Below are 57,671 nucleotides of genomic sequence, written 5' to 3'. Positions count from 1 at the left end.
CTCGCCCCGGGAGGTGCGCGAGCGCAGCATGTCCAGGCACACCCGGCCCACCACGGTCGTCAGCCAGCCGCCCAGGTTCTCGATCCCGTCCGCCCCGGCCCGGTTCAGCCGCAGCCACGCCTCCTGCACGGCGTCGTCCGCCTCGGTCAGCGACCCGAGCATGCGGTACGCCACCGCCCGCAGGTGCGCGCGGTTGTCCTCGAACCGCTCCGCCAGGAACTCCTCGCCGTCCATCGGTCCCCATCCCTCGTCGCGTTCTTTCGGCGCACTGACGAACCGGACGCTTCCAATGTGACAGAGGGGTCCGACAGGGCGGGGCGCTGCGACGAGGGGCCGCGCGGCGCCCGCCGCCGGATCACCAGCCGGCGAACAGCCGCCCTCGGTGCGAGGCGCGCCGCGCGCTGTGGAACAGCGCCTGGATCTGGTTCCCCGCCTGGTCCGCGCCCTCCAGCCGGGACGGGAAGGGCAGCCGGGCGTCGGTGTGGCCGTTCCCGTACTCCACGCGCAGCGTGATCCCGTAACGGTCGACGGCCACGGGCAGGACCCGCCGCGCGCCGGGGACGGGGGCGGGCCGCACCAGCCGCGGGAGCAGTGGCACCAGCTCCGCGTGGTCGTCCACCAGGTGCGTCAGCATCCCCGCCTCGGCCGTCGCCAGCGGGTCGGCCTCCGCCGCCGCCGGCTCCGCCAGGCCCACGGAGGCGGTGCCCTCCGCCGTCTCCAGCGTCGCGTGCGCGAACCGCACGCACTGGCCGGCCGGGGCGTCCGCCCGGTACGGTGCGGCCGTCCAGCCCGTGACGGTCACGCGGGCCCGCACCCGGTCCCGTACCGGGGTGGGGGCGACGTCGGTGAACTCCAGCGAGATCGGCGTGTCCTCGGGGCCGAAGGCCGTCTCCAGGGGTGCAGATGGACGTGGCCGGCGAGCGCCCGCGCGGTCAGCCGGGTCACCTCCGTGCGTTCGCGGTCGGTGACCACGGTCATGGAGTGGGCCGAGGCGAGGACGGACCGGATGCGTTCGGCGTGCGTCGGCCGGGCGGGAGCGAGGGGGACGGTGGTCTTGCTGCGCATCCGGATCTCCGCGGTAGTCAGTTAACTTAGGTTTGCCTAACCTAACCATATATGCCCGGGTGGCGCCATCCCCGCGGTCCGCGCCCCGGCCGCGGCGCGGACCGCGGACTGCGGCAGGATGTGCGCCGGTTCCAAGAGGAGGGCGAGGCCCAAGTGGACACTGTGGAGGGGACCTTGACGGCACAGAGCGAAACCCTGGCGCGGACGGTCGTGGACAGCGTGATACCGATGTTCCCGGCGGTGTCCCCGGACGGCCGCACCGTCGTCCACACGGCCCGGCCCCTCGCCATGGCGGACCGTCGGGCCAGTGCCCTGTGGGCGGTACCCGCCGACGGCGGCGCCCCGGCACGGCGGCTGACCGACGGCACGACCTGGATCGGCGCCCCGCGCTGGGCCCCCGACTCGGCGGCCGTCCTGTTCACCACCGCCGGGCAACTGCACCGCGTCCGCCTCGCCGCCGACGGCGGACCGGACGGCCCCGCCGAGGCCCTCACCGCCTGGCCCGGCGGCATCGCGGACCACCTGCCCCTCGCCGACGGCCGCACCGTCGCCCTGATCGCCGCCGGCGGACCTGGCGAACCCGAGGAAGACGAGGACGGCGACGTGATGGTGTGGACCGAGCGGACGGGCCCCGAGCCCTCCGCCCGCCTGCGCCTGCTCGACCTCGACAGCGGCGCCGTCCGCACCGTCGGCGGCCTCGGCGACCGGCACGTCGTCGAGGTGGCCGAGCGCCCCGACGGCGGCATGCTGGCCGTGCTCACCTGGGAGTGCGCGGAGGAGGACCCCGGCTCGCTGACCGCACGGCTCCACCTCGTCGACACCGCCACCTCCACCGTCCACGACCTCGGCCCGGCCGGGCACGCGGCGCGCCGCCCGGTCTGGTGGCGGGCCGAGGACGGCTGGCACCTCGCCCATCTGGCCACCACCCCGCCCGGACTGGTCGGCTCCCCGGCCGTCCTGGACCGCGCGGTCCCGGCTGACCCTGGGCACCAGGCACCGCCCGAGGCCCGCGATCTGACCGCCGGCATGACCGCCTGTCCCACCGAACTCCTCCAGGTCGCCGACGGCCCGCCCCTGGCCGTCTTCGCCGACGGCCTGGACACCGCGCTGTTCCGGCTCGACCCCGGTGAGCGGCGCTTCCGCCGCCTGCACACCCGCCAGGGCATCGTCCACGCCCTCACCGCGGACCGCACGGGCGGGACGGTCGCCGTGCTGGCGGGCACCGCGTACGAGCCCAAGGACGTCCACGCCGGACCGCCCGACGGCCCGCTGGCCCGGATCAGCGACACCAGGCCCGAGATCCGCGCCCTCCCCTGGGGCAGCCAGGAACGCCTCTCCTACAAGGCCTCCGACGGGCTCGCCCTCGACGGCCTGCTCCTCCTGCCGCCCGGCCGCACCCGCGCGGACGGCCCCTTCCCGATGATCACCATCGCGCACGGCGGCCCGTACGGGCGCTACACCGACGAATGGCAGTTCCACATCGACCTGCCCCCCGGCCAGTTCCTCGCCACCGCCGGTTACGCCGTCTTCCTCCCCAACCCCCGCGGCGGGCAGGGCCACGGCCACGCCTTCGCGGCCACCGCGGTGGACGGAGCCGTCGGCGGCGCCGAATGGACCGACATCACCGAGGGCATCGACCTCCTCGTCGCCCAGGGCGTCGCCGACCCCGGCCGCCTCGGCATCGGCGGCTGGAGCCACGGCGGCTACCTGGCCGCGTGGGCCGTCACGCAGACCGACCGCTTCAAGGCCGCGATCGTGGGCGCCGGCATCAGCGACTGGGGCATGCTGGGCGCGACCGGCGAGCAGGGACCCGTCCTCGAGTCGGCGGGCAGCGGCAGCATCGGCTGGGAGGGTCCGGGACCCCACCTCCACGACCGGGTCAGCCCGATCTCGTACGTCTCCCGCATCCGCACCCCGGTCCTGATCCTCCACGGCGAGGACGACACCAATGTGCCCGTCTCCCAGGGTGTCTTCCTCCACCGCGCCCTGCGCCACCACGGCGTCCCCCACGAGTTCGCCGTCTACCCCGGCGAGGGCCACATGATCGGCGGACGCGGCCACCTGCTCGACCTGCTGCGCCGCAGCCTGGCCTGGTACGACCGCTGGCTCACCCCGCAGCCCTGACGCATTCCGCCGCTACCGCCCCGCCCCGTACTCCTCGGGGCAGGGCGGGAGCACGTCGAGGAACTCCTGCGTGGTGAGGATGGCGTGGGCGTAGACCGGCGCGTTCACCTCGAAGGTCGCCTCCATCTCCGCCGGGCTGAAGGCGGCGATCGCGTCCCGTACCAGGGTCACGTGGTAGCCGAGTTCCTGGCCGAAGCGCGCCGTGGTGTCGATGCAGGTGTTGGCCCGCATCCCGATCAGCACGATCCGCGACACCCGGTGCTGCTTCAGCTGGAAGTCCAGGTCCGTGTTGGCGAAGCCGCTCGACGACCAGTGCTCGTGCACCCGGATCTCGCCGTCGACCGGCTGGAAGTCGGGATGGAACTCACCGCCCCAGGAGTCCCGAGCGAAGATCTGGCCCTTGACGCTCGCCTCCTGCGCGGGGGACAGGTGCTCCCAGTCCTGGTAGTCCCCCGGGGCCGTGCGGCGGTGCGCGACGAAGAACGTCCGGATACCGCGGGCCCGGGTGGCCGCGAGCACCTGCCGCATGTGGTCGAGCAGCCCCACCTGCTCGGCCACCGTTTTCGCGCGCGCCCACAGCTTTCCGCCGTCGGACAGGAAGTCGTTGTACGGGTCGATCAGCAAGAGGCCGGTGTTCGCGCTGGAGTATCCCACTGCTTCCATGTACCGATTCTCGTCCCGGCCCCGGGGGACCACCTGCGCAGCAGGTCAGAGCCGGTGCGGGCGGTCAAGCCACGAAAGGACGGGACATGACCCGCGATGTGCTCCGGTGTTCCCTGGCGGAGGGACTTTCGCGAATCCCCCACTGCCGAAACGCCCGTGAAACATCGAGCCGTTCCGGAATCCCGTGGCCTGTTCACTCCTCCCGGCGAGGGCGCACATAATGGGACGGGAGGGCGCACGGGAATCCACCTCACATTCCCGATGCCCTACGTCTGGGGAGAGTGCCGTGAGTTCCATACCTCCTCCGCCCGATCGCCCCGCCGGCCCTCCGTCCGGACCGCTGTCCGGCCGGCCGTCGGGAGAGCACCCGCCGGTGACACCGGGGCCCCCGCCCCCACCTCCCGGCCCCCCTCCACCGCCCGGACCACCCGGCCCCCCGGGCCCGCCGAGCGGCGCGGGGCGCGGCGGCGAGCCAGGAGAACCCGGCCGCCACCGCGGACCCCCCGCCCCGTGGTGGCGGGCCCGGCGCACCCTCCTCACCGCGGGCACCGCGATGGTCGTGGCGGTCGCGGTGATCTTCGCCTTCTCGTTCCTCGGCGGCACCAAGGGCGGCGGCGAGATCTTCCTCCAGAACGCCTCCGCCGCAGGCCCGGACCCCTTCACCCCCTCCACGGCGGGCGAGCCGGGAACCGCGGTCACCCCGACCATCACCCCCAACGAGTCCTCGGCCCCCGGCGGCACCCTCAAGGTCAGCGGAGCCCACCCGGGGCTCTACAGCGGCAAGCAGAACGAGGCCGCCTGCGACGTCGAGAGGCAGATCTCGTACCTCACCGGCGCCCCGGCCCGCGGCAAGGCCTTCGCCGAGACCCTCAAGGTCGAGCTGCAGGACCTCCCCGCGCATCTGCGCGCGCTGACGCCCGTTCAGCTGAACTGGGACACCCGTGTCACCAGCCACGGCTTCAAGGACGGCAGGGCCACGAACTACCAGGCGATCCTCCAGGCCGGGACCCCCGTCATGGTCGACAACCGCGGAGTCCCCGTCGTCCGCTGCACCTGCGGCAACCCGCTGAGCGCACCCGACGCCGTGGGCGGCACGCCGACGTACAGCGGCCGGCAGTGGGCGACCTTCCGCGCGGCGGGCCTGGTGGCGGTCGTCCCGTCCGACAAGCCGATGAAGACCCTGACGCTGTACGACCAGGACAGCAAGCGCTGGTTCGAGCGCCCCAGCGGCAAGGTCGAGGGCAAGCGCGACCACAAGGTCAAGCCCCCCGAGGGCCGGACCTCCGACTCCCAGGTGCCGGTGCTGCCGTCGCCCTCGACGGGCTCGCAGCTGGAACCGCCGGGGACGACGATGCCGCCGCCGGGCGAGGAGAAGAAACAGCAGGAGCAGCCGAAGGAGGAGCCCACGTCGCCCGGCACGCAGGAGCAGTCGCCGGAGAAGGGCAAGAAGGAGTCCCCCAAGAGCGAGGAGCCGAAGCAGGAGGAACCGAAGTCCCCGGAGCAGCCGAAGTCCCCGGAGCAGCCGAAGACGCCCGAGCAGCCCAAGCCCCCCGAGCAGCCCGAGAAGCCTCCCTCCGAGCCCCCGCAGCAGGAGCCCGTGCAGCCCGAACAGCCGCCTGCCCAGCCCAAGTCCTCCGGCGGCGACACGGGCGACCAGCCCCGGCAGCAGCCTCCCGCCCCGCCCAGGTCCCCCGCCGGACCGCCCCCCATGACCCGTTGACGCCCCGCCACCGACCGGCCCCGCCCCACCCGGAGCGGGGCCGTTGTCGGACCCGGCTGCCACCATTCCCGCATGCTGTACGACACCGTGCCGGCCGAAGCCCGCAGGAACGACGCGCTCGACGACGTACGATCCGGCGCCCTCGACCGCGCCCGGTGGCTTCTCGACCTCCTCGACCGCGGACGCGCGGAGTTCCGGCTCGCCTTCGGTACCCGCAAGCGGGAGTACCGGCGGCTGGAGGAGCTGCACGCGGGGATCCGCGCGGAGATCGACGAGGGCCTCGCGACCCGGTCCGACGACGAACTGCGCTCCGCCGCCCTGTCCCTGCTGCTGGTGGCCCGCCCGGACGGCTCCGGCGTGTGGCACTACCGCGACCGGGTCGCGTCGCTCATATCCCACCAACGCGGATGGACGTCCGACGAGGTCGCCGTCATGCTGCTGCGCGTCGGCGAGTACCGCGCGAGCCATTGGCTCGCGGAATCGCTGGGGGCGGTGCTCGACGCCGTCGACCGGCTCGACACCGACGGCCGCCGTGCGGTCACCCCGCACCTGCGCCAGGCGTACCGAAGGCTCACGGCCGCGGAAGTCGGCGCGGAGGCGTGTGGACAGCTCGGCCGGCGCCTGCGCGCGCTGCTGGCGGACGAGGACGCCGCCATGCCGGACGAGCTGATCCCCGCGGACGCCCTGTGGGCCGCCGCGCTGCGCGAGCACGCCGACACCGCGCCCACGCCCGAACTGGCCGCCCTCGTCCGGCACCTGGCGAGCCTGACGGGGCCGCGCCCGTCGCAGCGCTGGCGAAGGACCTGCCTGGCGCTGAGCGACGAGGCATCGGCGCGCGGCACGACGGCGGAGACGCTGCGGGCGCTCGCCGAGGACGCCCCGCTGTGCAGCAGGACGGACGGGGCGCCCACCCCCTGGCACGGCGACGGCTTCCACCTCCACTACGTCGTCGGGCAGAACGACGGCGACCTCGCGCGCGGCGTCGTCTGGGCCGCCTCGCTCACCGCCGGGCCGGCCACGGCCGGCCACCTCACCGCCCTCGCCCTGCGCACCGGCGGACCCGGATCCGACGTGATCGAGGACCTCAAGCTCGCGGGAGCGGCGATCAACGCGCTCGCCGGGATCGACGACCCCGCCGCGCTGGAGGACCTGTGGCGGCTGAAGACGAAGATCAAGCACCGGGCGCTCCTCAAGCAGCTCGACACCGCCCTGGCGACGGCCGCCGCACGGCAGGGCATCACTGCGGCACAGCTGATCGAGCGCAGCGTGCCCGGGCACGGCCTGTCCCCGGACGGCACCCTCGTCCGCGAACTGGCGGGCCACCGCGCCCGGGTGGCGATCGAAGACGCCGCCACCGTACGGCTCACCTTCACCGGCCCGGACGGACGGACGTCCCGTACGGCCCCCGCCGCGGTCAAGGCCCGGTGCGCGGACGAACTCGACGAGCTCAAGCTCCTGGCCAAGCAGGTACGGGCCACGCTGTCGGGAGAGCGGGCCCGCCTCGAAGCGCTGATGTCGGCCGGGCGCACCTGGCCGTACGAGGAATGGCGCCGCCACTACCGCGACCACCCCGTGACCGGCGTCCTCACCCGGGGCCTGATCTGGGAGGCACGGGACGCCCAGGGCGACTGGCACGCCGTGGCACCCATGAGCGAGCCACCGGGCGAGCCCTCGCACATCCGGCTGTGGCACCCGGTCCACGCGTCGCCGGACGCCATCGCCGCCTGGCGCGCCCATGTGGTCGCCGCCGGGCTGCGGCAGCCGTTCAAGCAGGCGTTCCGGGAGATCTACCTGCCGACCCCGGCGGAGGAGGAGACCGGCGTCTACTCCAACCGCTTCGCCGCGCACATCGTCGACTACCCGAGGCTGTACGCGCTGTTCAAGGAACGCGGCTGGCAGGCCGGCTTCCTCGGCAACTTCGACGGCGGCCACGACGGCCTGGCCCGAGGCGAGTTCGGCGACGGCGGGTGGCGCGCGTGCCTCCACCACGAGCCGGCCGGCTTCGACGCCGGCTACGCCCCGGACCACGCCGCGACCGACCAGGTCAGGTTCGAGCGCCGCGACGGCCGGCGCTGGCGGGAGGTCCCGCTGGCCGAAGTGCCGCCGCTGGTCTTCAGCGAGGCGATGCGCGACGTGGACCTCTTCGTGGGCGTCACCTCGATCGCCGCCGACCCGACGTGGACCGACCGGGGGAGGACCGGTACGACGCGTACTGGCGGTCCGCGTCCTTCGGGGAGCTGACGGCGAACGCGGAGATCCGCCGCGAGGCCCTGCGGCGCATCGTGCCGCGCCTGAGGATCGCCGACCGCTGCACCCTGGAGGGCCGCTACCTGACGGTCCGGGGGGATCTCACGACGTACCGGATCCACCTGGGCTCCGCGAACGTGCTGATGGCACCGGACGACGCGTACCTGTGCATCGTCCCCGCCCGGCGCAAGGCCGACCGAGGCGTCTTCCTCCCCTTCGAGGACGACCGGCTGGCGCTGATCCTGTCCAAGGCGGCGCTGCTGGCGGCGGACTCCCGGATCACCGACCCGACGATCCTCCGCCAGATCGAGCGAGCCGCCCGATGACCACGGTGACGTTCCAGGACGAGACGGCCGGGGGCGGACCCCTCACGGCCCTGGAGATCGGCGGCCTCCCGGACCGCATGACCGCCCGCGAGCTCCTCCACCTCCGCGTCCGGGAAGAGGTGACGCGACACAACGCGGACCCCACCGCCACGCCCCTCGACCAGCTGACGGAAGCCGCCCGCGCGGAACGCGCCTTCCTGTCGAACGCCTTCTTCGTCCTGACCCCCGCCCACCAGGTCACCGAGCTGGATGAAGTCATCGACCTCACGACGACCCCGACCCTGACCTTCCTCCGCCTCGTCCAGCTGGCCGGGGGCTGACCCCGGCCGCCGACCGGGGACGCGGGAGGCGGCGGGGGAAGACATCGCTGCGGAGCTTCCCAGCCCCCTGATCACCGAGTCGGTCCGTCATTTGGGCCCCATCACGCGTGTCGGCCTGGACGCGAGCGCCTGGGACGAACTCCCCACGCGCCTGACCATTGACGACCGTATTGTGAACATCGACTCCTTCCCCGTCGGCGACGACACGGTCCTGATCACCCGTGGCGACCGGGACCACTTCTCCCTGCTGGTGGTTCCGCCACAGGCAACTTCTGATGCCGCGCGCGCCGCGATGGCCAAGGCGGTAGAGGCCGGCAATGTCACGGGGGCCGAACAGATCCTCATTGACACAGGCACCAATCCGGATCGTCCGGGGCGCGCGGAGGATGCGGGCACGTCCGAGAACCCGACGATCCGACGTGACGGTGCGGCCGGGGCATGATCGTCGCTGGGCTTGTGTGACAGCCGGGTGATCAGGGATATCGTGAAGATATGTCGGTTTATGTCAAGCTTGTGCTTGAAGCGCGGTCGCCTGCGGAGCCCCCCCAGGGGCCCCTGGAGATGCAATACGAAGACAAGCCAGGGCTGGCGACGTACGAGTACGACGTGCACGCCAGCGGGGCCTTGCGGATCTTGCGCGTCTCTGAGAACACGCCGCACATCATTGAGGGATTTTTCGGGCCCGGCGCATGGCTGCAGGTCACGGGCACGTATCTCCGAACGGGCTCCCAGTACTGATCGGCGGTCGGTGCGCGTTCGACCGGGGCGCCCATACGCATAGAGATCGTGGCGTACCGGTGAACACAACGACCCCGGCGCATTCACACGCCAGGGTCGCCCTTCCAAACTGCCGCACGTGAGAGTGCGCCAGTCCACCCCACATTCTACTACTGCCGAATTCCCGACGCTGAGACACGATTACCGATAGAGCCACATCCCGCGCCTGCCGTACGTCCGGGCGCGCGCCGGTATGGCCGTATGGGTCCCGCCCACGGGGAACAACCCGAGCCCCGCGGACGAGGGTGCTGTCGCGGATCGCTCGGGTGACGCCGGGCGGGCCGGGTTCGCCCGCCCCAGCCGCCTGCCGGCCGCCCGATCGGGTACGGGCCGGTAAATCACCCCCAGGCGGTTGCCGGCGGCCAGTCGGCCCGGCGGGCCCGGGCGGTGTCCGCTCGCTTGAGGGCCTCCGCAGCCGCACAGCCCGTATCACCGCGGCTCGCCGCCGCGCGAGGCGGAGTCTCTCCCGCGTGCGGACGGCCGGTGGGGTCGGCGTCTCCCGTGCCCGCTCCGGACTGGAACGATTCCACGGTCAGCGGGGCCTGGGTGGTGTCGACCGGGAGGTGCAGGCGGGTGCCGCCGTCGGGGGATGCCGGGTAGCTGCGCTGTTCCGTACCCGGGCGAGCGCGGTCCGGGGCGGCGCCGTCCGGACGATGTGCGCCGCGCACGGCGGGCGGTCCGTGACGGTGACACGACGGGGCGAGGCCACCAGCCGTGCGGGTCGCTGGACACTCGCTGCCGTCGCGCCTGTGGTTCGCAGCCGACGACGGCTTCCGCCTCGCGGCTCTTCCTGAACCGTCCCGGCCGGTGAGTCAGCGGAATCGCCTGTGTCTTCCTCTGGGACGGCGACGGTCCGGCGACGGCGGTTCGGAAGGAGATCGCCGTAGCGGAAAGCGGCGATCCGCTGGTCATGGCGCTCGTTGAGCGCACGGATGAGGAAGGTACCCACGACGATCATCGCGACGAGCACGGCCAGGCCGACGAGGATGTTCATCACGCCCACATCCCCCCGGCGCGGCCCGGCATCATCGCGGCCGCATCGGCCACGGACGGAGTTCCGCCCTCCGACTCCCAGTCGGCTTCACCTCTGCGGTCGATGCCCATCGCGCGAAGGCGTTCGTCGTCCGCCATGAGACCGCTCGCGGTGAGCCGGCATCCGGGGTCGCCCGCGGCTGCCATCAGCCGGGTCGCTGCGGCCAGATCACATTCCGGCGGAATGACCAGCAGATCCAGACGGCCGGTGGTGTAGGAGAGCAGCAGCAGTTTGTTCGGGTCCTGTTCGGCGAACCACCCGACGTGGACGACATGTCCCGAGGCGGGCACCCTGTGCGGGATCACAGGCCAGAGCGAGGGGTGCACCGCGACTCGGGTCACCCGCGCCCAGCGGCGGTCCAATGTGTCGATCAGCGCCGGGAGTTCACGGGTGAGATCGCGAGAACGAGGCCACCAGGCTCCGTCCAGAAGACCCCGGGCGGCGCCGGCCGGCTTCAGTGCCAGCCGAGGCGGGGGCATCGGTGGTGAAGAATCCTGCCCATCAGCGACGAGCGGTCGATCGAGTACGACATCCATGACACGGACCTGACTCCGGGCGCGTTTTCCCGCTTGCCCGAGATGGTCGTTCGCCGGGAACGACACCGGCATGAGGGCCCGTGTGCGAAATGCTCCTGGTACTTCAACCGTACTCCGATGGGGACCCGACGGGGCCCCGGTTCACTCGCGGGTTTTCGAGGTCCGGGCGTCGGTGACCGCGATGAGCCCGTGGAGAAGCAGCTCCTCGACGGAGACGTGGTCCGGATCCGCCGTGGCGAGGGGCCGCTGGACCAGATCCCGAAGTACGAGAGCTTGGTCCCGGGGCAGCAGCCTCGGGTCCCGGTCTGTGTGGGCGGCCAGTGGCGTGACGGCGTGGCCTGGCACAAAGTCCGGTACCGCGACGGGCGGCACGCAGTCCAGGTGAAGGTGACGTTCCTGGAGGGCGACGGCTTCCCCGTCGTGTATTGGCGGAGTATTGGTGGAACCCGGATGCGATTCGGCTCGTCCGCTGATCGTCGGCCCGGGCCTGGTAGGAGGCCCGCCTGCCAGCGCTACCGCTGGCGGCATCGCCGCTCGCCCGGCGGCCCTACGACCTGCGGCACTCGGCGCTGTAGACGTGGCTGAACGCCGGCGTGGACGCCACCGAGGTCGCCGAACGGGCGGGCAACAGCGTGGAGGTGCTGCTGAGTCGGTACGCGAAGTGCATCGACGGCCGGCAGGAGGTCGCGAACCGCCGCATCGAGGACCTGCTGCGCGAGTACGAGTGACGATCCGCGGAATTCTGCGATCCTGGCCCCTTGACCTTTCCGGGGGCCTTCGCCGTTTTCAGGGGCTGACCTGGGCCGATGCTCCAAGATCCTGTCCACGTACTGTCCACAGACCCCGTCCTACGCCCACCTTCGGCGGCATACGGCTGCGCATACGCAAAGACCCCGCACTCAGCGTCTTGGCTGGTGGCGGGGTCTTTTGGCACCTCGTGCGAGGTGCCCCCGGCGGGATTCGAACCTGCGCACACGGCTCCGGAGGGCCCTTTACCAGGAGGCACAAGCGCTGGTCACGGCTTCGCAGCATCGCCTTGCGGCTTACCCGTCCACAGGTAGTCCACGTCTGTGAGATAGGGTGCCGCGTCACCGTGACCAGCTACAAAGAAGCACGCCGGAGGCGCGCGTGCACGGCTTGGCTACTCAGTGCGGCTGGTCCACCGCCTTACAGACAGGGAGACATCGCTTGGTTGGCAGTAAAAGCCCTGAAGCCGCTCTGTGAGGCCGCCGGCATCGAACAGTAGGTCTCCGCGGCCTCGGAGCGCTTCAGCGCCTGCCCGCCCGAGGATCGTCATCGAGTCTTGGGGGGCCTGGACCTTGAGCGCAACACGGGCTGTCAGGTTCGCCTTGATGTCTCCCGTGATGACCTGAACGCTTGGTCGTTGCGTCGCCAACACTAGATAGATGCCGAGCGCCCGAGCCATCTGGGCGAACCGCTTGATGTTCTGCAGAAACTCCTGACGCGTATTCCGGGGGAGAGAGTCGGCGAGGTCTGCGAACTCGTCGACCAGGACGACCATCTGCTGCAGCTCCTGGGGCTGACCGCCAGCTGCGTAGAAGTCGAGAGCGTTAAACACTTCGGCATCACGGAGGATGGAACGGCGATGCTGCAGTTCCCCTTCGAGCGTGGATGTGAGAATCTCGACTGCCTCATGGGGGTCCGTGACGATCCGATTGTTCAGCAGGTGCGGTAGCCCCTGGAAGGGCTCGAAATCTACGTGCTTTGGATCAATGATCAGCAGACTCAAGTCCCGGGGAGCGCGAACGCGAATCAACGAGCACAGGAGTGCCTGCAGCAGTACGCTCTTCCCGCTGCCGGTCGCTCCGGCCACTAGCAGGTGTGGCAGCCGTGCAAGGTCTGCTACACGGACCTCGCCGTCCGGGGCCACGCCTACCAAGAAGGGCAGCGCTCCTGGCTGAGCAGGTGCATCCAAGGCATGCTCGTAGTCGGCGTACCGAATGGTTTCAGGCCTGGACCTCGGGACGTCAAGAGTCACGTAATAGGGCTCTTGATCAATGAGCACACCCTCGGCTACACCTGCTTCCCTGCCTAGGTCGAGGGCGCGTCCCTGGAGCCCTGCGAGAGTCTGCTTGCCCAACAGGCGGGTCCGCAGCCTGATCACACCCGGTCCGACCTGGGCGAGATCAGGCCGGAAAGGTTCAACCGCCAGGCCGTATTTGGCCGCGGCAGCGTCCATTTCCCCTGCCACGCGCGCGATTTCCTGGTCCGCGGCGGAATCAGGTGTGAACCGGGGCGCGGCGGAATTGCCCGAGGCACGTTGTGTTGGTTCGAGGCGGGCCTCGCTGCTGGCGGTGCCGACTTCACCCAGGAAGTTGGGCGTCGTATGCGAAGCTGATCCATCCTCGATAGGTGCAGGGACCTCAGGGCCACTGGGCTGTGCCGGTTGTTGTGGGACCTCCTGCTTCCCTGGCGGCGGTGGACTAGAGGACGGCCACGAGGGGCGCCGCCAGTCGTCAGGGACGCTGACGCCGTGTCCTCGGGCGAGGGTCGCGACCGCAGGTCGGCCGAGTCGGAGGTAGTCGAGAGGAAGGCCGGCCCCTGGGAGGGTCCCCTGCCACACTGCAGAGGTGTTCTGCCCTTCGACGCTGATGAGAGCGCCCCTGCGGGGCGAGTCCCCCATCGTGTAGCTGAGGTCGAGCGAGAAGTCCCCGTTATACAGGGCGAGAAGTGCCAGCTCTACTTCCGAAGGTGGGATGTGTTCACCGAGTCCGAATGCATTCGCTCGCGCGGTTGCAGACCGCAGCAGGTCGCTGAGATCCCGGGCGCGAAAGGAGCGACCTGGGCCGTCTGTATTGAAGATGCGCTCGAGCCATTCGACGGTTCGTTCCAGCTGAGTACGCGCTTCGTCAAGACCGGGGACGCCGCTGGAGCGGTACTTGACCTCGATCAGGCGGGCGCTGATGCGCAGGTGGCCCGGACTGCCCAGTGGCAACCACATCTGCAGGAGATCGTCGCAAGCTGGTGCCGGCGGGCGGGGAAGGCCCTTCTTGGGCAGCGCGGCGAACAGCTCGTCGAGAGGGACGAGCAGCCCTGCGGTGCGCACCCCGCCGTCTTCGAGCAGCCCAAGGGTTCTGTCACCGCTTTCCAGGAGCGATACCGCAGCGATGGTGCCGACTCGCTCAGCTACATTGGCCGCACTGGCTCTGAGCAGGTCCAAGGACCACCTGCCGCTGGTGCCGTTCAGCAGTCTGAGGAACTCGTCCAGGGCTGCCCCGGGCGGCTCGCCTATCCCGGTTAGCGCGCGGGCCACGGCTTGGCGGTAAGGCTCGGTGCGTTTGGTCGCGGTGATGGCGTCGAGGCCTGGAGTACCGGGGTCGGGTTCTTCGTGGTGGACGAGGTATTTTGCGCTGGGACTCCCCGAGTGGTTGTTGAACGCTTCCAGACCCAAGAGCTGGTCTAGGTGCACAACCCAGACACTGCGGTCGTAGACGGCGGCCATGAAGTCGCGCTCGACGCGGGTCGTAGGCATGCTGGTCACCCCGGGCCGCATCAGGCCGCCGGACATGCCGCCCACCAGCTCCAACCCGCGCTGCATGAGGCTGAGTAGCACTTCGGTCGGCTTCGGCCCCTCGGACATCGCCACCGGGGCGGCGAAAGTCCCCCAGGAGAAGCTGCTCTCATTGGCCCCTGGGTGGGCTAGCCGTGCGGGACTCGTAGCGATGCCCCGGCTCCACGTCGAAGGAGCTCGGTCATTCATATCCACCTGGGTAGGTGTGCGCTGCAGGTTGCTGCGCATCACGAAAGTCAGATGTGTGAATCCATTGGCATCACCAGGCTTGACCAAGGTGATGCGCACACGGCTTCGGATATATTGATCGAGTTCACTGTCATTAGTCAGCAGCGACTCCAGTCCCGGGCGCTGGACGGTCTCGTCGCTTACCAGGGTGATATTAAAGTCAGGCTTTGGGGCATGCGGATCTTGCTGCGCGAGCTGATCCCGGAAGAATTCACGCAGTGCCCGGTGGACTTGTCTTCCGTCCCCGGGTTCGACGAAGGTGACAGAGATGCGCTGGCCCGGGTGCCTGTAGTCGGGGTACACCTTCAGGAAATGCTCCAGCCGTCGGCTAATGTGACGGTAGTCCGGGTCTGGCTGCACGCTTCCGGCTGGTGCTGCCTTGTAGCGGCGCCACAGGAGGGGCGCCTCGGTGGAGCATTCGTACCAGCTCCGTTCAACCGCTAGGACGGGCATCAGATGCCGCTGCGTGACTGAGCGGAGGTCGTCTCCCAGCACTTCACTTGCTCTCGACCGCCATCCTTCTAGCGTGTCCGACACCGCCAGCGCGAATGCAACAGTGACCGGGTTGGTAGGTGCGAGAAGGATTTCATCTGGTGCAGCACCGAAGACCGCGTCGCAGAGGACAAGCCTGCTGTGCTCAGGCTGGATCTGCGAATCGCGCGGGAGCTGATTCAATATTGCAGCGAATGCCGTGATGTAGGCTTCTGCGCTTCCACGGTGGTCCCCTGCCACGACAGCATGGACGCTCCCCTGGCCGTGTAGAGCTTCGAAGAACTCACGCCGGGCGTCGAGGAAGTCGCGGTACGCCTCCGCAGGCAGCGCCGACGTGTCCAGGCGCTCCAGGCGCGCGGGAGTCAGCGCTACGGAGCCGTCAGTCGATACCGCCTCGATGTTGTAGGCAAGCCATTCAGGGTGGTTAAGGATGGCGGATTCGAGGGCCAGGCCATCCAATGTGGACGTGAGCCGCTGCGAATTCAACGGGTAGTGGTCGGTTCCCACCTTCAGGCGACCGACACCGTAGCCAGTGGCACCCACGGCGGCCGTTCCCGCTGTCTTGGCTGCATGGAGCGCCGCATGCGCAACGCTCGGCTGCGCAGGCAGTGAAACCCTGGTCCCTGACGCGCCGCCGGGCTCGTCGTCGGTGTTCTCGTTTTCATCCTCGTCTTGTCCACCAGCCTGTCCCTCGTTACCGCTTTCGGGGAGGTCTGCGGGCCACTCATCCTCCGCTTCGCCAGTCACGTCGGCGTTCTCGCTAAAAAGCGGGATCGGGTGCCTGTCAGCGTAGAGGGAGCATCGTGCGATCCAGGGGCTCTCAGGGTCTGGCTTTTCCAAATCGCATGTGCCGACAGGTGTGCCTCCGGGGCGTACGGCGAGAACCGCGGGGACGCCTTCACATCGGAAAGCGGCGTTTGCCGGCTCGATCCGTAGGTCCTTCTCGACAGGGAACCATTCGCCGCGGCCGGTGTACACGGCCACGGGTAGCTGGTCGCCCCCAGGTACATGCACGACACCGAACGCCCAAGCTGCGCCAGGCTGCACGGTCACGTGCACTAGCCGCTGCTCAGCGTCCACGGGACATGGGGAGTGGGTGCCGTCGTGCCACTCCACCCGACTTTGTGCTGCGGGGCCCGGTTCACCTACCAGCCGTACGGAGAACGTACCGCCGCCCGGCAGCCATACGACAGCCGTGCTGCTACTGGTGATAGCTGCGCGGCCCCCGTTGATGCGGAGAGGTCGGGCGATCCCGAGCGGTGTCCTGGAAGGTCTGCGCTCTGGAAGGTGCGTGAGTGGGATCTTGGACCAGTCCAGTCCTCCGTAGGCGTCCCGGGCGGCGAGGACGACTTGAAGGGCAGGGTGCTCTGCGTTCCTGGCCCATCGGCCCATCTCGGCGCGGAGATCCTTGTCTGGAGCGGTCCACTCTTCCAGGCGCATGCGCCAGTCGATGTTCCGCTTGAGTCTGTCGGGATCCGCGGCGTCCTGGTGCGGGTCGGGGAGGTAGCAGCCGAGCTGGTGCAAGGCGGCACCGGCAGTGATCACGTTGTCACACTTCGCCAGCAGCGCAGCCGCCCCAGCCGTCTCCGGGACATATGGCAAGACCCTTTTGTCCTCGGCCGTCTCCACGGCCTGGAAGATGAGACGCTCTATGGCGGCTCCGCGAGCCGCTAGCTTGCACAAACCGGCTGGCGACAGTACCTCCTCGTTGGCCAGGTCCCGGCTTGCGGTGGTGACGGTATCGATGGGAGTGTCCGACAGGATTAGGAGTACGCGACTCCGCCCCTGTGTATCCAGCTGTACGTATTCATCACGCAGCCAGGCGGCGAAGCCGTCGCTGCCTGCATTCTCTGATTCAGCACCTACGAGGTAGGGAATGATCAGCGGTAGCCGAGGAGAGCCCTCGGCTCCCGGTGCCGGCAGTGCCTCAACGCTCCTGACCGTTACGGATACCGGAGCTGAGAATGCGAGCGTAGGCCCGGTCGAGCTTTGCCGCATCAAAGCTCGGTGTAGCTCTTGGGGGCTGATTCCCGCGGTGGTGCTCACATGCCATCGCGTGTCTTGAGTCTGCTTAGCAGCGAGCTCTCTCACGGCCTGGGCGGCGATATCAGCCGACAGGTCCCGGATGTTGTGGGGTTCAGCGGTTGTAGCGGACATACGTTGCCTCCCCGGCGTCGCTGAAGCGGACAAGCAGGCCAAGTCGTTCCAGGGACTGGGTGAGCCGTTCGCGTTCCGCGGCATCCTGCGGTTGCAACCCGTACTCTGCCAGGCCGGACAGGAATGACTCGAAAGACACAGGCTCGTCCCGGCAGACCAGGCGGACCAACAGTGTGAGCAAGTCCTCGTCGACCTCATAGAAAGTCATGGACGTGCCGTTGCGGCTCAGCAAGCCGCCCACCTGGTGGAGCATCAGCTGGTTGACTACGTCCCGGGACTGCTTGCGCAAGTCCGAGCGCCGCAATCGGGTGACGTTCTCCCTCAGCGCGAGTAGGCCACTGCGACCGCCACCGACGTCTGCGGCCTGAAGGAGTTCCTCCAGCGTTGGGTGCGGCATGCCTTTGGTTCGCATGGTTGTTTGGGCCCAGTGGGCGTGGTGGTGTAGGACAGTGACCGCTGCGGCACCGGCGTTGAAGCGTCGGCGCAGCTCAGCGTCGCCCGCCAACCCGTCTGCAAGTCGTGTCAAGTCGGGCCTGTGCGCTGCTGGCCCACCGAGAGACTCCCACACCCGCGCGGCTAGGTTCGCGGTGATGAGTGTGGCTGGGAGGGAGAGCAGGTGCTTGCCGTCGACTTTCTGCCACGACGTGTGGCAGGCATCGCGGCGTGAGACCGGCCGGTAACCGCCAGTCCCGGTCCGGAACATGAGCTGGCCGGCCAGAGGGCAGTTTGCAAGCCCTTCGCACCTGTACGCCGCACCAGGAGTGGGTAGTTCATGGGCAGCAGCGACGGCACGGTCAAGGCGCGCGCTCTGCACGACGGCGACCCGGTACATAAGCAGGCTGGCGTGGAGACTGATCAGTACCGTGACCCAGCGGACGAAGTCAGGACGGGGAAGTTCCGTCGCAAGGAGTGTTCTGAGGTCGCGTTGGAACCGATCGAGTTGAGGTTGGCAGAACGAACCGTATGCGAAGTCTTCCCCCAGGCGATCCAGATTTCGGTCGATGAGCACGTCGGCAAGAGCCTTCTGGTCGCGTACACCGCTGAGCTGGCGGGCGGCTTGGAGCAGCACACTGTCCAGCCGGGTCACAGCCGAGTCGTCATTCAGCTTGTCCAAGAGCTCCTGCAGCAGTGCCTCATCGGGCTTCTCTCCCTTCCAGCACAAGAACGGCAAGAGGTCGCCGGCGAACATCCGGTAACCGGTGTACGCCTTCGGTGTGGGTACCCCCTGCACTGTGGATCTCTTGGTGTGGCTGAATCCGTAAGGGAGATCTGTCTGCAGCGGGAGGAGGAACGGGGCCTTGTCGCGGGTGTAGTAGCGCTCACGCAGGGCGCCGGCGAGCGCCTCCTGACCGTCGGGGTCGTTCACCCGAAGGAGGTCGGGTAGCTGCTCGTACAGCTCAGCGTCCAGTGCCGGCGCTTGCTGTCCCGCGGGCCGGGTTTCTTGCAGCATCCGCCAGAGAAGGCGGTCGCGGGAGTCACCGCGGGGAACGCTGGGCAACATGCCGGCGATGCCGAACAGCGCGCTGTCCTCACCGACGAGTTTGTCAGGAAGACGCACTGGGCGTCCGTCAACGCGCAGTACCCCGTCCATCCAGGACAGCGGGACACCGGTGTCCCGGGATACGGCCTCAAGAGCCTCTGGGGCGTGGCCGGGATCGGCGTGCCAGGGTCTTGTCGTCATGTCAGCTGACCTCGTAGACGTTGAGTAGATCGCCGCCCCGGGTGCGGACGTTCGCTGCTCGCCAGTGCCGTCCGGCATTTGTGTCACTGATGAGCAGGGCGTTTGCGGGATTCAGCGACAGTTCGAGGACGGCAGACTCGACCGCACGGCGTAGGCCGTGGAAGCGCTCGAGGTCGTCCGTGCCGGGCAACGTGCCCGCGGCGGCTGCCTGGAGGAGCCGCCATATGGGCAGGGTGATCTCTAGGTGGTGTCTGCCCAGGCGTACTGGCAGGGCGAGCGGTCTGTAGCGCAGGAGATCCGCGCCGACAGGGTTGCTTTCCAGATGTGGGTCGGCTGTGATCTCCAGCAGGTTCTGGGAACTTAGATTGGCCCCAACCAGTACGTCGTATTTTCTACTTTGGCCCGGTTTGTCAACAGGGAGAAATGTATCGGCCCCAACTTTTCGACCAAAGCCACGGGCGAGCCCGATGGCGAGGGTCTCCATGATTCTCATATCGGCCGCAGGATCCGGGGGCCCGTCGAAAGCAGACAGTGCTGCGTGGAAGCCCTCGTCCGGGCTGGAGCCGGGGGTGAGCTGGGCCGCGAGCCAGCGGGCGCGAGCTCGGTACCTACCGGTAAGCCCTGGACCTGCGGCAGCATGCGCGGCAATCGTCCGCACCGCTTGCCGCTTTGCAGGCTCAGCGACGCCCAGGAGAGCGACCAACCGGTCCGCGTCATCCGCAGGATCGATACCAGCAGAGGCTATCTCTTCGTGTGCTTCGGCATTGGGCTGCAGGGTAGGGTCCATCGTGAGCAGGCTTGCTGCCAGTGGCTCGTTGCGCGCCAGAATTTCCAAGGCGGCGCCGGGCAGGAGGCCGTCGCGCAAGCGCGAGCTATCCCCCGCGGTAAAGGCGTCCGCCACGTCTTCGCAGGGGTCTACGCCGTGGGCGCCTCCCAATACGAGCGCTGCTGCCAGAGCCCACAGTTCGCGGGGGGAGATGTTCCGTCCGCGTTCATGTGCGGCGAGTGTGACAGCGCTGTCGAGGACGGTTCCGGTCTCGTCGGCGGAGACGAGCTCAGCATTGGTGCGAGGCCAGCACCACTCGCGCACTCGGCAGGAGTCGCACCTTGCTGCGCCTGCTAGTACGCCGGAAGGGTCGTCCGGGTCCAAGGCTTTGAGCATGCCCAGGAAGAGAGCCTCGGGGCCGCCGGCAGTGCGGCGCAGGTCGAGATTGAGCACGAGGACCGCATCGCCCAGCCACCCCATGGCATCGGCAGCAGGTGCGGCGCGGGGCACTCCTAGTCGGCTCAACAGGATGTTCTCCAGCACAGTCAGACCCGGTGCTTCCTCGTCCTGGCGAACTTTGTGGAAGAAGCGCAGCGCCATACCGGTATTGAGCGCGATCATGCGGCTGGGCCCGGTGGCCGGCACGGCCCCGTCGGCGAAAGGGGAGAAGAAGGAGGCGAGTCGGGATACCTGCTCTTGGCCAGGAGACTCAGAATGCGTCGCATCGGCGATGACCTCACCGAACAATTCGGGGGCGGCGTCGCGGAGGCGGGCCATGAGTGCTGTTTTGCCCGTCCCCGCACTACCGCCGAACACGATGAGTGCGGGAGCGCTGCTGCCTCGGAGCAGCTGCAGCAGCTTCTGCTCTAGATCGTGGTCCGGCACATGGCTTCTTAGCTGGACTCCGTCCATGCCTTGATCACGCACGACGCTGCTGGTGGAAGAGCGCAGCAGAGCAGCGACTGGAGCAAGGGGACTAGGGTAGCCAGGTTCCCAGGGCGGGTCAGTCAGAGTACTCACAGTTCTCCTCGGCGATGGTTTCTAGGTAGCCTTCTTCAGCGAGGCGGCGGACGGTCACCCAGCCTGGCGCGCCCAGACGGCTTGCAACGGCCTCGGCAAGCGCAGGCGCCCCCCCGACCGACCACATCCCGTCTCCGGAGTACCGATTCCGGAGGTCCTCTGCAGCCCGGTTCAGTAGCTCAGAGGGGGCGAGCAGGTAGCAGGCAACTGCCGTGGCCGCGTCCTCCTCGGTGTTCGTCCGTGGGTAGGTACATGAGGTGTGTCCGTACAAGGTGTGTGCAAGGGTGTGCGCGGTAAGGAATCTCTCGAGTGGTAAGCGCTGAGGCGACGCTGGTTGAACTGGAATGGTGATCAGAGCTCGGCCTTCCCCCAGCTCGACGGCAAGACTCCGTCCGTCTGCCACATCCACGTGCAACCCGGCGGCGCGGCAGAGCGGATCCAGTTGCACGCGGTGGTACTGAGCTGAGCCGGCCCGCTCCCAGAGCTGCTCCCCAAGAGCCGCGTGGTGTACGGCGGCGACGGCGCGAGCTGTCCGGTCGACTAGGCGCCTCCCATTCAGAGCGAGATGAAGCGGGCTCAGCAGTTCCGCGGCACACGGCGGGACGACGCGTGCTGCAGCTAGGACCCTCCCCTCCGCTGCGAGCTCCGCATCCAGTGCGATCAACACGTCGATGGAGACCCCCGTGCGCCGACCGCGCTCAAGCCGAGACAACTGGGAGGCACTGATACCTGCGGCGGCCGCGAGATCTGCCTGCCGCTGCAACGCGTCACGGCGAAGCGTCCGTATCAGCGCCCCAAGTTCCTCGTCCGGCCAGGCCGACGATCTGCGCCGACGCCGCCGTTGCTCTCTCGACATGCGAACAACGTCCCACACACGATCTGGTGCGTCGAGGTCAGCAGTTGCCCTAAAGCGCAACTTGCCGATAAGGCAAGCTGGGCCCTTGGAAGAACCCGCCTCAGCGCCTCGGACTCGAGGCAGCTTCTTCTGTCGTATCGCGCTGCAGCACTATGTCGACCGAGCGGTGACCCTGCACCGATTGGCGATGCTCGATGGAGAGCCTGAGCTCGGCAGGAGTAGGCCAGGGCGCCTGGCGGTGGATCATGCGGTGGCAGTTTGCGCAGATGAGAGCGAGGTCGCTTAGTTTGGTTCGGCCTTCGCCGGCCTTGTGAAGGGGCACGACGTGATGGCACTCGATGTACCCGGCACCTCGCTCGCCGTAGACCTCCTCGAAGTCGAATCGGCATGCCTCGCAGGCGAGACTTCCACCCTTCCTTAGAACAGAGTCGATCTTCTTCTTGCGCAGGCTCTTGTTCCGTTCCCGTGCCAGGTGCCGACGCATGAGCAAGCGTCCTTCGGCGGCGCTGAAGTCGTCGTCGAGCTCCTCACCGCCTGCCAGGTCAAGGCCCTGAAGCTCGCCTGACGCAATGCCCTCCCGGATAAGTATTGCGGCCTCGGCCATCTCATCCGGGCGGGCCAGGAACTCGTTGAGGACCTCGGCGTCGAGGCTGCCGCCGTTGGTGGGCTTGCCGCGGTACTGGGGGTGCCGGGTGGCGATGTCGAACGTCTTGCGGGCCACGCCGTTGGGGTTGCGGAACTTCTCGTTGCGGTCGGCCTCGGCGTGGAGCGGCAGCAGCTGCAGCAACGCGGACAGCTCGACGACCTGGCTGGCCTGCGCGTCCAGGCCCCTCCAGCCGTTCTTCATGACCAGATCGCAGGCCAGGATGATCTCGTCGCGGGCCCAGTCGGGGTTCTTGGCGGCCTTTACGTGAAAGCCCAGGCGCTTCAGCCAGGCCGCTGCGTGATCCTTCCCGCCGCTGAACTCGCTGGGAGCCAGCGCCCGCTCCTGATCCCACTTGTGTGCCACCCCGGCGATCGCCTTGGAGTCGTAGTCCCGGCCCTCGTGCACGAGGACATACGCACGGGCCTCACCAAAGCCGTACTTCGACAGGAACGCCTCGCGTCCCAACTCGTCATGCTCGGCAGTCGCCTTGAGCACGGACTTCCGCGTGATCTCTCCTTTGCGCATGAGCGAAGAGTACGGCGAGGAACTGACAGAGCGGATGCCAGCTGCCGTGCCCGATGAGGCGCTGATGGGTGACCACTGCCTTGTAAGCCTGGTGGTCGGGGTTTTCGAGGGTGCGCAGGTCAGAGCGGCCGTGAAAAGACCCCAGCTCGGTCAGCAATCTCGACCGCGGCGAACCGCCGTTGCCCGTGGTTGACCGCCTGGAGTGGCACGGCTGTGGCACGCCCCATATGAGTCCTGCTCCCACACCGCTGCGTGGGTTGGCTCCTGGTTGCGCTCTGCCGTGGAACTCAGGTGGCGAACTGGTGGTGCAGCTGGCCTCAAGGCGCCGACACTTGTCGGCTTCGAATGTCACAATCCGCGCATGCTCATATCAGCGCTCCCCAGTACCAATCGAGAGAACCTCTGCAAGTCCCTGGCCGAAGTCCACGCACTTCTGCAGGACGTCCGCGCCGCAGGGCCTGGTCCCGCGCGAAGTCGCCTCTTCCGGTACCTCGAGTGGGCAAGCAAGGCCACTGACCGCCTCCGGCACCAGATCAGCCCGGCCGACATCGACCGCCTTGTCCTGACCCGGAGGTACGAGCTGCTGCTCTCAAGCTTCGGCAGCTCGGCCGGGGCCTCGTCCGAGAACCTTGTCAACAGCCTTGTAACCCTGGAAACCGACGAGCGGAGCGCAGCCTTTGAGGAAGCCATGGAGGCCCTGAACCGCCAGATCACGAGATGGATTAGGCCCGCTGCCTTCGTGGTGGCCGACAGCAGCTTCTACATCCAGCATCCGGAGAAGCTGGAGGAAGCCGATCTGGCCGCGATCTGCAACCTGCGCGAGGAGCCGATCCATCTGCTCTTCCCGATGGTGGTCGTTGACGAACTGGACGGCCTGAAGCAGTCCAACAAGACGCGGTGGCGGGCCGGCTATACCCTGGCGGTGCTCGACCGCATCCTCGGGGAGAGCGGTACGTCTGGTACAGCCATCCTCCGTGAGGAGGACTACACCCCGCTGCAGTCCCAAGGGATCCCCCGGGGCGAGATCACGGTGGAGATTCTCTTCGACCCGCCCGGGCACCGTCGGCTGCCCATCAATGATGACGAGATCATCGACCGGGCTTTGGCGATCCAGCCCTACACGGGCAGTGTCGTCACCCTGCTCACCTACGACACCGGGCAGGCCACGCGCGCACGTGCGGCCGGACTGAGATTCATCAAGCTACGCGACAGCGCCGGCGAGGGGCCCGAGCCAGCTAAAGCTTGAGCCACCGACCCTGGCAGACCGATCTGATCAAGGCCCAGGCTTCCGGACTCATGCCGGATGACCTGGGCCTTCGCCATGCGATGGGGCTGGTGGGCGAGGACGGTTTCGAACCGCTGACATCTGCCTTGTAAGTTCGGGCCAGGCTCCGTACGACCTGCCAGAAGACGCCTATACGGGCAACCTCTCGTCGGTCCTAGTTGTCGCGATCTGCGGTCATCCGCTGGCGTTGATGTCATCTGGTGATGTCAACCGCGACGGAGATGACGTTCTTTGAGGGCGACGGCTTCCCCGTCGCGTACTGGCACGTACTTGACGCGATCCGTTGATCACGCGGCGAGTAGTGCGGCCCCACCCAACGCGGAGGGGGGAAGGCCGCTAGGCGCCGCGACCTCGCGAAGAGGGGGCCAATCCCGCCGGCGCAAGGGTCTGTCCATGACCAGGACTGTAGCTACCATGCTGAGGGCGGAATCTGCAGCTCACCAATACTTGCCTCAACAGCCGAACGGCCCGGCGGTTCAAGGTTTTGTTTAGCAACGTCAGGGGGACTGAAGTGTCGACCGACTCCAGCGTGCCACCCGAAGCTCCTGCAGGTGATGACCAAAAACTCATCACCATACTTGTGGATCACTACGCCCCCGACTCTCGCGACCTACCAAAGAAGAAGAGACTATTACTGCTCGGCGTTTTGGTAGGTATAGCAATCGTCACCCTTCTAACGACCCTGCTCGTCGAGAACTATTCAAATCTCCTATTTTCTGGCCCAACGGTTCGTAGGGAAGATGAGGTTCAGAAGAAGCTCGACCTGGAAGGCGAGCCGTTCACTGCTCAAGTAACTGAGCCTGTATTTGACCCCACTGTCACGCCATTTGATTTCGTGTTTGATCACTTGCTGACGCCCGCACAAGAAAGACGTATGCAAGAATTCTCCGCCGAAGAGGTGGATGAACTGTGGGATTACCTTTTCTCCATAGGTGGTCGTATGGTTGAATACCCTACCTCCGGTGTTGGCACTCACTCCAGCGGATTCAATCTACACCTGCAGAGCGATAGGCAAGCGCCATTGACCTTGACTGATCTTCGAGCGCGGGTCCTTAGTTGCGCCCCCTCGAAGGCTATAGCGGTGGTACGAGTACCACCACAAGGCGGGGGTGGCTATATTGGAGTCTTTTTCAACCTCGCCGAGCACAAGCCCGTAGCGAGAATCAGCGAACCAACCGAGAAGTACGGCAAGCCTTTCTTTCGTGATAATGTCATAAACCTCGGGAATGGCGAAAACTCGGGGAATCTTCGCATTGAAAGTATTGTGGAAAGTGAAAGTTGTGACTGGGAGATTGAGTTGGAATATGCCGATTCTTTGGGGATTCACGTCAAAACTCTAAAAAACAAGAATCTTCCATTTCGGACTGAGGCGCTTCCAAGTAATCCGAGACAGTATTGGACGGTTTATCCATCGATTGGGGGTGGCGCTAAATGGATTAACTGCATCGACAAGGATGAAACATCTCGACGCAAATCGCGTTGCGAATAGAACTCTTCCCCATCCAAGTCTTGCTCGGGTGCAATGACGCTAGTCGCGACGTGGGTGATGGAGTAGCCGGTCTACTGAGCGGCAGCCTGGCTGAGCTGCACCTCCGGACGGAACGGCCCGCTGACCAGCGTTGACGCCGTCACTGGTTGTCAACGTTGGTCAGCGCTGGTCCACCTTCCACGGCCCCGCGGCGGCCCCGCGACGGTGTTCAACTTGCAGGGCGACACCCACCTTGGGTGTTTGCACCAAGCTGGGTACGACTTGCCGGCAGTGACTTACGTGGGCGACTTCCGGTGGTATCCGACTGCCTCGGGTTCCATGGCCGTCCCTCTGCGTCGATGTCACCTGGCGATGTCAACCGCACGGGGGAGCAGGCGCCCAGAAGGAGGGAAGGCTGCTGCCTGACTCGGCGGGCTCTGACCTACGCTGTCCGCCGTGGGTGCTCCAGCCTTTAACGGGTTTCGGCACGCAATAGAGTGCGCGGTCAATCAAAAGGGTCTTCGTTCGACTTACTTTGCCGTATCTTCTCTGCATCCCGCAGCATCGGCAAACCCGCTGACCCCATATAGAATTTCAAATGCTTATCGCCTGCGACCTCTTCTTGCAAATCTTTATTCCCCCCGAAGCTCTCAAGGCTGATATCTGGCAGCGTCAAAAAGAGGCTTACGCCAGCACTCGCCCCCTCGCGTAGAATGTGCAGACACAGCGACGAGGCGTCAGGGCTCGCAGTGAATAGTTGATGAGCCTCCTCGATGCCGATAATGACAGCTGGGTTTTCGGGTGATGGATCCTTGCAGCCACCCCCTTCCTTCCGGAATTCAAGAAGACGAACTGCGGCAGCAAGGATCTCCAGGGAGTACTCCAAGTCATCCCCAGAGAACCAGTCGACAGCCTCAGCCTCCATCAATGCCTTGAAATGTTTCTGTTCTGGCGCCCAATCCATAAGCCACAAAATATATTTACCACTCGACAGTGCGCCGAGGAGAATTAGGCTGAGGCTATTACTCTTTCCGACCCCTTTACTTCCTGCGATCACGCCATGACACACCCCCAATCCGGGGCGATGCAGGGGGACCTCCATAACTTCGCCACTCCGAGATTCCCCTACCCTCACCTTCCCTGACTCGGAGTCGTATAGCGGAATCGAGATATCAACCGGAATTACGCCGGAATGAAAATCGTCGTGAGATTCCAGTTGGTGCCAATATTGCGCAGTCCCTCGGTCTCCCATTTCAAGAAATATGGTCGCAAGATTAGACGCAGCGCTTCCATTTCCACTCTCGGCGAGTGGCACCCACGCCTCAATGGCGCATTGCGTCGCTCCGGCCATATATGCACTCATCCCAATGAGCCACCGGTCATCTTCATCCGGACACAAATTCAACGCCTCTTTCCGGATGAGTTCTGGAATCTGTTTCTGGTTCTTCTTGTTGCGTGACATGGCATCAGGGAGGTAATCAAAAGCTCGCCAGGTGTCCGCGTACTCGCCCGGAATCAGTAGCCCAGAAACTCCATACTGAACCGTCGTGGCCCAAGCTACGGCGTCACTCCAACTCTCCGGCCTCAGACTTGAGTCAGGAAGGTAATTGAGGTGCAATTCTTCGAGAACCCCGATGTCGACGGCACCGCTAAATCCAGCGCGCACGAGGTCAACGCATACTTGCACAAGGGCTGCGCCTCTTGGGTTACCACCCACTCTCTGGGCCCTGTGCCAAGCGTCCATCAAAGCCGGACCGGCCGCTAGGTATTCGGATACTCCGTACGTGGCACTACGGGTTACGGCGTCGGTGAGACGTTCGTCTGAAGACTTGGAAGCCCGGCGGATTTCTGCGACACTCCAGAGCCGACTTACCCGAATCGGATCCGCTGCTCGCAGCAGCCGGTTTCCGATCTGGCGAGATATCTCTTGCGTTGCATGGAATCCAGAAGGGTGATTTGCGTACGTCTCGAAAAGCTCATCCTGCATGGTGGCGATAATTGCGACGCGGAGCCTCATCAGCGAATCCAGTAGCGATGGGTTCATGCCTTCGCTCCCTAGAAACCCCTCCAGGTCATCCAGCCATATAAGAAACGGGCCAGAGCCGGAATTCCGAATGGATTGGGGTAGGTGCAATAGGCTTGTACCCCTTGAGGGTGCATAGACCGCATGCTCAGGCATGCATCGCTGGATTCCGTGAAATGCCGTCCTGCTTTTTCCGGACGTGGAGTCACCCACCAGCAGGACCAATCCTCCGTTTATTGCGGCGTGTTTCATCTGCAGAGCTACTTCGTGATCGACGTCGCGCAGTATGTAAGGAGGTAGCACTGGACCGTTGTCGATGGCGCGCGCCCTATGGACGCCAAGGGTCAGTGCATCAACATCGCTTACCCTAGGCCAGTCTGCAGGATTTGAAGTAGCTGTTTCTTGCAGTGTGACGTGTATCTGAGGGTTAGTTATAATCGGCGCGTTGACGTCACGTCCAACCGCAACTGATGCGGTTCCGGGCGCAGTGGTCTTTTTCCATCGCATGGATTGCCCTAGTCCACCGTGTCCACTTCGGTTGAAAGGTCGCCCTTCGCATCTCCGCCGATTGTGATACTCCCAGGGCCTGCCGCGAGAAGACCCTCGGGGGTGGTTGTCGAGGCGGTGAGCTGAGCAGAACCGCGCGTGCGGGTGCTTACTGTTCCATGCGTAGACCCACCAACTGCCACGCTCCCGGCGCCGGCCGCCGTGATGGTCACACTCTGACTCTCAGTGCTGGTAAGCCATACCTGTGCTCCAGCCCCCACAACAAGCAGGCTGCCGAGTGACACCCACCAAGCCAATCCAGCCTGGTTGGTAGCAATGTTCGTGACTACGCCAATCGCAGCGGCAACGACGACCGATGCTCCCGCCACGAGCCCCCGCTTCATGGGTACTGACACGGGCCCCTCCCAGAACCTGACGTGGTGTCGCTATCTCACGGTATCGCTCGGCTCTCCGTCTGGCTACGGCGTGGATTGGGCGCGTATCTGCCTGTCGCTAGCCGGGTGACCGCAGCCGGGAGATCGGTGGACTCTCCATGGCTGAGGCGGCCTAACGGGCGCCACGCCCCTCGATGCGAACTATGGGCTCGATGGTCGCTGAGGTCTCCCAAGGCACGTCAGGCTTGTCGCCTAGAGTTGCTGGCGGCTCCCAACGGATCTGGTGGTTGACGTACTTCGCTGCCGTACGGCAACCGCCACTCAGGCGCGTCGAAGTTGTTCGGCCTGGTCGTACTCCGCGGCCCGGAAGCTGGGCCAGTAAGTCACGTGTGGCCGCGTCCGCTTAATCATTGCGAGCAGGGTGCCGCCGTGCAGAAGACGTACGTCCACCTCCTGCCCAGCCAGCTGCGCGAGGTTGTCGACCACGTAAACGTAGTAGTGCTCGGGGTCTTCGAGGACAGCGGCCACCTGACGCTCTTCCAGCGGGATCGGCTGGGTCCGCGCCGAGCCGCTGAACGCCTTCACTTCAATCCTGCGCGGTGGGCTGTCGATGTCATAGGGGTGACCTTCGGAGCGGACGTCCCTAGGCTCGCGGCCGGCGGCCCGTTCCAGCGCCATCACATGCACGATGGCGCCTTGCTCAGTCTTGCTGTTGGACACGGTCTCCCCTCTCCGTTGTTGGGACATCGTTCGCTAGGAGGCATGAGCTTGGGAATCACTGCGTCTCTGGAGCCTCTCGCAGACTCGGCCATCGACAATGAGGCTGCTGCCCGGTTACGGAACCACGTCCAGTATCCGCCATTGACCGCACTTCTTGTCTGATCGAGCACGTAAATCAATTCGGTACTGGAACGGCCACTGGGTCACCTCCGAGATTCCATGACACGCAAATCTCTCGCGGCAGAGGTGTTGCAAGTGACGCGGCCATGAGAAAGTCCAACGACTCGCCAGGACGCACAATCGCGTCTTCGGGAAGATTGGATGCGATCGACGGCATGCCGGAAGGATCGACTCGTACCCCGGTTGCTGTGTCGTTCCCGACGTTGCGAAGGAGATAGACGTGCTTCCCCCTTCGCTCCAACATCCACTCAACCGAAGATGGACGCGGCTGGGGCGGTGCGCTGGGACGAAGTCCGTGGGTGGCGATCAGCTGTCCCAGCATCTGCTCCACCGCGAAGGCACGACGCTCCCCTGCTTCGGTCTGACGGTGGGCAAGGTCTATGGCCTCGCGCTGCACACGTGCCTGCTCCTCCTGGTCGGCCTTCGCCTTCCTCCCCTGCAGCCATGCCGTAACAGCTACCAGTAAGGCAACAAGAGTGCTGCCCCAGGTTGCGGCATCGCCGACCTCAACTGCCATGACCACCATGACGTGACCCTAGAACCGAGGGGCCCGCCCCGGGAGGCGATCGGCTGAAGATGCGTCGTGAGATGAACCGTCAGGAATTGCCATCCGAGACCAGGGCAGACCATGCACGCCGTAGATCGTCGTCATCCCACTCGTCTGCCCAGCGAACGAAGCGAACAGATGCGTCCGCGCCTAGGCTTTCGAGGTAGTTGCGGGCACCGTTGGTAAGCCTGGCGTTGCTGACAAGAAGTACGGGGGCTCCGGAGACTTCGCTCACAGCCATCATCTCCTGTACCAGTGCTGTGGGAACTGGGTTGCCGTGTTTGCCGTAGTGAGCCTCGATCACGACGTCGACGCGGCCGTTCGTCTCTACAACGAAGTCTGCTCGACGGCGACGAGGTCCCACTGGAGCCCCAGCCCTGAGCAGGCTGGTAGCTGGCAAGAAGCGGTTGATACGGTGAGCAATCGCCTCTCCGTAGACTCGTTCACTCAAGACCTGGACGGTGCGGTCCGGACGAGAAGGGGGTGCGACGGCCTCCAGCTCACTTAGCACCTGCGGTGCTTGATCTGGCGTGGATTCGATCGCGTTTCTCACGGCATCATCTCGCCGCCGCCTCGCGAAACGAAGGTTGGCTTCACCGAAACCGAGGCTATGAAGCGGCATCCCGCCGAACACCATGAGTAGGAAGACCGCTCCGGCGAGGATCAGAGCAACGCAACCTGCTTGATTGTCCGTAAGGAAAACCGCAGTACCGCCCGCCCCCAGGAGGAGCGCTCCTATTGTGGACGCCCCTATTCGGGCGCCCCGCGAAAGCTGATCGTCCTCAACCGCTTCTGCGGACTCGCGCCCGCCCTCTACCTCGGTGTCCCTGTCGATCATGCGAACATGCTGTGGGCTACCGAGGTCGATGGAGCGGCTTTGGGCGGGAGCCGCCATGGGGCGAGAGATCGGGGCCCGTAAGCTTGCCGCGACTCGGGCTGGCTCCTTGCCTGCCCGCAATAGCCCGATGTGGGCCCCGATCTTCGAGGCTCGCCCCATGGTGGCTGCGTAAAGCCGCGGAGTCGACCGCCCCAGCCACAGCGGGTTTCTCCCTTGGCAAGCCTTCGCTGTCTGGCGGGCGGCCGGCGGCCGGGCCGGAGCGGGGCGAAGACTGGAGCGTCGGCCCGAGGCGCCGGGCCGCGCGCCGCCGCGCTGTGCGCGGCGGGAGCGCCTTGAACCCGTGGAGAAGGTTGTAACTCAGCGACTGATGGCGTGCCTGATCACGGTCAGCGGGGCCGTCAAAACGGCGGACCGTCTGCATCGCTTGTGCTGGACCAGGGGCCCGCAGTCCACACTGACGTGCCGATGGGTGGCAGGTCGCTGTCGCAGAATTCGAAGGGGTTCTGCTGACCTTCGAGCCCTGAGGAGTCTTCGCCCCATGCGTCGAGGGCGTCGATGGCTCGTTCGCGGTGCTGCCAGAGTTCGCTGGTGCCGAGGACCTGCCGAACCGGGGGGACCAAGGCGGCTCGGTGGTGCTGCAGCTGGGGATCGTCCATCAGCGGGATGCACGCGGCGATGGCTGCTTCGCGAATGCGCCGGTCGGGGTCCTCTGTGAGGTCGAAAGCGGTTGTGAACAAGAGCGGCCGCATCTTGCGGATGGCAACTGCCTGCGGGTAGGCCGCGAGCGGGAATCCGTTCTCTCGGCGCGAGTCTTCTAGGTCGTCCGAAGCCGTTTGTCCTACTGAGGCAATCCACGCAAGCAGCTCGGCACGCAATGGGAGCCGCTGATCCGTAGCGAGGTTCGTGCGTGGGTCGCGCAGGATGGAGGCCACGTACAGCGCTACTGGCACGGTTGCCTCGTAGAGAGTGCCCTGGTGGTGCACGGTGCCGAACAGGAACTGCAGTCCCGCTTCTCTGGCGTTTTGATCGTCGCTGAACAGCGCGGGCAGCTGCGCTGGTACGTCTGCGGCCGGCCCGTAGGCGTGCCACAGGGAGGCCCAATCGGTGTCCGCCAAGACACGCTCGGGTGTGGGCAAGTCAACCGAAGGGAAAGACTCCTCGCCCGTCACGAGATCTGCCACAGGGGTGCTGTGTACTGGTCCGGGTGTGTCTCGATGAGGAGTGCGCGGAGCTCTTGGCGCTGCGATCCGGGGAGACCGAGGATTTCCGTCAACCTGCGGAACGTCGTGTGGGTGACCCCGCGGCCCCGGGCCTCAGCTTCAAAGCGGCTGAGCTCGCCGAGGACGTTGTCGGGGTCCAAGGGCACGGCACGCTGCTCGGAGAGCCACAGTGCCTTGTTCCGCTCGTAGTCGATCTCGGAGTATCCGCAGATCTCGCGACTGTGCCGCTCGGCGTCTTCGAGACTGCTAGTTGATACGAGGGCACGGGACAGCGTGTTGCGATGCAGCGCGTTGTCTAGGTCAACCTCGTGGACAGTCGGGCCTTCGTCGGTCATCTGGACCGGGAGGCCGGCGTCCCGGATTTCGCACAGGCCGCGCACACCTCGCGCCGCGGCACCGAGCATCGCGGTGGCTTCGGAGGGGTGCCACTCCAAAACGGACGCGATGGGCTCCACGTCCTCTGCTGTGAGGGTGTGGGCGATCGGCCCGAGAGCTTCGATGAGGTCCCCGGCCGGAAGCTCTCCGTCGAGGCCGGGACCGGCGATCAGGAGACGCACAGGCGTCTTGAGCTGTGCGCAGGCAGCGAGAGTGAGGGCGTCCGCAAGAGGGCTCTTGAGAGTGGGCTCATCGCCGCGAGCGAGGATGTCGCCGCCCACGTCCAGGAGGTCGACGGACTCGGGGGAGAGCTCGGCTATGAGCTCATCGAGTTGCTGGACCATGCCGACTGCGCCGCGGCGTGGGTCGATCAGACCCAGGGAGTGCGGCAGCTCGGCGGCCAAGCGCGGGAGGGTTGAGCCGGCGGGGGCAACGGGCTCGGCATCTGCAGGGACGGTGTGCACGCTTGGCGTCAGTTGGCGCAGGCCTGTGAAGTCGGCCGGACTGCGGGGCCCCGGCACTGGGTCGACGATCAGGCGGTCCCACGAGTAGGTGAGGATCACCGCCGGGTCTCCGGCGCCGTACAGGGAGGCGTCCAACATTGCGGCGGCGACAGCGTCGCCCCCTCCTCCGGCTGCCACGATCAACCGCGTCACGTGGCCAGCGTACGGGTTCAGGTATTGGCCACTCACCCTATAGTGGCCAGAGGTAATAGCCACTTGATGGGGATGGGAGGCTGTGATGCCGCAGATCGAGGAGGCTCAGCCGAAGTACCTCCAGATCGCGCACCACATCCGCGATCAGATCTTGCGCGGGGACCTCAGGCCGGGGGACGAGGTGCCGTCGGAGCGGCAGTTGGCGACAGACTGGAACGTGTCGCGACCGACAGCTGCCCGCTCGCTGGAAGCGCTGAGCAATCAGGGCCTGGTCGAGAAGCGACAGGGGTCTGGGACCTACGTGCGCGGCGTGGAGGTCAACCGGCGGGCGCGGGAGCTCTACGGGCGGGCCCGGCAGACCGGGAAGATCTACACAGCTGGCGAGTACGCGGTGATCACGTCTGCGGGATGGCTTGACGCTCCGGACTACGTTGCCGACGCCTTGGGCTTGGCGAAGGAGCGGCGGGCGGTGCATCGCCGGCGTGTGACCAGTAACCAGACTGGGCCTATCACCCTGTCGACGTCGTGGTTCGCGCCGGACATGGCTCAGCGGGCACCCAGGCTCATGGACCCCGAGCGTATCCAGGAGGGCACGCTTCTGTACGTGGAGCAGATGACGGGGCGCCAGGGGAGCTATGCGGAGGACCGCATGAGCGCCCGCACCGCGACGGAGGAGGAGGCGGCGGACCTCGGCCTGGAGACTGGATCGGCTGTCCTTATCGTGCACCACGTGGTCTATGACCTGCAGGACCGGCCGTTGGAGTTCGCCGAGGCCACCTACCCACCCAACCGGTGGGCGTTCGAACAGGGTTACCCGCTGACCTGATCGATTCGGGCCAAGTGTCCCGAAGCCCTTGCCTGACCGAAGTGGCTAATGCCACTATCCACGAAGTGGCTAAGGCCACTTCGAAGGAAGGGGCGCGGTGTGAGCGGTGAAAGGCCGTTACAGGACCGGAGGTCCGCCTGCCGGGGGTGCCGCGGTCGGGGCTGGAAGTTCGTCAGCTCCCGGACGTCATTGGCGTTATCCGTCGCCAATGGGCGCCCCCGCGCCGTCTCCAAGCGGCGCTGCCTTGACTGCGATGGGACCGGCAAGGAGTAACCGCGGATGGATGGGATCAGCAAGGGGCGCCGTGACCGCGGCGCTGACGACGGCGAAGTGCTCGGCTCGATGACCCTGTACCCGCTGCCTGAGTCGGTGTGCCGGGCTCGTCGCTGGTTCAGGCACTTCATCACCAAGCACGAAGTGGCCTGTTCGGTCGACGACTGTGTGTTGATGATCTCGGAGCTGGTGACGAACGCGATCCTCTACGGGCGAGCTGAGGAGGAATGGCTCGTGCGGGTGGAGTGGCGACGGGACGGGAAGTCCCTGCGGGTTGACGTGCACAACCCGGGCTTCCCGGCAAGCGTCCGGCTGCGGTACCCGACGGCCAATGAGGCCCATGGGCGTGGGCTGGGCCTGGTCGATGCCTTGTCGGACTCATGGCGTGCCGGCCCGAGCCGCTTCGGCGGGACGGTCGTGTCGTTCGAGATGGCCGACGCCTGGCCGTCGTGAGTGGGCTGCGGTCTGGCTCGTCAGCCAGCTAGCGTGCGTGTCAGCCAGCTGGGTACGCTGGTTGACCAGTTGACTTGACCGATCCCGACTAGGCGGCGCCCGTGGCGTACGAAGTGGCTGCACCAAAGTACGTGCGGCTCGCGCAGACGATCCAAGGTCGGATCGAGGACGGCACCTACCCGCCGGGATCGCTGGTGCCGAGCGAGAACCAGCTCGTGCAGGCATTCGGGATGTCGCGGCCGACTGTTGTCCGGGCCCTCGAACTGCTCAAGCGGGACGGCTGGCTGGAGTCCCGGCAGGGCTTCGGGACGATCGTGCGTGGCCGTCCGGAGGTCGTCGAGCAGCGTGACCGCAGAGGCCGCGAAGCCTTGGAACGGGACGAGTCGCGGATTCCGGGGCGCCTCGTCGAGGTGGGGGAAGTCCAGGTCCCGCGCCGAGTCGCGTCCTTGCTCGGCTTGTCGCAGGGAGCCAAAGCGCTCGTGCGCCGCCTTCTGGTCGAGGAGGACGGTGAGCCCGTGGAGCTTGCTTCTTCCTACTTCCCGGCCGGCTTGGTCGAGGGGACTGAGCTCGGCAGCTCCGAACTTCTGGCTGAGAGCCCGCGAGCGCATCTCGAAGCGCGCAAAAAGGTGCGCTTCGATCACGTCACCGAGCGCGTCTCGGCGCGTCTTGCGGGCGACGAGGATGCGGGCCTGCTGGGGCTGACCGCGGGGGACCCCGTACTTGACGTTCTGGTGGTGGCGCGTGATGCCTCCGGGAGGGTGTTGCAGATCGTCGATGTTCTACTCCCCGCCGACCGTCAGGAACTTGAAGACACCTATCGGCTCAACTGACCGGCTGATAGGCGTCGGTTGAGGGCTCCCAGCCCTTCAACTCCACTTGACAAGTCAACCTGGCGTCCCTAACTTCGAACTTGCTAAGTCAACCTGTCAGGTGACGGGTTGATGTGACCCGACAAGGGAGATTTGTTGTGCGTGTGATCCGTGTCGAGACCTCGGCGGCGACGATCCTGCTGACCGAGGCACCTTCGCCCAAGGTCCGGGACCGGCAGACCGGCGAGATCGCCAAGGACGCCGTAAGCGGCGAGGTTCTGATGACCGTGGGCGTCGTCTACATCGACGAGGGGGAGTCCTCGCTGATCCAGGTCACCGTGCCGGAGAGCGGGGTGACCGATGGGCTGGCTGTGGGCTCGCCGGTCGCGCTGCCAGGCCTGGTGGCCCGTCCGTGGGAGAGCGTCTTCAACGGGCAGAGCCGCCACGGCATCGCCTACCGGGCCCTTGCTGTAGCGCCCGGAGTGTTCGCGACGGCCGGGCAGGAGGCCTGACGCCGGTGTCCGACCTGCTGACGCTCGTGGAGGTGGGTGGGCCGCTCGCTGCGATAGGCGGCGCGGCCTACGCCCGGCACGCGCATCCGGCTGCGTACTGGTCCACGGTCGGGCTGCCGTTATCGGTGGCCCGGCTGGTGGCCTCGTACTCCTCCACCATGGAGGCATGCGGCCTGACGGTCGAGCCGTCCCGCTGGCGGGCCCTGGCCATCAGGGCGACCACTCATCGAGAGGTCCGTCCTGTGCCGCCGCGCCGCGGGCTGGTTCGCCCGACATCGACAGGCCTTCGCATGCGGCTTCGCCTGGCCCCGGGGCAGGAGCCGGCGGACGTGGCCGCCTCTACCGAGCGACTGCGCCACGCCTGGGGCGTCCATGCGGTCCACGTCCGGGACATCAAGCCTGGCGTCGTCGAACTGCGGCTGGTCGGCTACGACGTGCTGCGGAAAGTGCGGATGCCCCGGAAGACGGGCGCCGACTTCCTCAAGATCCCGGTGGCGCTGCGGGAGGACGCTACCGCCTGCGTCCGTGACTACCTCGTCGTGCCGCACCAACTCGTCCTCGGCGCGACCCTGTCCGGCAAGTCCATGTTCCTCAGGAACCTCTTCACCGGACTGGCCAGGCAGCCCGTCGTCCTCGTGGGGATCGACTGCAAGCGCGGAGTGGAGTTGGCGCCCTTTGCCGCTCGGCTCTCGGCTCTGGCGACCGATCCGGAGCAGGCGGCGGAACTCCTGCCGGCGCTCGTCCAGGAAATGGAGGACCGCTACGACCTGATCAAAGCCCGGCAAGGAATCGCTCCCGGCGCGTCGGGCGAGGAGATCACCTCGGACATCTGGGGCCTCCCCGAGGACAGGCGCCCGCCCCCGATCGTGCTGTTCATCGACGAGGTGGCCGAACTGTTCCTTGTCGCGACCCGCAAGGACGAGGAACGGCGCGACGAGATGGTCACGCACCTCATCCGGCTCGCCCAACTCGGCCGCGCCGCAGGCATCTACCTGGAAGTGTGCGGCCAGCGCTTCGGCGCCGAACTGGGCAAGGGAGCCACCATGCTCCGGGCCCAGCTCACTGGTCGCGTGTGCCACCGGGTCAACGACGAGGCCTCCGCGAAGATGGCGCTCGGCGACATCGCCCCCGAAGCCGTCGAGGCCGCGTGCGCCATCGCCGCGGAACGCCCCGGGCTCGCCGTCGTCGGGGACACCTCCGGCGGCTGGTCCCGCATTCGCACCCCGTACTTGTCCCTCGCCGAAGCGGCTGCCATCTGCCGCGAGACGGCCGATCTCGCACCGGACGTGCCCGCTCTTGTGCTGTTCCGTCCGGACGTACCGTCGCTGCCGACGAAGCACCTGGACCCGGCGCCGAAACTCCGCCCGGTTATCGACTGACCCGTTCCACCCCTCGGCCGGCGTGACCGCCTCGCGCCACGTCCCTACCCCCGCCTTGCCCGAAACCGGAAGGAGCCGTGCCGTGCGCGCTCACCCGGCCCGAGTCGATGCGGTGCTGATTCAGGCGGTCATCGCTGCCGCGCTGTCCTTCGCCCACCTGCACGACATCGCCGCGGCGGCCGGGCAGGACGGCTGGAAGGCCTGGGCCTATCCCATCTCCGTCGACCTCCTGTTGGTGGCGGCCTGGCGACGACTGCGGTCCGGGAGCTCCCGGGCGGCCGGCTGGTGCTGGTTCCTGATCTCCCTGGTCGCCTCACTGGGCGCCAACGTCGCCACCGCGGGACTGCTCGACCTGGCCGACGTACCGGCCTGGCTGCGCATCCTCGTCGCGGGCTGGCCAGCGGTCGCCTTCCTCGGCGGCACGCTGCTTGCCCACACGGCGCCGATGCCCTCCACCGCCGACGAACCGCACGACGACGCGTACGCCGAGCCGTTGCCGGAACCACGGGCGGAACTGTCCGCACTCCCTGCGAGCCCTCCCGCCCGGCCGCAGGCGGAGATCCCGCCCGTCCTCGTCCAACACGCCCGCAAGATCGCCGACGACCACCGGGCCCGGACCGGAACCGCCATCGACACGCCCACACTTCGCGCCCGGCTCGGCGTCGCTGCCCCGCTCGCCGAAGCCATCGCCGCCCAACTCACCTGACCTGGAGCAACCGCCCTTGCGCCCGACCACCCTGCGCGCCCTCAAGCGCGCCGCAGAACTCGTCCGACAGAACCAGTTCACCGAAGCTGTGCTCGTCGCCGAGCCGGTCATCCTCGCCGCCGACTACGCCGAGGCAGCCGAGATCCGCCGCTGGCTGACCGAGCACGTCCACGACTTCACCAGCCACCAGGAGGCCTCTTGATGCCCGCCAATCCCCGGTTCCGCAACGTCCGCCGCATCGGCCCCGTACAGGTCGCCACCTACTTCGACGGACGCGGCCGCACCAAGCACACCGCTGCGTGCACCGTCCCGCGCTGCGGCTTCTCCACCGATTACGACAGCCGCCCCGCCGCCGAGCTCGCCGCCCGCACCCACCGCTGCTCGGCCCGCTGAGGAGGCACCCGTGACCGTCACCCTGCCGCTCGTCGCCGTCCTGGGCGTCATCGCCTGGGCCGCGATCAAGTTCCTCGGAGTCCGCATGTGGGTCGCCGTAGTGATCGCCCTCTTCGGCTTCTACCTCGCCGACACCTTCCTCGCTCCCGCCATCGACTCCGGCACCCGCTCCGGGGTCGAGATCGTCAACGGCACCCACGACTGAGAGGAGACCCACCCATGCTCCGCCCCAAGCTTCCCGCCATGCCCGACACCCTGGCAGTCCGGGACGACCACGCGCAGACCTGCTCCTGCCGTCACTCGGCAGCCCACGCGGGGACACAGGCGCCTGCCCGCACCGTCACGCCCTACGTGAGTGCCGGGGCCGGCCTCGTCGTGGCCCTGGTCGTCGTCGGCATCGTCCTGACCGCGCTGCTGGCCACCGTCGCCCTCACCGCCGTGGCCGTGGCCATCGCTGCCCTGGTACTGCGCTCCCTGTTCAACGCGACCACCGAACGATGACGGCCCGCCGGGGCGGCAACACGCCGCCAAGCATCCGACCGCCCTGGCAGGCCCAGCCCCTCACGACCGAAGCCGAAAGGACAGAGGACATCATCACCCGCCCCGCAACACCCCCAGTAGCCGAGCTCGGGCAACTCGCTTCCCTCGGCACCCTCCCAGCACTCGCCCGACAGCTCTCCGGGCTCGGTGGCTGCGCACGACCGGTACGTCTTGACGGCTACCGCACGGAACACCGAGTCGACCTGGCAACCGGTGAGGTCGGACCCGTCTTGCACCACCTCGACTCGACGACGCTCCCCGCCGGCCGACTCCTCGTGGCGTGCAAGAACCGGCGGGCCACCCGGTGCACCGCCTGCGCGGAGACCTACCGCCGTGACACCTACCACCTGATCACCGCAGGCCTGCGCGGTGGCAAGGGAACCTCCGAGCACGTGGCCACGCATCCCCGGGTGTTCGCCACCTTCACCGCGCCCGGCTTCGGGCCCGTCCACAACCGGCCCACCGACAGCCGCGGAGAAGTCCGCCCCTGCCGCTGCGGGCTGCTGCACCACCAGGAGGACGACGTCCTCGGCACACCGCTCGACCCGGACACCTACGACTACGAGGCAGCCGTGCTGTGGAACGCGCATGCGGGAGCCTTATGGCGGCGCTTCTCCATCTACTTGCGCCGCGAGGTCGCCAAGCGCGCCGGACTGACCCAACGCGCCTTCCGCGACCACGCGCGGCTGTCCTTCGCCAAGGTTGCCGAGTACCAAAAGCGCGGCGCCGTCCACTTCCACGCGGTCATGCGCCTCGACGGCCCGGACGGCGGCTCCACAGCACCGCCCGCTTGGGCCACCCCCGAGCTGCTGGCCGATGCGATCCGGGCGGCGTCCGCTGTGGTTTCCGTCGACGGCCCGGTGATTGACGGCCGCGCGTACTCCTTCGCATTCGGCCGCCAACTCGACGTCCGCACCATCCGCGGCGCGGACTTCGACGGCGGCGCAGAGCTGACCGAGCGCGCTGTCGCGGCATACATTGCCAAGTACGCCACCAAAGGCGCCGAGACGGCCACCGGCACCCTCGACCGCCCGCTGAGGCTGCTGGCCGAACTTGGGCATCTGCGGATCTCCGACCATGCACGCCGCATGATCCGCACCGCCTGGACCCTCGGTGCACGCCCCGAACTCGAAGAGCTCCGGCTTCGCGTCTGGGCCCACATGCTCGGCTTCCGCGGCCACTTCTCCACCAAGTCGCGCCGTTACTCCACGACCCTCGGCGCCCTGCGCGACGCCCGCGCCGAATGGCGACGCACTGAAGCCCAGACCGCGCTCGGCATCGACCGTCACGACGAGACGACGCTCGTCCTTTCCCACTGGGTCTTCGCCGGCACCGGGCTGACCCCGGGCGAGGCCTGGCTCGTGGCCTCACTCGCACCCGCCCTCGGAACGGAAGGAGAACCCACACCGTGACTGGCAGCCGCGACGAGCTGATGACCGTCCCGCAGATCCTCGCCGAGCTCGGCGGGGTGTCCCGACGCACCTTCTATCGCTGGCGCGAACTGGGCCACGGCCCGGACGCCTTCAAGCTGCCGAACGGCGAGCTACGAGTGTGGCGCAGCGACTTCGTTGCCTGGCTTCGGCAATTGGAAGGGACCGCAGCATGAAGTCTCTGCAGGTCAAAATCTGGGGCGTCCGTAAGCGGCCCTACAAGACACCGTCATACGACGTGCGCTGGTCGGTGGCCGGCCAGATTTTCTCCGAGACGTTCAGGACGAAGGGACTCGCCGACCACTACCGCTCCAAACTGCTGCGGGCTTCGCATGACGGTGAGGAGTTCGACGTTGAGAGCGGTCTCCCCGAGTCGATGGCGGAGAAGAAGGCCTCGCTGACCTGGTACGAATTCGCGCTCAGGTACCTAGCCATGAAGTGGCCGCATGCAGCGCCGAACACTCGTGTCAGCATCAACGAATCCCTGGCGTCGGTGACCGTGGCACTCCTCGACGAGCGTCCTGGCCGTCCGGCCGCGGAGGACCTGCGCAAGGCCCTTCGTAACTGGGCTTTCGTTCTGCCGGGGCCGAACGACCGTGAAATTCCACTGGACATGGGGAATGTCCTTCACTGGGTCGCCAAGGCTTCGCGCCCCCTCACTGATCTCGGCGACCCCGTAATCGGGCGCGCCGTACTGGATTCCCTCAAGCTCAAGCTCGACGGCACTGCCGCAGCTGCCGAGACCGTACGTCGGAAGCGACGGACCCTCGTCAACGCCATGCATTACGCGGTCGACCTGGGCGAGTTCTCTGAGAATCCGCTCGCCGGCGTGCGGTGGCAAAAGCCCAAGGTTTCCAGCGAAGTAGACCCTCGGGTTGTCGCCAACCCTCACCAGGCCCGCTCCCTGCTGTGCGCCGTGTCCTATGTCGGCGGCTACCGGCGTGCCCGTGGTCGACGTCTGGTCGGCCTGTTCGCGGCGATGTACTTCGGGGGCCTGCGCCCCGCTGAAGCGGTCGGGCTTGCCGAGACCGATCTCACCCTGCCCGCCACCGGATGGGGCTCCGCCCTGCTACACCGAACGCGCCCGAGTGTCGGGAAGCTGTGGACCGACTCGGGGGAGAGCCATGACGATCGCGGGCTGAAGAACCGGCCGGCCGAGGACGTGCGGCGGGTTCCGATCCCTCCGCAGCTCGTGGTGATCTTCCGGGAACACGTGGACACGTTCGGCACGGCCGACGACGGACGGCTGTTCTTCAGTGAGGGTGGGGGAGTGGTCTCCTCGTCCTCCTACTACCGGGCCTGGCAGGAGGCTCGCCTGCTTGCGCTACCGCCGGCCGTGGCCGCATCGCCCCTGGCCCGGCGTCCGTATGACCTGCGGCACTCGGCGCTGTCTACGTGGCTGAACGCCGGGGTGGACGCCACCGAGGTCGCCGAACGGGCAGGCAACAGCGTGGAGGTCCTGCTGAGCCGGTACGCCAAGTGCATCGACGGACGGCAGGAAGTCGCGAACCGCCGCATCGAGGACCTGTTGCGCGAATACGAGTGACGATCGGTCCGCACCCGCCCCGCTGCGAGCGCGTGGCGGGCCCGGGTGCTGTTTCCGGCGGTTGACCTGGCTGATGCCTCAAGATGCTGACCGCAGATGCCCGTCCTGAGGCCGCTCCCGGCGGTATGCAGCTGCTCATGGCACTCGGGTTCTGGAGAAGCGGCGTGACTGCCCGCCAGGCCTTTGCTGCCGGCATCGGCGGGCAGTCACGCGGGACGTCACTCCGTAGGTGCTGCCACGATCGCGGCGTCGATGTGGGTGGAATCCTTCGCCTGGAAGCGGACAAGGCGGCGGGAGGAGTCTGTCGCTGACTTCGGGGGGATCAAGGTGAATGCGATGACCAGTTTGGCGGGGTTGGCCTTGCCGTGTGAGACTCCGGCAGCGGCGCTGAGATCTGCACCGGCTTTGGCTTCGACAACGGGGTAGAGCAGGGCCACACCGGTACCGGGGCCGATAGGTGCAGGTGCTGTAGCGGGATCATCGGCCGCATCGATCAGCCGCTGGGCTGCCGATCGGTGCTCCAGGCCTGAGATACGCCCGAAGGCAGTCTTACCTGCCTGGCGCTGGCGCCGCACCAGCGAGAGCGGGGCCGAGTTCAGCACGGCGGCCTCGACCCGGTCCGTCTTGGCGAGCTGTGGCGCGATCAGGAGCCAGTCATCGACCTTGGCGAGGGTGCCGTCCAGCTGAGCAAGGTAGTTCAGGTGGGGCTGGAAAATCCCGTCACGCTCCCATTCCAGCTGGCTGAGGACTGCGATCAGTTCGGGGTGGCTGACCCGGGCTGTCAGGGCGGAGAATTTCGCGCCCGGGGTGCCGTCGGCGCTTGGCGGGCTGGTGAAGGCAACGGGTTCCGAGGCCAGGGCGCCGAGCAGTTTGCGCCACCGCTCGGTGTTGCGCCGCAAGGCCGATTCGTCGGTCGGATAGGCGGCGGGCTCGATCGGCTTGCCCGGGGAGCGTATTTCGACGAGTTCTGCGTTGAACATCTTGTTCCTTGCCGATGGCTTGACCCAAGCGAGGTGCTGGGCCACCAGCGGCGGTACCTGTGCGGGCGTGAGTTGCGGTTTGCCGTCCACCAATTCGGCGTACTGTGCGAGTTGCTGACGGAAGAGCTCCTCGTCGCGGCAGATGGCCTCGAACGCCTCGTAGAGGTCCGCCGTCGTGGTTTTGGTCAGCGACTCCTCCCGCCCGATGTAGAGCCGCACAAGGTCCCGGTAGCCAGGCCGGAAGCCGAACCAGCGGCCCATCTGCATCAGGGTGTCTGCCTGGCGGGCGGTTCGGCGGTAGTAGGTGGTGGTCAGACCCTCGACGGTGAAGCCGCGGGACAGTTTGGTGCCTCCAACCAGGATCTTCCAGATATTTGGTGTGCGGTCGAAATCGAGGTCCAGCTGTTCGAAGTATTTGTCCGAGTTGCCGTTGACGACGATGACGGGGTTGCCGCCCTTGGCGATGAGCTGGCGGGCGCGGCTGACATACGGCCGGAGTTCGTCATATGACTTGGGGTTGGGGAGCTCGGCGGCGCGGACTTGGGAGACCTTGTCGAAGTCAGCTGCCCAGAGGCCCGCAAGGCGGTCGTGTCCTTCCGTGGAGGTGTAGCCGGCCTGGTGCCACATGGTGTTGATCCGGAGAGCGAGGGCGGCGTGCTCGTCCGTCTTGACGGACTCGTGCACCAGCATGGTGTGGTGGCGGAACGGCTTGCCGGGAACTCCGTGGTCGGCGCGGTAGAGCTTCAGAGCGCCGCTGAGGACGAAGGCATCCATGGCTTCCTGGAGTCGGTCGTCGGGTCCTTCGTAAATTCCCCGTACGTGCGCCTCCTCCTGGGAGTTGGCGACTGTGCGCGGTTCGGTCTTCGAGGGGGATTCGAAGTCGTGGAAGTCCTGGACTCCCATGTATCCCTCGGGGCGTGGCAGAGAAATGAGAAAATCGTTGGGGAAGATGTCCTCAGCGTCCCCGGGGTCGACGAAGACGTTCGCGAATGGGGTCGCTGTGTACCCGACATACTGGGCGCGCGGGAGAAGCTTCAGCAGCTTCGAAATGAGGGCGTTGATGGCGGTGCGCTCGGTGGAGTCCTTTTCCCACTTCCTGGGGTCGGAGGTGTTGACGGAAGCCTGATCGGACTCGTCGTCGATGATCAGGGCCGGCAGTTCTCCGAGGATGCCGTGGATCTGCTTGAGATCGTTGACCAGTTTCGTCAGCACTGCCTTGTTTTTTTTGACGACCATGATGCGGGCTGCTGCTCTGTGCAGGTTGGCCGGGTCGTACAGCGGCAGCGTCGGGGTGCCCTTCTCGAACTCCAGCGCCTTGATGCCCTGCGCAAGGGACATGTAGTCCTTATCGCGCGTTGTGAGGCGCTCGATGTCGAAGGCCAGCAGGGTCGACGGGCGCCCCCCATGGCACACGAATTCGGGCCACTCCTCATCATCACCCACGTAGTCGATGCCCACGAGGGCATCCGGGTCGGCGGGATCAGCGCCGCGCAGGATGTTCTCCTGCCCGATCAGTTCCATGTCGATGCGGCGCTGCGTCTGGGCGCGCAGGAGGTTGAGCGTGCCTCCGAGGACGATGACCAGGCGGTAGCCCGCGTCAAGGGCCTTTGCTGCGACGCCGGTGAAGTTGGCCGTCTTTCCCGACTGTACATAGCCGACGACCAGGCCCTTCGCCTGACGCCGGGCCTCCTGCTCGGGGTCGGTAAGGCGCTCGACGACTGCGCGGCTGGCCTCGTGCAGACTCGCGATGGCCGCCTCGGACCATCCCTTGCTGCGGAGTTTCCCCTCGTATGCTTGCCAGTAGAAGGTGCGCGCTGCTGCACGCTCAGGTGTGTACCACGGGGTGTGCTCGGGTGCGATGACGGTGGCGCCTGGCATTTTGGCGACGGGTATGGCTGAATCCAGGGCCTTACGGACCCCGTCGCCGAGCTGGAGGCGGTCGTAGACGGCCATGCGGCGCTCTTCGGTTCGCGCCGTGGTGACCGTTGGCCAGTTGGGTTCTTCCGCGAAGTCCCAGGACGTGAGCGCCTTTGCCCATGCTGCGGTCAGCGCACCGCCGTTTGCCTCGTCGGTGGCGAGCCGGGCGCAGAACACTTCCTCGCTGAGGTCTGTGCTGGGGACGTCCTCGTCACCCAGGGCGGCGGCTACTTTGAGGAAGGGCCGGGGCTTTGTTCCCATCGCGGCCAGGGCGGAGGTGTGGATTTCCAGAATCAAGTCGCTCACTGCAGGTTCTCTTCTCGGGACGGCGGGACTGACCGGTGCGGGGGTCCGGCTACTGCTCGTACGGGTCAGGATGAGGCGCGCAGCCGGCGTTCGCGCTGTGCATGCGCCGACGCAAGCAGGATGCTGTTCCAGTACTCGATACGGTCGGCCCGTTTCCTCTCCCAGCGGCCGAGACCGAAGCAGTCCTGGAGCAGCAGGTACAGCAACGCCTTGGTGACGGGCGCATCGTTGGCCCCGCCGTGCCGCCCGTCGTTGAAGTCGTCCCGGAAGGCCCTGTTGAGCAGGATCGTGTGGTTTTCGCGGTCGAGGTCGAAGAACTGGTCCTTCGGGAGGGCTGTCCACTCGATGCTGATGGGCTCCTCTCCGCCCTTCAGCGGGAGTTCCTCGGCCACTGTCCGCTTGACCTTGGGGTCAAAGCCCTTCCCGGGGGCGATGACCGGCGGCCTTTCGATGGCTGACCGCGAGGCACCCTCCCGGTAGGCAGCCTCCGAGTCAGCGAGGTACGCAGCGAAGGAGGTGCCTGCGGTCTCGGTTGCCTTCTCGGTGCCGCGGGTGAAGGCAGGAGTGACCTGGACGCCTTCCTTCTTCACGTCGAGGCTGAATACCCGGTTCCCGTCCTGAGGGAGGTCCACTGCGATCCTGGCCAGAGCCAGGTGGCCTTCGGGGCGCCGCAGGTTGTTCCAGCCGCCGGCCTGCACAAGGCGGTCGTTGCGGTAGAAGTAGAAGCCCTGTCGGTCGCTCAGGGCCCCGATGTGCCGGAAGCCGGCCTGCTTCGACTTCGCGGGCCATATGTGCGCCTCCAGCCGGACATCGCCGACGCCCTCGACCGGCGCGGTGAACACCTTGGGGTAGCCGGCTTTGCCGGGAACCTTGTAGCCGAACGGGTCCAGCGGTTCGACACTGATGTGGTCTGTTTCGTCGCCGGTCTCCACATCCCATACGGCGATGTCGAGCTTCAGCCCGCGGCTGAGGAACCGGTGCAGGCAGAGCCCGAGGTGAGTCTCCAGACGGGAAATCGCTTCGGAGAGGAACTGCTCGCTCTGGCCGGTGGAGACCGTCTCGAAGGCACGCACCCGGTCCCAGCGCACGATCGTGCCGTGCCACTCGATGAGCCCGTCGTATACGTCGATCTGCTGTTGGGCGAACTGCGGGTCAACGGTGTCACAGCGGAAGCCGTCCTCGATGCCCTCCGCGGTGAGTTTGCGGCCCGCTGCACGGCTGCGCTTGGTGCGGCTGATGACGGTGAGCGAGCGGGCGTGCGACAGGGAGGCGGCCTTCAGGCCGGTGCCGTACATCCCCAGGGCACGCCCCTCGTAGTTGCGCCTGCGGCCGACGGTCATAGCGCTGTCGAGGCCTGCGTCGTCCATGCCCTGGCCGTTGTCGAGGACGAGAAGTGAGACAACACGGTCGGCGTCGCACAGGAAGTGCACCACCACCGAGTCCGCGCCGGCATCGATGGAGTTGTCGATGAGGTCGGCCACGGCCACCTCAAAGCCGTATCCCTGGTTCGTGAGCGCTTTCGCGTACCCGGCATCCGGTGGCAGGCGCGTGCTGTCGGTTACAGGCACGTCGTACTGCCAGCTGGACATGAGTGATGCAGAGTGAGTCATTCGTTCGCAGTTCCTCGGTTGCACCGGGCGGGGCTACGTGAGCGGACAAGCAGCCTCGGTTTCAAAGTCACGATTATGGAGATCCTGGATAGATCCTGTACAGGCTTTCGGTGTGTTCGGGGCTTCAGGGCCGAGGTGGGCGTGACGGTTGGTCCGGCGCGCCTGCGGCCAGGGCTGGCAGGAAGCTCCAGGGCGCGTCGGCCTCGCTGCCGACCGCAGCCGGATCGGCGCTCGTCCGCCGGTCGCCGGGGCTCAGCCTTCTTCGCGCCCGAACATCCGGTGTCCCGGGGTTACCGAACGGGCGGGCTGCAGCATGGGTGCCGCTGAGCCGGTACGCCAGCTGTTTCGACGGGCGGCAGAAGGCGGCAAACTGCCGCATCGAGGATGTACTGCGCGAGCGTGAGCAACTGGCGGTGAGTTGCTGCGTCTCTGATCCCTGGATGTCTCCAGGGGCCTTCGGTGTCCCGCATGTCTGTCTTGTCGTGGGGTTCCTGTCGTGGAGGGCACCCAGACCGCCGAACCGCAGGAGGTGCAGCGGCTATGGGGATGTGGATGCCCCCGGCTCCGCTCGTCCTTGGTATCTGCCTGTTGCCGTCACGCCAGTACGCGAGTGCCAAGAAATTTTGACGGCGACAGTCGATAAAACACCCCTGTATGTCCAGGTGTGTAGGCCATTCTGGCATGGGCGGCTTGAAGGAGTGCCTTGCGGGTCATTCTCATGCCGCCTAAGGTTTCGATCCGTCAGGTGAGCCTCCTGGCGGTACGAACAGAGGAAGGCGTAGATGTCTCGCGCAGAGCTTGACGAGGGGCGGCCGCTGCCCGATCCTCGGGATCCCGGCATCGATGATCTGTTTGGCAGCCGGGAAACGGCTGAAGCGGCCCGGTTCCTCCTGGAGCGGAGGGATGACCCGCCCACCATGGCCGAGTGGCTGGCCCGTTCGCAGAGGGTTTTCGGCAAGGCCAACGTGCACAGCCAGCGCCGGCTGCGTGAGGTCCGCAGTCACTTCGTCGTGCTGAGCATCCGCCGTACCGGCGATGGTGAGTGGGTCTACCAGCTGCTGGGGTGGAAGAAGGCAGCTGCTTCGGGCGTGAAGATCTCCCCGCGGCTGCAGGCGGAAGTGTTCAGCCAGAAGGGCCGCTTCTGTCAGATGTGCGGCATCGGCCCCGATCGTGCGCGACTCCAGATCGACCACATCGTCCCCGAGTCCTGGGGCGGCAAGACGGAATTCGCCAACCTGGAGCCGCTCTGCGAGGAGCACAACCATGGCAAGCAGGCATTCTTTGCCTCGCTGGATGAGGTGGGACCGGCCATTGGCCGAGCTCTTGCCCGGACGAACCCCTGGGAACGCATCGGTGAACTCCTCATCGCCTTCTCGGAGATGGGGAGGCCGACTCCTGTCGAGTTGATCGAGCTGGTTGCTCAGGACACGCACAAGGGCGACCCGAAGAAGCGACTGCGAGAACTGAGGTTCGTCCTGGGCTGGGACATCACTTCCCACCGCAAGAAGACCGACGGAGTAACCGAGGTGACCTACGAGCTGATCAGGGCGAGGCCGTGGCCCGCCGGGGGAGCACCGGCTGCAGTCGCCGACTATGAGCGCGATCGCAAGAGACGCAAGGCGGCTGAGGACCGCGACTTCGGCTGATCTTGTCGCCCGATCCCAGTACCGGACAGCGCACCACCCGCACGTATCCCCGAATGTTCCCGCAAGGAAGGTGTCTGCCATGTCGGCTGCCCAGCCGCCGCTGTTCCCTGCTGCTCCTGATGCGTCCCCCGACCCTCAGCTGGAGGAGGTCCGGGCTGCGATTCTGGCGGCGGATCCTCACGGCGAGAAGTTCAGCGCCGCTCTGCGCCGCACCTTTGACATGCTCCTTGACGGCCAGCACACAGGCCGCTTCCGCTGGGAGCAGCTGCACAAGACGGAGAAGACTCACGCTGGCACCCTTGTCGAGATCAACCTCCAGCGCGCCTTCGGGTTCGCCGACGGCGACAAGATGGACTACTCCATTGCTGGTGCCGATGTCGACTGCAAGTACTCCCAGGACATCGGGAAGTGGATGATCCCGCCGGAGGCCATGGGCCACCTCTGCCTGGGTGTCTGGGCCAGCGACAAGGCTGGTATCTGGTCGGCGGGGCTCTTCAGGGTCGTCGAGGAAGTGCTGACCAAGAAGGAGGGCAATCGCGACGGAAAGCGCTCCCTGACGGCGGCTGCCCGTGAGACTGCGGTCCACTGGCTGTTCAGGGACGAGCCGCTTCAGGAGAATATTCTGCTGCGCCTCTCGCAGGAGGACATAGACGCGATCTTCGCGCCCAAGCACGGGACCCAGCGCGTGCACGAGCTGTTCCGCCGGACACAGGGCCGTGTCGTCTCCCGGAGCGTGGTAGCGACTGTGGCGCAGCAGGACGACTACATGAAGCGTGTGCGCTACAACGGGGGCTCCCGTTCGGCTCTCCGGCCGGAGGGGATCGTGATTCTCGGCCAGTACGGGAATCACCAGGCCGTGGCCCAAGCTCTGGGGCTGCCCGAGCCTGGCGCGGGTGAGTCCGTCAGCGTACGTCTGGCACCCTGGACTCCAGAGCATGCGGACGTGCCGTGGGCAGAGCTGGAGGGCGGCAAGTGGGTGGTGGCACGGGACGGCGACCCGAAGGCGGAGGCGCCCATGCTGCCGGAGCGGTAGCCGCCGGAGCCCAGGAAGAGTGGGTCGCCCCCGAGGGCTCGTGGGCTTCCTCGGCTGCGCGTCGCCGCAACATGCAGGCGATCCGCAGCCGCGACACCGCTCCGGAGCGGGTGCTGCGCTCGCTGGTGCATGCTGCCGGACTGCGCTACCGGGTAGCGGCCAAGCCGCTGCCTGGCATGCGGCGCACCGCCGACCTGCTGTTCCGGCCTACGCGGGTTGCTGTGTTCATCGACGGGTGCTTCTGGCACGGCTGCCCAGAGCACTTCGTTGCACCTAGGACGAATGCCGACTACTGGAACGAAAAGATCAGCCGGAACGTGCAGCGGGACCGCGACACTGATGCACGCCTGGTGGCAGAGGGCTGGCTGGTTCTCCGCTTCTGGGAGCATCAGTCAGCAGATACTTGTGCCGCTGTGGTCGTCGCAGCCGTCCAGGAGCGCCGCCAGGAAGCCGACAGGGCAGGCAGCACTCAGTCAGCTCCTACGGACGGCGGCTCGCGTTCCTAAGTGGACCTTCCGGTTGCGCTTGCTAAGGCACTTGCGTGCCCCCGCGCAGATGCTGCGCTGCGCGGGGGCACCTCGAGGCTGCGGTCCGACGGTCAGTCGGCGAGGGTCAGTGCTTCCTCGGCAGGCTCGGCCACTCCAGGCGCGGGGATCATCACGATCTCTGTTGCCCCGTCCTTGATGCCGGCGCTGGTGTCTGCGGAGATCGGCAGTAGCTCCTGTGCGTGGATGTCCTCGTACCTGTCGTCCTCCAGGACTGGTGCTGGCACGAGCGGACCGGTGCGCCCCAGCGCCTCGGCGATGGCACGGCCGACCGCTTCCGCGACTGGTGGCGGGAAGGCATTGCCCACCTGGCGGTAACGGGCCGTCTTGCCGCCCTGGAATTTCCAGTCGTCGGGGAAGCCCTGGATGAGGGCGGCCTGGGACACCGTGAGCATGATGCCCTTCTCGAGGTCGAGCAGGTCACGATCAAGATCCCGCTCGAAATGCCGGTCGTCCTCCTCGTTGGCCACGCCAAGTCCATTGACGCCAAAGGCTGTCCAGGCCTTCTTGGCGCGAGTGGGACCGAGGTCCGCTCCGCCGTGCTTTTTGGAACCGCCCACGAGGGTCGGGGCAATGCCAAGGGGCACGCCATTTGCGTCGTCGGCCCACTTTTTGTAGGCCTTGGCTGCTAGAGCCCGCTGCGTGGGAGTCTTGAGCCCAGGGCCCTTGCCCCCTTCGGTGCCGCACCTGTGCTGCATGCTCTTTTGGAGAGTCTCGAAGACGTACTTTTGCGGGACGTCGCCCTTCTTTGGCCAGGTGAACCCGCGGTAGCAGTCCTCGCGGATCGCTACCAGGATGGCGCGGGGGCGGAGCTGCGGGACTCCGAAGTCTGCTGCTTCGAGCACGTTCCACCCGCAGACGACGTATCCCGCATCCCGGAGCCGCTGCAGGATCTGCTTGCGGTAAGAGCGGAACTTGTGAGCTGGCTCGAGTAGCCCTCGTACGTTTTCGATCATTACAGCCCTGGGCTTCAGTTCATCGACGAGCTCAAGCATCCTGGGGAAGAGGTCGCGCTCATCGTCCTGTCCGAGCTGTTTGCCTGCGATGGAGAACGGTGGGCAAGGGACCCCGCCGGCGAGAAGGTCGAGGTGCCTTGGCTTCAGGCCCGGGAGGACCTCGTACGGATGGAACTGCTTGACGTCTTCGTTGAAGATCGCACAGTTGGCACTCTCCCACTTCCAGCCGTCTGCGGGATTCTTCTTGATGTTCGCGTTCAGGGTCTCGACTGCGTGCTCGTCGATCTCGACGAGGGCTAGGTGGCGGAATCCTGCAGCGTGCAACCCGACCGCCTGCCCGCCGGCTCCGGCGCAGATCTCGATCGATGTCAGCTCAGGGGTGTTGCCGCCCATCAGGCTCCCGTCCTCTTCCTTCCTGATGCGAATGTTCCTGTCGCGTACGGGCATCCCGCCCGCGACGCCTCCGGCACCCGCACCACTACTAAGTCAGCAACCTTCTCACACCCCACCGACATCGCCTGTCTGGGCACGGCCTTGCATCAGCTGTGCCAGCGCTTCCGCAGACCCTGGTCAGCACACCTCGCGGTACCTGCCCGTGGCCTCTGATAGGGCGCCCGCGCAACACGCGTCCCGCGCCTTGGGCCCGCCTCAGCTGTGCTCCCCGGACAGTCATGCGTGCGTCCTGGGTCCTTGGCTGTGGCTATCTGCCTGGCTCGCACGAGTGGTTGTGCTTGCCGTAGTCGACGCTCAGGAAGAGAGATGATTGAGTCAAGGTACCCGGCATGGGGCATCGGGCCTCGGGCTTCCGCTGTTCTCCGAGTCTGACCTGGGCCGAAATGCCTCAAGATCCCGTCCACGGATAGTCCACAGACCCCGCCATACGGCCACTTCCGGCGGCACACGGCTGCGCATACGCAAAGACCCCGCTTCCAGCGTCTTGGCTGGTGGCGGGGTCTTTTGGCACCTCGTGCGAGGTGCCCCCGGCAGGATTCGAACCTGCGCACACGGCTCCGGAGGCCGTTGCTCTATCCCCTGAGCTACGGGGGCGTGTCGTCCGCGGGCGGCGACGGGTGAAACCTTACCAGCCTGGAAGGGGTGTCCGTGTACAGGGTTTCCGGGGAAGCGGGTTGCGGGAGGCGGCGCGACGAGGAGCGTGCCGCGAGCCGCGTGCCCCTGGCATAGCCCATGGCGGCAGGGCGTGTCCGGCACACCGCCATGCCGTCCCCCGGTCGGGGAAGGAATGGGGAAAACGCGGACGCATCCGATCCGGCGCGCCTAGGCTCTGAATGTGCCGGGCGTGTCCGGCCGGGTGCTTGTCGTCGACGACAACAAGGTCATCCGGCAGCTGATCAGGGTCAACCTCGAGCTGGAGGGCTACGAGGTCGTGACCGCGGCCGATGGTGCCGAATGCCTGGACGTGGTGCAGCAGGTGCGCCCGGACGTGGTGACGCTCGACGTCGTCATGCCGCGCCTCGACGGGATACGCACCGCGGCCCGCCTCCGCTCCGACCCCCGCACCCGTGACGTGCGGATCGTCGTGGTCAGCGCCTGCACCCAGGCCGAGGTGGAGAGCGCCGTCGCCGCCGGGGTCGACGCCTTCCTCAGCAAGCCCTTCGAGCCCGGCGAGCTGATCCGCGTCGTACGGCGGCTCGTCGGCGCCGACGCCGCCGACACCCCCCAGGAAGGCGCGCCGGCAGGCACCCCCGGCAGTGCGTGACCGGCGGTGAGCGGCGGTGACCAAAGGGTGAAACCCGTTCGCGTCCGTACCCCCCTCCTCGCCTACGCTTGCGCTTGTGACCCCCGCTGAGCTCTCCCGCACCGTGCTCGCCACGGTCCGTCGCGCCGTCGAGGCCGACGAGCTCAGCCTCACGGGCCCGGTGCCCGAGCGGGTGGTCGTACGCCGCCCACCGCGCCCCGGGTGCGGGGACTACGCCACCAACGTGGCCCTGCAACTCGCCCCCCTGACCGGCGCAGCGCCGCTCGCCGTCGCCGACGTCATCGGCCGCCGGCTCGCCGCCGCCCCCGGCATCGCCCGGGTGGACGTCGCCGCACCCGGCTTCCTCAACATCACCCTCCAGGGGGAGTCCCACGAGGCCCTCGTCGACCTCGTCCGCGAGCAGGGCAGCCGCTACGGCCTCGGGGAGCACCAGGTCGGCGCCCTTCCCGCGCCCACCGGCGAAGCCCGCGCCGACGCCTACGCCGCCGCCCTCCACCGACTGCACGCCGCCACCGGCATCGAGCCGCCCGCGCGACGCCCGCACCCCGTACGCCAGACCCCGGACGAGCTGCTCCGCACCCTCGGCGCCGACGCCACCGCCTGGGCCCTGCTGCGCCCGCCCGCCGAGGACGCCCCCCGCACCGGCCCCGCGGAGCACCTGGCGCAGCGTGAGAGCAACCCCCTGTTCCTGGTCCGGTACGCTCACGCCCGCAGCCGGGCCCTGCTGCGCAACGCCCACGACCTGGGCCTGGAGCCCGGCGCCGCATCCGGCCGCCGGGACCCCGCGGAGACCGAACTGCTCGGCCTGATCGCCGACTTCCCCCGCACCGTGGAGGCCGCGGCCCGGCACGGCGCGCCCGACCGGGTGGCGCGGCTGCTGGAGCGCACCGCCGACGCCTTCCTCGGCTTCCACGACGCGTGCCCGGTCCTGCCGAAGGGCGAGGAGAAACCCTCGGCCGTGCACGGGGCCCGCCTGGCGCTTGCCGACGCCGCCGGGACCGTGCTCGCCAACGGCCTGACCCTGCTCGGCATCAGCGCCCCCCGACACCTGTGAGAGCAGAGAGCACGAGACGATGAGCCGTTCCGCACACCCCGCCGGGCCCCGCTACGCCGACGTCCTCCCCGAGGGCCACTACGCGGCGCCGCCCGCCGACCTGAACACCCTGGACCCCCGGGTCTGGGCCCGTACCGTCAGCCGGGACGCCGAGGGCGTCGCCACCGTGGGCGGGCTGGACGTCCGCGCCCTCGCGGAGGAGTTCGGCACCCCCGCCTACATCCTGGACGAGGCCGACTTCCGGGCCCGCTGCCGCGCCTGGCGCGAGGCCTTCGGCGCGGACGCCGACGTCTTCTACGCGGGCAAGGCGTTCCTGTCCCGCGCCGTGGTGCGCTGGCTGCACGAGGAGGGCCTCAACCTCGACGTGTGCTCCGGCGGCGAGCTCGCCGTGGCGCTGTCGGCGGGGATGCCGGCCGACCGGATCGCGCTGCACGGCAACAACAAGACCACCGCGGAGATCCGCCAGGCCGTCGAGGCCGGGGTGGGGCGGATCGTGGTGGACTCGTTCCAGGAGATCGTCCGGGTGGCGGACGCCGCGCAGAAGGCGGGCCGGCGGCAGCGGGTGCAGGTCCGCGTCACCGTCGGCGTCGAGGCGCACACCCACGAGTTCATCGCCACCGCGCACGAGGACCAGAAGTTCGGTTTCTCGCTGGGCGGCGGGGACGCTGCGGAGGCGGTGCGCCGGGTGCTGCGCCTGGACTCGCTCGAACTGGTCGGCATCCACTCGCACATCGGCTCGCAGATCTTCGACACCTCCGGTTTCGAGGTGGCGGCGCACCGGGTGATCGGCCTGCTGCGGCAGATCCGCGACGAGCACGGGGTGGAGCTGCCGGAGATCGACCTCGGCGGCGGCCTCGGCATCGCGTACACCCCGGACGACGACCCGCGCGAGCCGCAGGAGATCGCCAAGTCGCTGGGGGAGATCGTCTCCCGGGAGTGCCGGGGGGCTGAGCTCGCCGTCCCGCGGCTGTCGGTCGAGCCGGGCCGGGCGATCGTGGGCCCGACGGCGTTCACCCTCTACGAGGTGGGCACGATCAAGCCGCTGGAGGGCCTGCGCACCTACGTGAGCGTGGACGGCGGGATGTCCGACAACATCCGCACCGCGCTGTACGACGCCGAGTACAGCGTGGCCCTGGTGTCCCGGTCGAGCGACGCCGAGCCGATGCTGACCCGGGTCGTCGGCAAGCACTGCGAGTCGGGCGACATCGTCGTGCGCGACGCCTTCCTTCCCGCGGACCTGGCGCCCGGCGACCTGCTGGCGGTGCCGGCGACGGGCGCCTACTGCCGCTCGATGGCCAGCAACTACAACCACGCCCTGCGCCCCCCGGTGGTCGCCGTCAAGGACGGTGCGGCCCGGGTGATCGTCCGGCGTGAGACGGAAGAGGATCTCCTGCGTCTCGACGTCGGCTGACGTGAAATCTCACATAGAAGAAGGCCGGTCTCGCGATCCGGACAGCACGTGGAAACTTCCGTCCGGTGCGTGAGACTGGGACCGTCCAAGAGGCTTGCAAGAGCTGAAACCGCGAAGCGAGGTCGGATGATGCGTACGCGTCCGCTGAAGGTGGCGCTGCTGGGCTGTGGTGTGGTCGGCTCAGAGGTGGCGCGCATCATGACGACGCACGCGGACGACCTCGCCGCGCGGATCGGCGCTCCGGTGGAGCTCGCCGGGATCGCCGTACGGCGGCCCAACCGGGTGCGCGCGGGAGTGCCCGCGGAACTGCTCACCACGGACGCGACCGCCCTGGTCAAACGCGGGGACATCGACGTGGTCGTCGAGGTGATCGGCGGCATCGAGCCCGCCCGCTCGCTGATCACCACCTCCTTCGAGCACGGCGCCAGCGTGGTGTCCGCCAACAAGGCGCTGCTGGCCGCGGACGGTGCCGCGCTGCACGCCGCGGCCGTCGAGCACGGGGTGGACCTCTACTACGAGGCCGCGGTCGCCGGGGCCATCCCGCTGATCCGCCCGCTGCGCGAGTCGCTGGCCGGCGACAAGGTCAACCGGGTACTGGGGATCGTCAACGGCACGACCAACTTCATCCTCGACAAGATGGACACCACCGGCGCCGGCTACTCCGAGGCGCTGGACGAGGCCACCGCCCTGGGCTACGCCGAGGCCGACCCGACCGCCGACGTCGAGGGCTTCGACGCCGCCGCCAAGGCCGCGATCCTGGCCGGCATCGCCTTCCACACCCGGGTGACCATCGGCGACGTGCACCGCGAGGGGATCACCGAGGTCACCGCGGCCGACATCGCCTCGGCCCAGCGGATGGGCTGCACGGTGAAGCTGCTCGCGATCTGCGAGCGCAGCGCCGACGGGCGTTCGGTCACCGCCCGCGTCCACCCGGCGATGATCCCGCTGACGCACCCGCTGGCCAGCGTGCGCGAGGCGTACAACGCGGTCTTCGTGGAGGCCGCGGCGGCCGGCCAGCTGATGTTCTACGGCCCCGGGGCGGGCGGCTCGCCGACGGCCTCGGCGGTGCTGGGCGACCTGGTGGCGACCTGCCGCAACAAGCTGGCGAGCACCACCGGGCCGGGCGAGTCCGCGTACGCGCAGCTCACGGTGGGCCCGATGGGCGACGTGGTGACGCGGTACCACATCAGCCTGGACGTGGCGGACAAACCGGGCGTCCTGGCCCAGGTGGCCACGGTCTTCGCCGAGCACCAGGTGTCGATCGACACGGTTCGTCAGCAAGGCAGGAATCCGGTCGGCGACGCAGTCGCCGTCGAACAGGGCGGCGGCGGGCGACGGGAGGGCGGGGAGGCGTCGCTCGTCGTCGTCACCCACCGGGCACCGGACGCGGCGCTGGGCGCGACCGTCGAGGCGCTGCGCAGGCTCGACACCGTCCGGGGCGTCGCCAGCATCATGCGTGTGGAAGGGGAGTAACCCAGCGATGAACGCAGTCTCGGCCGGCCGTGTGCCGGCCACCCACCAGTGGCGCGGCCTCATCGAGGAGTACCGGGACCGGCTCCCGGTCGGCCCGGCGACCCCCGTGGTCACGCTGCTCGAGGGCGGTACCCCGCTGGTCCCCGCCCAGGTGCTGTCCGAGCGCACGGGCTGCGACGTCTTCCTGAAGGTGGAGGGCGCCAACCCCACCGGCTCCTTCAAGGACCGCGGCATGACGATGGCGATCTCCAAGGCCAAGGAGGAGGGCGCGCAGGCGGTCATCTGCGCCTCCACGGGCAACACCTCCGCCTCGGCCGCCGCCTATGCGGTGCGGGCCGGGATGGTCTGCGCCGTCCTGGTGCCGCAGGGCAAGATCGCGCTGGGCAAGATGGGCCAGGCGCTGGTGCACGGGGCGCGCATCCTGCAGGTCGAGGGCAACTTCGACGACTGCCTGGACCTCGCCCGCGGCCTGTCCGACAAGTACCCGGTGGCGCTGGTCAATTCGGTGAACCCGGTACGCATCGAGGGGCAGAAGACCGCCGCCTTCGAGATCGTGGACGCGCTCGGCGACGCGCCGGACGTCCATGTGCTGCCGGTCGGCAACGCCGGGAACATCACGGCGTACTGGAAGGGCTACCGCGAATACTGCGCGGACGGCGTGTCGACGCGCCATCCGCGGATGTGGGGCTTCCAGGCCTCCGGCGCCGCGCCGATCGTGCTGGGCCACCCGGTGCGGCAGCCGCAGACGATCGCCACCGCGATCCGCATCGGCAACCCGGCGTCCTGGCAGTTCGCCGAAGAGGCGCGGGACGAATCCGGCGGCTTGATCGACTCGGTGACCGACCGTCAGATCCTCGCGGCGTACCGGCTGCTCGCCGCGCACGAGGGCGTCTTCGTCGAGCCGGCCTCGGCCGCGAGCGTGGCCGGACTGCTGCAGGCCGCCGAGCAGGGCAAGGTCGACGCGGGCCAGCGGATCGTCTGCACGGTCACCGGCAACGGCCTGAAGGACCCCGACTGGGCGGTGGCGGGCGCGCCGCAGCCCGTCACCGTTCCGGTGGACGCCGACGCCGCCGCGGAGCGGCTCGGGCTGCTCTGACCCCCGAGGGACGGCAGGGGCGCACGGATTCGCACGCGACACGCATCACGCGCTGTCCGTGCGCCCTATGTCGCAGGAGAACCTTCCTTCGATAGGCTGACCCCACACCGGCGCCGCCGCACGCCGTTCTGGCCCATGCCATTGGCATCCTCC

At 67.4% G+C, this 57,671-nt stretch carries 45 protein-coding genes, 1 tRNA gene and 4 pseudogenes (1 of these 50 only partly in view); 31 read left to right on the top strand and 19 right to left on the bottom strand.

From position 1 onward, the window contains the following. Window positions 1–234, bottom strand: the 5' end (the start) of a protein-coding gene (locus B085_RS0136695) for a sigma-70 family RNA polymerase sigma factor (RefSeq protein ID WP_018563585.1). Its footprint begins 657 nt before the window's first position; 234 of the gene's 891 nt are visible here — the first part of the coding sequence; it begins with the start codon at window positions 232–234; its stop codon lies beyond the left edge, outside the window. A 121-nt stretch (window positions 235–355) separates the two neighbouring features. Continuing rightward, window positions 356–1,065, bottom strand: a pseudogene (locus B085_RS52055) (DUF2470 domain-containing protein). A gap of 174 nt (window positions 1,066–1,239) precedes the next feature. Between B085_RS52055 and B085_RS0136685 the strand changes: the two are divergent. After that, a complete protein-coding gene (locus B085_RS0136685) occupies window positions 1,240–3,189 on the top strand; it encodes an alpha/beta hydrolase family protein (RefSeq protein WP_026251828.1) in 1,950 nt (649 codons plus the stop codon). 12 nt (window positions 3,190–3,201) lie between these two features. Here the strand turns inward: B085_RS0136685 and B085_RS0136680 are convergent, their stop codons facing one another. Beyond that, window positions 3,202–3,852 (bottom strand): isochorismatase family cysteine hydrolase, encoded by a 651-nt coding sequence (locus tag B085_RS0136680; protein ID WP_026251827.1) that lies wholly within the window; start codon window positions 3,850–3,852, stop codon window positions 3,202–3,204. 559 nt (window positions 3,853–4,411) lie between these two features. Here B085_RS0136680 and B085_RS44945 point away from each other — a divergent pair. From B085_RS44945 to B085_RS44935, 5 genes and pseudogenes are all read left to right on the top strand, one after another. Further along, window positions 4,412–5,572, top strand: coding sequence for a DUF6777 domain-containing protein (locus tag B085_RS44945; protein ID WP_158689902.1), 1,161 nt, complete (start codon window positions 4,412–4,414; stop codon window positions 5,570–5,572). A 72-nt stretch (window positions 5,573–5,644) separates the two neighbouring features. Then, window positions 5,645–7,813: a DUF4132 domain-containing protein gene (locus B085_RS46115; protein WP_051102254.1), complete on the top strand. Its 2,169-nt coding sequence runs from the start codon at window positions 5,645–5,647 to the stop codon at window positions 7,811–7,813. Then, window positions 7,750–8,145 carry a hypothetical protein gene (locus B085_RS46110; protein WP_051102253.1) on the top strand — a complete coding sequence of 132 codons (396 nt, stop codon included), beginning with the start codon at window positions 7,750–7,752 and terminating at the stop codon, window positions 8,143–8,145. Before B085_RS46115 ends, B085_RS46110 begins: the two co-directional genes overlap by 64 nt. Beyond that, window positions 8,142–8,465, top strand: coding sequence for a hypothetical protein (locus tag B085_RS0136665; protein WP_018563579.1), 324 nt, complete (start codon window positions 8,142–8,144; stop codon window positions 8,463–8,465). The genes B085_RS46110 and B085_RS0136665 overlap by 4 nt, the downstream gene beginning before the upstream one ends. Before the next feature lie 40 nt (window positions 8,466–8,505). Next, window positions 8,506–8,907, top strand: a pseudogene (locus B085_RS44935) (DUF5994 family protein); the annotation flags it as partial. Window positions 8,908–10,235: 1,328 nt separating this feature from the next. Here the strand turns inward: B085_RS44935 and B085_RS0136650 are convergent. Beyond that, entirely contained in the window at window positions 10,236–10,811 is a 576-nt protein-coding gene (locus B085_RS0136650) for a DUF5994 family protein (RefSeq protein WP_026251826.1), read from the bottom strand. Between the two features lie 494 nt (window positions 10,812–11,305). On the opposite strand from B085_RS0136650, the pseudogene B085_RS48985 reads away from it, so the two are divergent. Continuing rightward, window positions 11,306–11,539 (top strand): annotated as a pseudogene (locus B085_RS48985) (site-specific integrase); the annotation flags it as partial. A gap of 413 nt (window positions 11,540–11,952) precedes the next feature. Here B085_RS48985 and B085_RS47835 read toward each other — a convergent pair. The 5 genes from B085_RS47835 to B085_RS44930 all read right to left on the bottom strand — a co-directional run bounded on the left by B085_RS47835 (window position 11,953) and on the right by B085_RS44930 (window position 22,714). Then, window positions 11,953–16,692: an FtsK/SpoIIIE domain-containing protein gene (locus B085_RS47835; RefSeq protein WP_158689901.1), complete on the bottom strand. Its 4,740-nt coding sequence runs from the start codon at window positions 16,690–16,692 to the stop codon at window positions 11,953–11,955. Between the two features lie 508 nt (window positions 16,693–17,200). Beyond that, the gene (locus B085_RS49835; protein ID WP_158689900.1) at window positions 17,201–18,901 is read right to left on the bottom strand and encodes a hypothetical protein; all 1,701 of its coding nucleotides are present in this window, start codon (window positions 18,899–18,901) and stop codon (window positions 17,201–17,203) included. A 1-nt stretch (window position 18,902) separates the two neighbouring features. After that, on the bottom strand, window positions 18,903–20,579 hold the full coding sequence (locus tag B085_RS0136620; RefSeq protein ID WP_158689899.1) for a hypothetical protein: 1,677 nt from the start codon (window positions 20,577–20,579) through the stop codon (window positions 18,903–18,905). Window positions 20,580–20,670: 91 nt separating this feature from the next. After that, window positions 20,671–21,543: a helix-turn-helix domain-containing protein gene (locus tag B085_RS47830; RefSeq protein WP_078620225.1), complete on the bottom strand. Its 873-nt coding sequence runs from the start codon at window positions 21,541–21,543 to the stop codon at window positions 20,671–20,673. 100 nt (window positions 21,544–21,643) lie between these two features. After that, entirely contained in the window at window positions 21,644–22,714 is a 1,071-nt protein-coding gene (locus B085_RS44930; RefSeq protein WP_051102252.1) for an HNH endonuclease, read from the bottom strand. Here B085_RS44930 and B085_RS49830 point away from each other — a divergent pair. From B085_RS49830 to B085_RS49825, 3 genes are all read left to right on the top strand, one after another. Further along, on the top strand, window positions 22,713–22,907 hold the full coding sequence (locus tag B085_RS49830) for a hypothetical protein (protein WP_158689898.1): 195 nt from the start codon (window positions 22,713–22,715) through the stop codon (window positions 22,905–22,907). The genes B085_RS44930 and B085_RS49830 overlap by 2 nt on opposite strands. Window positions 22,908–23,075: 168 nt before the next feature. Further along, window positions 23,076–23,960 carry a PIN domain-containing protein gene (locus tag B085_RS44925; RefSeq protein WP_018563569.1) on the top strand — a complete coding sequence of 295 codons (885 nt, stop codon included), beginning with the start codon at window positions 23,076–23,078 and terminating at the stop codon, window positions 23,958–23,960. Window positions 23,961–24,510: 550 nt separating this feature from the next. Then, window positions 24,511–25,488 (top strand): hypothetical protein, encoded by a 978-nt coding sequence (locus B085_RS49825; protein WP_158689897.1) that lies wholly within the window; start codon window positions 24,511–24,513, stop codon window positions 25,486–25,488. A 484-nt stretch (window positions 25,489–25,972) separates the two neighbouring features. On the opposite strand, the gene B085_RS49820 is transcribed toward B085_RS49825, so the two are convergent. The 6 genes from B085_RS49820 to B085_RS0136585 all read right to left on the bottom strand — a co-directional run bounded on the left by B085_RS49820 (window position 25,973) and on the right by B085_RS0136585 (window position 32,907). After that, window positions 25,973–27,133 carry a hypothetical protein gene (locus tag B085_RS49820; RefSeq protein WP_158689896.1) on the bottom strand — a complete coding sequence of 387 codons (1,161 nt, stop codon included), beginning with the start codon at window positions 27,131–27,133 and terminating at the stop codon, window positions 25,973–25,975. Between the two features lie 1,559 nt (window positions 27,134–28,692). Beyond that, window positions 28,693–29,091 (bottom strand): protein NO VEIN domain-containing protein, encoded by a 399-nt coding sequence (locus B085_RS0136600; RefSeq protein WP_018563568.1) that lies wholly within the window; start codon window positions 29,089–29,091, stop codon window positions 28,693–28,695. A gap of 175 nt (window positions 29,092–29,266) precedes the next feature. Then, on the bottom strand, window positions 29,267–29,797 hold the full coding sequence (locus B085_RS49815; protein ID WP_158689895.1) for a hypothetical protein: 531 nt from the start codon (window positions 29,795–29,797) through the stop codon (window positions 29,267–29,269). 70 nt (window positions 29,798–29,867) lie between these two features. Then, window positions 29,868–30,656 (bottom strand): hypothetical protein, encoded by a 789-nt coding sequence (locus B085_RS49810; RefSeq protein ID WP_158689894.1) that lies wholly within the window; start codon window positions 30,654–30,656, stop codon window positions 29,868–29,870. Window positions 30,657–31,054: 398 nt separating this feature from the next. Then, window positions 31,055–31,837: a hypothetical protein gene (locus B085_RS0136590; RefSeq protein ID WP_158689893.1), complete on the bottom strand. Its 783-nt coding sequence runs from the start codon at window positions 31,835–31,837 to the stop codon at window positions 31,055–31,057. Further along, the gene (locus B085_RS0136585) at window positions 31,822–32,907 is read right to left on the bottom strand and encodes a DUF1152 domain-containing protein (protein ID WP_267881109.1); all 1,086 of its coding nucleotides are present in this window, start codon (window positions 32,905–32,907) and stop codon (window positions 31,822–31,824) included. The genes B085_RS0136590 and B085_RS0136585 overlap by 16 nt, the downstream gene beginning before the upstream one ends. Before the next feature lie 85 nt (window positions 32,908–32,992). Between B085_RS0136585 and B085_RS0136580 the strand changes: the two genes are divergently transcribed. From B085_RS0136580 to B085_RS0136520, 13 genes are all read left to right on the top strand, one after another. Then, window positions 32,993–33,733 carry a GntR family transcriptional regulator gene (locus B085_RS0136580; protein WP_018563564.1) on the top strand — a complete coding sequence of 247 codons (741 nt, stop codon included), beginning with the start codon at window positions 32,993–32,995 and terminating at the stop codon, window positions 33,731–33,733. A 279-nt stretch (window positions 33,734–34,012) separates the two neighbouring features. Continuing rightward, window positions 34,013–34,459, top strand: a complete 447-nt coding sequence (locus tag B085_RS0136575; RefSeq protein WP_018563563.1) for an ATP-binding protein — start codon at window positions 34,013–34,015, stop codon at window positions 34,457–34,459. 101 nt (window positions 34,460–34,560) lie between these two features. Further along, entirely contained in the window at window positions 34,561–35,289 is a 729-nt protein-coding gene (locus B085_RS0136570; RefSeq protein ID WP_026251823.1) for a GntR family transcriptional regulator, read from the top strand. A 137-nt stretch (window positions 35,290–35,426) separates the two neighbouring features. Continuing rightward, on the top strand, window positions 35,427–35,780 hold the full coding sequence (locus tag B085_RS0136565) for a hypothetical protein (RefSeq protein ID WP_018563561.1): 354 nt from the start codon (window positions 35,427–35,429) through the stop codon (window positions 35,778–35,780). 5 nt (window positions 35,781–35,785) lie between these two features. Next, window positions 35,786–37,159 (top strand): FtsK/SpoIIIE domain-containing protein, encoded by a 1,374-nt coding sequence (locus tag B085_RS0136560; protein ID WP_026251822.1) that lies wholly within the window; start codon window positions 35,786–35,788, stop codon window positions 37,157–37,159. An 82-nt stretch (window positions 37,160–37,241) separates the two neighbouring features. After that, window positions 37,242–37,865 (top strand): DUF2637 domain-containing protein, encoded by a 624-nt coding sequence (locus tag B085_RS0136555; protein ID WP_018563558.1) that lies wholly within the window; start codon window positions 37,242–37,244, stop codon window positions 37,863–37,865. A gap of 16 nt (window positions 37,866–37,881) precedes the next feature. Continuing rightward, a complete protein-coding gene (locus B085_RS0136550) occupies window positions 37,882–38,067 on the top strand; it encodes a hypothetical protein (RefSeq protein WP_018563557.1) in 186 nt (61 codons plus the stop codon). Then, window positions 38,067–38,258, top strand: a complete 192-nt coding sequence (locus tag B085_RS0136545; protein ID WP_018563556.1) for a mobile element transfer protein — start codon at window positions 38,067–38,069, stop codon at window positions 38,256–38,258. Before B085_RS0136550 ends, B085_RS0136545 begins: the two co-directional genes overlap by 1 nt. A 10-nt stretch (window positions 38,259–38,268) precedes the next feature. Next, window positions 38,269–38,463, top strand: coding sequence for a hypothetical protein (locus B085_RS0136540; RefSeq protein ID WP_018563555.1), 195 nt, complete (start codon window positions 38,269–38,271; stop codon window positions 38,461–38,463). Between the two features lie 14 nt (window positions 38,464–38,477). Beyond that, window positions 38,478–38,759, top strand: a complete 282-nt coding sequence (locus B085_RS0136535) for a hypothetical protein (RefSeq protein ID WP_018563554.1) — start codon at window positions 38,478–38,480, stop codon at window positions 38,757–38,759. Then, window positions 38,756–40,210: a replication initiator gene (locus tag B085_RS0136530; protein ID WP_202470688.1), complete on the top strand. Its 1,455-nt coding sequence runs from the start codon at window positions 38,756–38,758 to the stop codon at window positions 40,208–40,210. The genes B085_RS0136535 and B085_RS0136530 overlap by 4 nt, the downstream gene beginning before the upstream one ends. Window positions 40,211–40,230: 20 nt before the next feature. Beyond that, window positions 40,231–40,404 (top strand): helix-turn-helix transcriptional regulator, encoded by a 174-nt coding sequence (locus B085_RS0136525; protein WP_026251821.1) that lies wholly within the window; start codon window positions 40,231–40,233, stop codon window positions 40,402–40,404. Next, entirely contained in the window at window positions 40,401–41,774 is a 1,374-nt protein-coding gene (locus B085_RS0136520) for a tyrosine-type recombinase/integrase (RefSeq protein WP_018563551.1), read from the top strand. The genes B085_RS0136525 and B085_RS0136520 overlap by 4 nt, the downstream gene beginning before the upstream one ends. Window positions 41,775–41,992: 218 nt before the next feature. Here the strand turns inward: B085_RS0136520 and B085_RS0136515 are convergent, their stop codons facing one another. Together B085_RS0136515 and B085_RS0136510 are read right to left on the bottom strand one after the other, a co-directional pair. Beyond that, window positions 41,993–44,977, bottom strand: a complete 2,985-nt coding sequence (locus B085_RS0136515) for a Z1 domain-containing protein (RefSeq protein ID WP_018563550.1) — start codon at window positions 44,975–44,977, stop codon at window positions 41,993–41,995. Between the two features lie 65 nt (window positions 44,978–45,042). After that, window positions 45,043–46,566 carry an ATP-binding protein gene (locus tag B085_RS0136510; RefSeq protein WP_018563549.1) on the bottom strand — a complete coding sequence of 508 codons (1,524 nt, stop codon included), beginning with the start codon at window positions 46,564–46,566 and terminating at the stop codon, window positions 45,043–45,045. 803 nt (window positions 46,567–47,369) lie between these two features. Between B085_RS0136510 and B085_RS0136505 the strand changes: the two genes are divergently transcribed. The 3 genes and pseudogenes from B085_RS0136505 to B085_RS47825 all read left to right on the top strand — a co-directional run. Next, the gene (locus B085_RS0136505) at window positions 47,370–48,233 is read left to right on the top strand and encodes an HNH endonuclease (RefSeq protein ID WP_018563548.1); all 864 of its coding nucleotides are present in this window, start codon (window positions 47,370–47,372) and stop codon (window positions 48,231–48,233) included. Between the two features lie 79 nt (window positions 48,234–48,312). Further along, entirely contained in the window at window positions 48,313–49,266 is a 954-nt protein-coding gene (locus B085_RS0136500; protein WP_018563547.1) for a NaeI family type II restriction endonuclease, read from the top strand. Between the two features lie 29 nt (window positions 49,267–49,295). After that, a pseudogene (locus B085_RS47825) lies at window positions 49,296–49,772 on the top strand (very short patch repair endonuclease); the annotation flags it as partial. 92 nt (window positions 49,773–49,864) lie between these two features. Here B085_RS47825 and B085_RS0136495 read toward each other — a convergent pair. Together B085_RS0136495 and B085_RS0136490 are read right to left on the bottom strand one after the other, a co-directional pair. Next, window positions 49,865–51,160 (bottom strand): DNA cytosine methyltransferase, encoded by a 1,296-nt coding sequence (locus B085_RS0136495; RefSeq protein WP_051102261.1) that lies wholly within the window; start codon window positions 51,158–51,160, stop codon window positions 49,865–49,867. A gap of 582 nt (window positions 51,161–51,742) precedes the next feature. Beyond that, window positions 51,743–51,814 (bottom strand) — tRNA-Arg (locus B085_RS0136490). 241 nt (window positions 51,815–52,055) lie between these two features. On the opposite strand from B085_RS0136490, the gene B085_RS0136485 reads away from it, so the two are divergent. From B085_RS0136485 to thrC, 5 genes are all read left to right on the top strand, one after another. Beyond that, complete coding sequence (locus B085_RS0136485; protein ID WP_078620224.1) at window positions 52,056–52,484, top strand: response regulator; 429 nt, start codon at window positions 52,056–52,058, stop codon at window positions 52,482–52,484. 76 nt (window positions 52,485–52,560) lie between these two features. Further along, window positions 52,561–53,538 carry an ArgS-related anticodon-binding protein NrtL gene (nrtL, locus tag B085_RS0136480; protein ID WP_026251819.1) on the top strand — a complete coding sequence of 326 codons (978 nt, stop codon included), beginning with the start codon at window positions 52,561–52,563 and terminating at the stop codon, window positions 53,536–53,538. A 19-nt stretch (window positions 53,539–53,557) separates the two neighbouring features. Next, entirely contained in the window at window positions 53,558–54,949 is a 1,392-nt protein-coding gene (gene lysA / locus B085_RS0136475) for a diaminopimelate decarboxylase (protein ID WP_018563542.1), read from the top strand. Window positions 54,950–55,075: 126 nt separating this feature from the next. Further along, on the top strand, window positions 55,076–56,422 hold the full coding sequence (locus tag B085_RS0136470) for a homoserine dehydrogenase (protein ID WP_018563541.1): 1,347 nt from the start codon (window positions 55,076–55,078) through the stop codon (window positions 56,420–56,422). A gap of 7 nt (window positions 56,423–56,429) precedes the next feature. Continuing rightward, a complete protein-coding gene (thrC, locus tag B085_RS0136465) occupies window positions 56,430–57,518 on the top strand; it encodes a threonine synthase (RefSeq protein ID WP_018563540.1) in 1,089 nt (362 codons plus the stop codon). Window positions 57,519–57,671: the final 153 nt, after the last annotated feature.

The sequence above is a fragment of the Streptomyces sp. BoleA5 genome (assembly GCF_000373665.1).
GTDB lineage: Bacteria > Actinomycetota > Actinomycetes > Streptomycetales > Streptomycetaceae > Actinacidiphila.
Note: the sequence above shows the minus strand (reverse complement) of the source record. Positions and strands in the feature narration are given on the sequence as shown.

Bases quoted from the DNA above. Each gene is read 5' to 3' on its own strand.
- B085_RS0136680 (WP_026251827.1), bottom strand. From the start codon at position 3,852: ATGGAAGCAGTGGGATACTCCAGCGCGAACACCGGCCTCTTGCTGATC.
- B085_RS46115 (WP_051102254.1), top strand. From the start codon at position 5,645: ATGCTGTACGACACCGTGCCGGCCGAAGCCCGCAGGAACGACGCGCTC.
- B085_RS0136665 (WP_018563579.1), top strand. From the start codon at position 8,142: ATGACCACGGTGACGTTCCAGGACGAGACGGCCGGGGGCGGACCCCTC.
- B085_RS0136650 (WP_026251826.1), bottom strand. From the start codon at position 10,811: ATGGATGTCGTACTCGATCGACCGCTCGTCGCTGATGGGCAGGATTCT.
- B085_RS49835 (WP_158689900.1), bottom strand. From the start codon at position 18,901: ATGACGACAAGACCCTGGCACGCCGATCCCGGCCACGCCCCAGAGGCT.
- B085_RS0136620 (WP_158689899.1), bottom strand. From the start codon at position 20,579: ATGGACGGAGTCCAGCTAAGAAGCCATGTGCCGGACCACGATCTAGAG.
- B085_RS47830 (WP_078620225.1), bottom strand. From the start codon at position 21,543: ATGTCGAGAGAGCAACGGCGGCGTCGGCGCAGATCGTCGGCCTGGCCG.
- B085_RS49830 (WP_158689898.1), top strand. From the start codon at position 22,713: ATGAGCGAAGAGTACGGCGAGGAACTGACAGAGCGGATGCCAGCTGCC.
- B085_RS44930 (WP_051102252.1), bottom strand. From the start codon at position 22,714: ATGCGCAAAGGAGAGATCACGCGGAAGTCCGTGCTCAAGGCGACTGCC.
- B085_RS44925 (WP_018563569.1), top strand. From the start codon at position 23,076: ATGCTCATATCAGCGCTCCCCAGTACCAATCGAGAGAACCTCTGCAAG.
- B085_RS49815 (WP_158689895.1), bottom strand. From the start codon at position 29,797: ATGGTGGTCATGGCAGTTGAGGTCGGCGATGCCGCAACCTGGGGCAGC.
- B085_RS49810 (WP_158689894.1), bottom strand. From the start codon at position 30,656: ATGATCGACAGGGACACCGAGGTAGAGGGCGGGCGCGAGTCCGCAGAA.
- B085_RS0136580 (WP_018563564.1), top strand. From the start codon at position 32,993: ATGCCGCAGATCGAGGAGGCTCAGCCGAAGTACCTCCAGATCGCGCAC.
- B085_RS0136575 (WP_018563563.1), top strand. From the start codon at position 34,013: ATGGATGGGATCAGCAAGGGGCGCCGTGACCGCGGCGCTGACGACGGC.
- B085_RS0136545 (WP_018563556.1), top strand. From the start codon at position 38,067: ATGCCCGCCAATCCCCGGTTCCGCAACGTCCGCCGCATCGGCCCCGTA.
- B085_RS0136535 (WP_018563554.1), top strand. From the start codon at position 38,478: ATGCTCCGCCCCAAGCTTCCCGCCATGCCCGACACCCTGGCAGTCCGG.
- B085_RS0136530 (WP_202470688.1), top strand. From the start codon at position 38,756: ATGACGGCCCGCCGGGGCGGCAACACGCCGCCAAGCATCCGACCGCCC.
- B085_RS0136525 (WP_026251821.1), top strand. From the start codon at position 40,231: ATGACCGTCCCGCAGATCCTCGCCGAGCTCGGCGGGGTGTCCCGACGC.
- B085_RS0136520 (WP_018563551.1), top strand. From the start codon at position 40,401: ATGAAGTCTCTGCAGGTCAAAATCTGGGGCGTCCGTAAGCGGCCCTAC.
- B085_RS0136510 (WP_018563549.1), bottom strand. From the start codon at position 46,566: ATGTCCAGCTGGCAGTACGACGTGCCTGTAACCGACAGCACGCGCCTG.
- B085_RS0136505 (WP_018563548.1), top strand. From the start codon at position 47,370: ATGTCTCGCGCAGAGCTTGACGAGGGGCGGCCGCTGCCCGATCCTCGG.
- B085_RS0136500 (WP_018563547.1), top strand. From the start codon at position 48,313: ATGTCGGCTGCCCAGCCGCCGCTGTTCCCTGCTGCTCCTGATGCGTCC.
- B085_RS0136495 (WP_051102261.1), bottom strand. From the start codon at position 51,160: ATGGGCGGCAACACCCCTGAGCTGACATCGATCGAGATCTGCGCCGGA.
- lysA (WP_018563542.1), top strand. From the start codon at position 53,558: ATGAGCCGTTCCGCACACCCCGCCGGGCCCCGCTACGCCGACGTCCTC.
- B085_RS0136470 (WP_018563541.1), top strand. From the start codon at position 55,076: ATGATGCGTACGCGTCCGCTGAAGGTGGCGCTGCTGGGCTGTGGTGTG.
- thrC (WP_018563540.1), top strand. From the start codon at position 56,430: ATGAACGCAGTCTCGGCCGGCCGTGTGCCGGCCACCCACCAGTGGCGC.